Annotated in this window: 49 protein-coding genes and 1 pseudogene; 32 read left to right on the top strand and 18 right to left on the bottom strand. The window is 56.7% G+C overall.

What is annotated here, in order from left to right:
* The 4 genes and pseudogenes from QJ48_RS37485 to QJ48_RS14835 all read left to right on the top strand — a co-directional run.
* Positions 1 to 1,760, top strand: a pseudogene (locus tag QJ48_RS37485) (DEAD/DEAH box helicase); the annotation flags it as partial.
* Between the two features lie 28 nt (positions 1,761 to 1,788).
* Positions 1,789 to 2,001, top strand: coding sequence for a hypothetical protein (locus QJ48_RS14845; RefSeq protein ID WP_054974345.1), 213 nt, complete (start codon positions 1,789 to 1,791; stop codon positions 1,999 to 2,001).
* A gap of 131 nt (positions 2,002 to 2,132) precedes the next feature.
* Positions 2,133 to 3,503 carry a dicarboxylate/amino acid:cation symporter gene (locus QJ48_RS14840; protein WP_054974344.1) on the top strand — a complete coding sequence of 457 codons (1,371 nt, stop codon included), beginning with the start codon at positions 2,133 to 2,135 and terminating at the stop codon, positions 3,501 to 3,503.
* A 153-nt stretch (positions 3,504 to 3,656) separates the two neighbouring features.
* Positions 3,657 to 4,535 (top strand): DinB family protein, encoded by an 879-nt coding sequence (locus QJ48_RS14835; RefSeq protein ID WP_054974343.1) that lies wholly within the window; start codon positions 3,657 to 3,659, stop codon positions 4,533 to 4,535.
* Here the strand turns inward: QJ48_RS14835 and QJ48_RS14830 are convergent.
* The 3 genes from QJ48_RS14830 to QJ48_RS14820 form a co-directional block, all read right to left on the bottom strand.
* Entirely contained in the window at positions 4,532 to 5,329 is a 798-nt protein-coding gene (locus QJ48_RS14830) for an HAD-IIA family hydrolase (RefSeq protein ID WP_054974342.1), read from the bottom strand. The two genes, QJ48_RS14835 and QJ48_RS14830, sit on opposite strands and share 4 nt — an antisense overlap.
* A gap of 139 nt (positions 5,330 to 5,468) precedes the next feature.
* Entirely contained in the window at positions 5,469 to 7,259 is a 1,791-nt protein-coding gene (locus QJ48_RS14825; protein ID WP_054974341.1) for an ATP-binding protein, read from the bottom strand.
* On the bottom strand, positions 7,252 to 7,944 hold the full coding sequence (locus QJ48_RS14820; protein ID WP_054974340.1) for a response regulator transcription factor: 693 nt from the start codon (positions 7,942 to 7,944) through the stop codon (positions 7,252 to 7,254). The genes QJ48_RS14825 and QJ48_RS14820 overlap by 8 nt, the downstream gene beginning before the upstream one ends.
* A gap of 337 nt (positions 7,945 to 8,281) precedes the next feature.
* Here QJ48_RS14820 and QJ48_RS14815 point away from each other — a divergent pair, with 337 nt between their 5' ends.
* Positions 8,282 to 8,776 (top strand): cysteine dioxygenase family protein, encoded by a 495-nt coding sequence (locus QJ48_RS14815; RefSeq protein ID WP_054974339.1) that lies wholly within the window; start codon positions 8,282 to 8,284, stop codon positions 8,774 to 8,776.
* Positions 8,777 to 8,913: 137 nt separating this feature from the next.
* Here the strand turns inward: QJ48_RS14815 and QJ48_RS14810 are convergent, their stop codons facing one another.
* Positions 8,914 to 9,984 (bottom strand): hypothetical protein, encoded by a 1,071-nt coding sequence (locus tag QJ48_RS14810; protein WP_054974338.1) that lies wholly within the window; start codon positions 9,982 to 9,984, stop codon positions 8,914 to 8,916.
* Positions 9,985 to 10,391: 407 nt separating this feature from the next.
* On the opposite strand from QJ48_RS14810, the gene QJ48_RS14805 reads away from it, so the two are divergent.
* The 7 genes from QJ48_RS14805 to QJ48_RS14775 all read left to right on the top strand — a co-directional run bounded on the left by QJ48_RS14805 (position 10,392) and on the right by QJ48_RS14775 (position 16,091).
* Positions 10,392 to 11,378, top strand: a complete 987-nt coding sequence (locus tag QJ48_RS14805; protein ID WP_054974337.1) for an ATP-binding cassette domain-containing protein — start codon at positions 10,392 to 10,394, stop codon at positions 11,376 to 11,378.
* The gene (locus tag QJ48_RS14800) at positions 11,375 to 12,178 is read left to right on the top strand and encodes an ABC-2 family transporter protein (protein ID WP_054974336.1); all 804 of its coding nucleotides are present in this window, start codon (positions 11,375 to 11,377) and stop codon (positions 12,176 to 12,178) included. Before QJ48_RS14805 ends, QJ48_RS14800 begins: the two co-directional genes overlap by 4 nt.
* Positions 12,179 to 12,224: 46 nt before the next feature.
* Entirely contained in the window at positions 12,225 to 13,007 is a 783-nt protein-coding gene (locus QJ48_RS14795; protein ID WP_054974348.1) for an ABC transporter permease, read from the top strand.
* A gap of 94 nt (positions 13,008 to 13,101) precedes the next feature.
* Complete coding sequence (locus tag QJ48_RS14790) at positions 13,102 to 13,554, top strand: NUDIX domain-containing protein (RefSeq protein ID WP_054974347.1); 453 nt, start codon at positions 13,102 to 13,104, stop codon at positions 13,552 to 13,554.
* Between the two features lie 136 nt (positions 13,555 to 13,690).
* On the top strand, positions 13,691 to 14,548 hold the full coding sequence (locus tag QJ48_RS14785) for a VanW family protein (protein WP_054974335.1): 858 nt from the start codon (positions 13,691 to 13,693) through the stop codon (positions 14,546 to 14,548).
* Between the two features lie 179 nt (positions 14,549 to 14,727).
* The gene (locus QJ48_RS14780) at positions 14,728 to 15,186 is read left to right on the top strand and encodes a chemotaxis protein CheX (RefSeq protein WP_054974334.1); all 459 of its coding nucleotides are present in this window, start codon (positions 14,728 to 14,730) and stop codon (positions 15,184 to 15,186) included.
* 128 nt (positions 15,187 to 15,314) lie between these two features.
* Entirely contained in the window at positions 15,315 to 16,091 is a 777-nt protein-coding gene (locus QJ48_RS14775; RefSeq protein WP_054974333.1) for an SDR family oxidoreductase, read from the top strand.
* Between the two features lie 221 nt (positions 16,092 to 16,312).
* On the opposite strand, the gene QJ48_RS14770 is transcribed toward QJ48_RS14775, so the two are convergent.
* Positions 16,313 to 16,591: a DUF2573 family protein gene (locus QJ48_RS14770; RefSeq protein WP_054974332.1), complete on the bottom strand. Its 279-nt coding sequence runs from the start codon at positions 16,589 to 16,591 to the stop codon at positions 16,313 to 16,315.
* 82 nt (positions 16,592 to 16,673) lie between these two features.
* Here QJ48_RS14770 and QJ48_RS14765 point away from each other — a divergent pair, with 82 nt between their 5' ends.
* The 3 genes from QJ48_RS14765 to QJ48_RS14755 all read left to right on the top strand — a co-directional run bounded on the left by QJ48_RS14765 (position 16,674) and on the right by QJ48_RS14755 (position 19,671).
* Entirely contained in the window at positions 16,674 to 17,534 is an 861-nt protein-coding gene (locus QJ48_RS14765) for a S9 family peptidase (protein ID WP_237762919.1), read from the top strand.
* Between the two features lie 83 nt (positions 17,535 to 17,617).
* The gene (locus QJ48_RS14760) at positions 17,618 to 19,042 is read left to right on the top strand and encodes a DEAD/DEAH box helicase (protein WP_054974331.1); all 1,425 of its coding nucleotides are present in this window, start codon (positions 17,618 to 17,620) and stop codon (positions 19,040 to 19,042) included.
* Positions 19,043 to 19,128: 86 nt separating this feature from the next.
* Entirely contained in the window at positions 19,129 to 19,671 is a 543-nt protein-coding gene (locus QJ48_RS14755; RefSeq protein ID WP_054974330.1) for a hypothetical protein, read from the top strand.
* A 52-nt stretch (positions 19,672 to 19,723) separates the two neighbouring features.
* Here QJ48_RS14755 and QJ48_RS14750 read toward each other — a convergent pair whose 3' ends face one another.
* The 5 genes from QJ48_RS14750 to QJ48_RS14730 all read right to left on the bottom strand — a co-directional run bounded on the left by QJ48_RS14750 (position 19,724) and on the right by QJ48_RS14730 (position 26,455).
* Complete coding sequence (locus tag QJ48_RS14750; RefSeq protein ID WP_054974329.1) at positions 19,724 to 20,479, bottom strand: IucA/IucC family C-terminal-domain containing protein; 756 nt, start codon at positions 20,477 to 20,479, stop codon at positions 19,724 to 19,726.
* Between the two features lie 4 nt (positions 20,480 to 20,483).
* Complete coding sequence (locus QJ48_RS14745) at positions 20,484 to 22,460, bottom strand: AraC family transcriptional regulator (protein ID WP_054974328.1); 1,977 nt, start codon at positions 22,458 to 22,460, stop codon at positions 20,484 to 20,486.
* A 208-nt stretch (positions 22,461 to 22,668) separates the two neighbouring features.
* Positions 22,669 to 24,150: a DHA2 family efflux MFS transporter permease subunit gene (locus QJ48_RS14740; protein ID WP_054974327.1), complete on the bottom strand. Its 1,482-nt coding sequence runs from the start codon at positions 24,148 to 24,150 to the stop codon at positions 22,669 to 22,671.
* 57 nt (positions 24,151 to 24,207) lie between these two features.
* Positions 24,208 to 24,654 (bottom strand): MarR family winged helix-turn-helix transcriptional regulator, encoded by a 447-nt coding sequence (locus QJ48_RS14735; RefSeq protein WP_054974326.1) that lies wholly within the window; start codon positions 24,652 to 24,654, stop codon positions 24,208 to 24,210.
* 178 nt (positions 24,655 to 24,832) lie between these two features.
* Positions 24,833 to 26,455 carry an FAD-dependent oxidoreductase gene (locus QJ48_RS14730; protein ID WP_054974325.1) on the bottom strand — a complete coding sequence of 541 codons (1,623 nt, stop codon included), beginning with the start codon at positions 26,453 to 26,455 and terminating at the stop codon, positions 24,833 to 24,835.
* 334 nt (positions 26,456 to 26,789) lie between these two features.
* Here QJ48_RS14730 and QJ48_RS14720 point away from each other — a divergent pair, with 334 nt between their 5' ends.
* On the top strand, positions 26,790 to 28,028 hold the full coding sequence (locus QJ48_RS14720; RefSeq protein WP_054974323.1) for an S-layer homology domain-containing protein: 1,239 nt from the start codon (positions 26,790 to 26,792) through the stop codon (positions 28,026 to 28,028).
* A gap of 90 nt (positions 28,029 to 28,118) precedes the next feature.
* Here the strand turns inward: QJ48_RS14720 and QJ48_RS14715 are convergent, their stop codons facing one another.
* Complete coding sequence (locus QJ48_RS14715; RefSeq protein WP_054974322.1) at positions 28,119 to 28,961, bottom strand: MBL fold metallo-hydrolase; 843 nt, start codon at positions 28,959 to 28,961, stop codon at positions 28,119 to 28,121.
* A 232-nt stretch (positions 28,962 to 29,193) separates the two neighbouring features.
* Here QJ48_RS14715 and ilvA point away from each other — a divergent pair, with 232 nt between their 5' ends.
* Positions 29,194 to 30,447: a threonine ammonia-lyase IlvA gene (gene ilvA / locus QJ48_RS14710; protein WP_054974321.1), complete on the top strand. Its 1,254-nt coding sequence runs from the start codon at positions 29,194 to 29,196 to the stop codon at positions 30,445 to 30,447.
* A 61-nt stretch (positions 30,448 to 30,508) separates the two neighbouring features.
* Here the strand turns inward: ilvA and QJ48_RS14705 are convergent, their stop codons facing one another.
* The 4 genes from QJ48_RS14705 to QJ48_RS14690 all read right to left on the bottom strand — a co-directional run bounded on the left by QJ48_RS14705 (position 30,509) and on the right by QJ48_RS14690 (position 34,169).
* The gene (locus QJ48_RS14705) at positions 30,509 to 31,750 is read right to left on the bottom strand and encodes a cation:proton antiporter (RefSeq protein WP_054974320.1); all 1,242 of its coding nucleotides are present in this window, start codon (positions 31,748 to 31,750) and stop codon (positions 30,509 to 30,511) included.
* A 3-nt stretch (positions 31,751 to 31,753) separates the two neighbouring features.
* Positions 31,754 to 32,251: a cation:proton antiporter regulatory subunit gene (locus tag QJ48_RS14700; protein WP_054974319.1), complete on the bottom strand. Its 498-nt coding sequence runs from the start codon at positions 32,249 to 32,251 to the stop codon at positions 31,754 to 31,756.
* A 55-nt stretch (positions 32,252 to 32,306) separates the two neighbouring features.
* Positions 32,307 to 32,672, bottom strand: a complete 366-nt coding sequence (locus tag QJ48_RS14695; protein WP_054974318.1) for a hypothetical protein — start codon at positions 32,670 to 32,672, stop codon at positions 32,307 to 32,309.
* A gap of 189 nt (positions 32,673 to 32,861) precedes the next feature.
* Positions 32,862 to 34,169: an aminotransferase class I/II-fold pyridoxal phosphate-dependent enzyme gene (locus QJ48_RS14690; RefSeq protein ID WP_054974317.1), complete on the bottom strand. Its 1,308-nt coding sequence runs from the start codon at positions 34,167 to 34,169 to the stop codon at positions 32,862 to 32,864.
* Positions 34,170 to 34,414: 245 nt separating this feature from the next.
* On the opposite strand from QJ48_RS14690, the gene QJ48_RS14685 reads away from it, so the two are divergent.
* Complete coding sequence (locus QJ48_RS14685) at positions 34,415 to 35,191, top strand: DeoR/GlpR family DNA-binding transcription regulator (RefSeq protein ID WP_054974316.1); 777 nt, start codon at positions 34,415 to 34,417, stop codon at positions 35,189 to 35,191.
* A 324-nt stretch (positions 35,192 to 35,515) separates the two neighbouring features.
* Positions 35,516 to 36,349 (top strand): 5-dehydro-4-deoxy-D-glucuronate isomerase, encoded by an 834-nt coding sequence (gene kduI / locus QJ48_RS14680; RefSeq protein WP_193394447.1) that lies wholly within the window; start codon positions 35,516 to 35,518, stop codon positions 36,347 to 36,349.
* Positions 36,350 to 36,886: 537 nt separating this feature from the next.
* Here the strand turns inward: kduI and glsA are convergent.
* The 3 genes from glsA to QJ48_RS14665 all read right to left on the bottom strand — a co-directional run bounded on the left by glsA (position 36,887) and on the right by QJ48_RS14665 (position 39,057).
* Positions 36,887 to 37,831 carry a glutaminase A gene (gene glsA, locus QJ48_RS14675; RefSeq protein WP_054974314.1) on the bottom strand — a complete coding sequence of 315 codons (945 nt, stop codon included), beginning with the start codon at positions 37,829 to 37,831 and terminating at the stop codon, positions 36,887 to 36,889.
* A 131-nt stretch (positions 37,832 to 37,962) separates the two neighbouring features.
* Positions 37,963 to 38,583 carry a pyridoxamine 5'-phosphate oxidase family protein gene (locus QJ48_RS14670; RefSeq protein ID WP_054974313.1) on the bottom strand — a complete coding sequence of 207 codons (621 nt, stop codon included), beginning with the start codon at positions 38,581 to 38,583 and terminating at the stop codon, positions 37,963 to 37,965.
* A gap of 3 nt (positions 38,584 to 38,586) precedes the next feature.
* Positions 38,587 to 39,057, bottom strand: coding sequence for a GNAT family N-acetyltransferase (locus tag QJ48_RS14665; RefSeq protein WP_054974312.1), 471 nt, complete (start codon positions 39,055 to 39,057; stop codon positions 38,587 to 38,589).
* A gap of 477 nt (positions 39,058 to 39,534) precedes the next feature.
* Here QJ48_RS14665 and QJ48_RS14660 point away from each other — a divergent pair, with 477 nt between their 5' ends.
* From QJ48_RS14660 to QJ48_RS14605, 13 genes are all read left to right on the top strand, one after another.
* Positions 39,535 to 40,182: a hypothetical protein gene (locus QJ48_RS14660; RefSeq protein WP_054974311.1), complete on the top strand. Its 648-nt coding sequence runs from the start codon at positions 39,535 to 39,537 to the stop codon at positions 40,180 to 40,182.
* 275 nt (positions 40,183 to 40,457) lie between these two features.
* Positions 40,458 to 41,012, top strand: a complete 555-nt coding sequence (locus QJ48_RS14655) for a DUF4157 domain-containing protein (protein ID WP_054974310.1) — start codon at positions 40,458 to 40,460, stop codon at positions 41,010 to 41,012.
* Positions 41,013 to 41,017: 5 nt separating this feature from the next.
* The gene (locus QJ48_RS14650; protein ID WP_162238494.1) at positions 41,018 to 43,228 is read left to right on the top strand and encodes an ATP-binding protein; all 2,211 of its coding nucleotides are present in this window, start codon (positions 41,018 to 41,020) and stop codon (positions 43,226 to 43,228) included.
* A gap of 27 nt (positions 43,229 to 43,255) precedes the next feature.
* Positions 43,256 to 43,831 (top strand): DUF4255 domain-containing protein, encoded by a 576-nt coding sequence (locus QJ48_RS14645; RefSeq protein ID WP_054974308.1) that lies wholly within the window; start codon positions 43,256 to 43,258, stop codon positions 43,829 to 43,831.
* A complete protein-coding gene (locus QJ48_RS14640) occupies positions 43,831 to 44,634 on the top strand; it encodes a hypothetical protein (protein ID WP_054974307.1) in 804 nt (267 codons plus the stop codon). Before QJ48_RS14645 ends, QJ48_RS14640 begins: the two co-directional genes overlap by 1 nt.
* A 132-nt stretch (positions 44,635 to 44,766) precedes the next feature.
* Positions 44,767 to 46,497: a phage tail sheath family protein gene (locus QJ48_RS14635; protein ID WP_054974306.1), complete on the top strand. Its 1,731-nt coding sequence runs from the start codon at positions 44,767 to 44,769 to the stop codon at positions 46,495 to 46,497.
* Between the two features lie 34 nt (positions 46,498 to 46,531).
* On the top strand, positions 46,532 to 46,966 hold the full coding sequence (locus QJ48_RS14630; protein ID WP_010500499.1) for a phage tail protein: 435 nt from the start codon (positions 46,532 to 46,534) through the stop codon (positions 46,964 to 46,966).
* Positions 46,967 to 47,048: 82 nt separating this feature from the next.
* Positions 47,049 to 47,426 (top strand): hypothetical protein, encoded by a 378-nt coding sequence (locus QJ48_RS14625; protein WP_010500500.1) that lies wholly within the window; start codon positions 47,049 to 47,051, stop codon positions 47,424 to 47,426.
* Positions 47,423 to 47,614, top strand: a complete 192-nt coding sequence (locus QJ48_RS39370; protein WP_082420506.1) for a DUF6760 family protein — start codon at positions 47,423 to 47,425, stop codon at positions 47,612 to 47,614. Before QJ48_RS14625 ends, QJ48_RS39370 begins: the two co-directional genes overlap by 4 nt.
* A gap of 5 nt (positions 47,615 to 47,619) precedes the next feature.
* The gene (locus QJ48_RS14620) at positions 47,620 to 48,063 is read left to right on the top strand and encodes a phage tail protein (protein WP_054974305.1); all 444 of its coding nucleotides are present in this window, start codon (positions 47,620 to 47,622) and stop codon (positions 48,061 to 48,063) included.
* 36 nt (positions 48,064 to 48,099) lie between these two features.
* Positions 48,100 to 52,029: a hypothetical protein gene (locus QJ48_RS14615; protein WP_054974304.1), complete on the top strand. Its 3,930-nt coding sequence runs from the start codon at positions 48,100 to 48,102 to the stop codon at positions 52,027 to 52,029.
* Positions 52,030 to 52,073: 44 nt separating this feature from the next.
* Positions 52,074 to 52,697 carry a LysM peptidoglycan-binding domain-containing protein gene (locus QJ48_RS14610; protein WP_054974303.1) on the top strand — a complete coding sequence of 208 codons (624 nt, stop codon included), beginning with the start codon at positions 52,074 to 52,076 and terminating at the stop codon, positions 52,695 to 52,697.
* A 49-nt stretch (positions 52,698 to 52,746) separates the two neighbouring features.
* Positions 52,747 to 53,594: phage late control D family protein (locus QJ48_RS14605; protein WP_054974302.1), on the top strand; the 848-nt coding region annotated here is incomplete at its 3' end.

Genomic DNA, 53,594 nt, shown 5'->3' with positions numbered 1-53,594 from the left:
GGGGTGAGGAGGAGGAGCCGTGGCCGGCTTCCGCCCCGCTGAAGCAGCCGGAGACGCTGCTGCGCCTCCTGAAGCAGCGAGGCGACCGGACTGCCGCGGAGATGGCAAGGCTGGCCGCGGATAGCGGCGCTTACGAGGCGCAGCAGCAGGCGGAAGAGCTCGGCAAGCTGCTCCGCCGATTGGAAGAGGAAGGCAAAGTGCGGCGGATCGAAATCGGCGGAGAAGAGCGCTGGATCTGCTTCGACGAAGCGGATACGTATGCGCGGTTTCCGGACGATCCGCTGGCTGTCCGGTTTGTGCTGACCCGTTATATGGAGCACCGCGCGTCGTTTACGGCGGAAGAGCTTGCCTCCCGGTACGGCGCAGCTTTGCCGCTTGTCGACGACCTCGTAAGTCAGTGGGCCGCGGATAGGACGATCGAACCGGCCTTTGGCGGAAACGAAGTGGCCCCGCGGGCTTGGGTGAGCCGCGAAACGGCAGAGCGCCGGATCCGCAGAGCCGAACGGGCGCTGCGCGAACAGGCCGAGCCGGTCGATCCGGTCCGGTACTGCCGGTTCTTGATGGCCGCGCAGCATATCCTGCCCGGCAGCCGCCTCAGCGGGGAAGAGGGGCTCCGGGACGTGATCGGCAAGCTGCAAGGCTGGTTTTTGCCGCTGCCGGAATGGGAGGCGTCGGTGTTTCCTTTGCGCTTGACCGATTACCGCAAAGAAACGCTCGACCGGCTGTGCGCGGCGGGCGAGGTGATCTGGATCGGGCGCAAGGAAGCGGGAGAGAAGGAAGGCCGGGTCGCCTTCTTTCTGGCGGAAGCGAAGGAGCTTTACGTCCCTCTGCTCAAGCGGGGCGAGGCTTCGAAGCACGAGTCGCTGCTGGAGCTGCTCCGGCGCAAGGGCGCAAGCTTCCTGTCCGCGCTCAGCCGCGAAACCGGAAGTGTCCCGTCGGAGCTGACGGCGGATTTGATCGAGCTGGCTTGGGAGGGGCTTGTCTCCAACGACCAGTTTGCCCCGCTGCGAATGAACGGAAGCGGCAGGAAGACCGCCGGCAAAACTGCCGCCAAATTCCAATCCGGCCTTGGCCGCTGGTATGCGCTGGAGACGCTGGCGGAGGAGCAGCCGGGCGGGGGCGATTCGCTGGGCGCTTGGGTAAAGCAAGCGTTGGACGGCAGCGCGCTGCTTACGCGGGACCTCGCCGGTCCGCTGCTGCCATGGTCTTGGGACGACGTGTACGGCTCGTTAAAGCAGCTGGAGCTGTGGGGAATGCTGACCCGCGGCTTCTGGGTCCGAGATATTGCGGCGATGCAGTTTGCCACGCCGGAGACGGTAGGGCGTCTCCGGGAGGCGGTCTGGGAAGCGGGAGGCGGCGAAACGGTGCTGCTTCCGGCCGCCGATCCCGCCAATCCGTTCGGATTGACGGTGAGATGGCCTGCTGCGCCGGGCGTCTCCTTTGCCCGCAAGCCGGGCAACGATCTCGTATTCCGCGGCGGCCGCTGGGTGTTGTGGTGCGAAAATAACGGCAGGCGCATGCACACGCTGCACTCGCAAGCCGACGCGCCGGAGGAGGAATGGCTGCCGGAGGAAGAGCGGCTGCAGACGCTTCGGGCCGTGCTGCAATCGGTTTTGAAGAAGCCGGGCGTCCGCAAAGTGGTCATCGATACGTGGAACGGGGAGCCGGTGCTGGATACGCCTGCCGCCGGTACGCTGCGTCAACTCGGAGCGGAGGCCGACCGCGCTTCGCTCGTCTTGTGGCCGAGCTCGTTGCGATAAATTTTGCTTTTGGGAAAGGATGAACCGGATGAAAAGCATAGAAGAGCGGTTGAACGAATATAAAGAAAGGGCAGCCTCCGTTAGCCGGGAATCCGGCGAGGCGGCTCAAGTCCTCGCTCTGGAGCTGATCGGAGAGATCGAGAGGCTGGCGGGCGAAAACAAGCGGCTGCGCAAAGCGCTCGCACAGTCGGCGGACCGGAGGTACGAATCGACGAAATTAAGAGACGCCTTAAGAGAATAACCAGTTTGCCGCCGAATGGTCCGCGAAGGAAATAATTTAGCAATAAAATACTTATTGACAGCCGCCGAAAATGGGCATAGAATACCTAGTAAACGAGTAGGGATTAATAGGATATACTCTCAAGGAGGCGCATGATTGTGAATTCCCTATACATTGCCAGCTGGGCTGTGGCTGTCGTAGTCCTGCTGTTGTTATTTTTCGCGGCCAAGAAAAAGGTGGGTTTCGGGACGCGGGTATTAATCGCTATGGTGCTCGGCGTGGTCGTCGGGGCGGCGTTCGGTAAAGAGGCGACAGATCTCGGAACGATCGGCTCCATCTACGTCAACCTGATCAAAATGATCGTTATGCCGCTCGTCATCGCAACGATTATTTCGAGCATTACGTCCGTATCCGATCCGAATATGCTTCGGAAGATCGGAACGAAAACGATCGCGTTGTTCCTGATCACGACCGGTATTGCGGCGGCCATCGGTGTCATTGTTGCGGTGATCATCGATCCGGGCGCAGGCATTCCTTACGTCCAAGATGCCAAATTCGCCGCCAGAGAAATTCCGTCGTTCTTGAAAGTATTCATGGATCTCGTACCGGCGAACCCGGTGAACGAAATGGCTACCGGCAAGGTCGTGCCGGTGATCGTATTTGCCATGTTCGTTGCGGTCGCCATTACGATCGAAGGCAACCGCAAGCCGGAATCGGTCCGGCCGATCAAAGAAGTGATTCAATCGTTCGCCGTCGTGATGTTCCGCGTCACGAAGCTGATCATCCGCTTGACGCCTTACGGCGTGTTCGGATTGATGGCGGCGATGGCGGCGAAATACGGCCTCGCTTCGCTGCTGCCGATGGGCAAAGTGGTGATCGCCGTTTACATCGCTTGCTTGCTGCACTTCGTTCTGACTTACGGCTTCCTAGTGACGTTCGTGGCGCGGGTCAATCCGATCCGCTTCCTGAAAAAGATTTATCCCGTGCTGGCCGTCGCTTTCACGACGCGAAGCAGCTATGCGACGCTGCCGGTCAACCTGGAGGTTATCACGAAGCGGCTTAAAGTATCCGACCGGATCGCCAGCTTCGTCGCTCCACTGGGCGCAACGATCAACATGAACGGCTGCGGCGGCTTGTATCCGGCCATTGTCGCGATCTTCGTCGCCAAAGTATTCGGCATCGATTTGACGATCACCCATTACCTGCTCATCGTCGGCTCGGCGATGATCGCTTCCATCGGCGTGGCCGGGGTGCCCGGTCCGGCTTCGATCTCGACGACGGTCGTGCTGGCCAGCGTCGGTCTGCCGATCGAAGGGATGGCGATGGTGCTTGGCATCGACGCGATTCTCGATATGGCCCGGACGGCCATCAACGCATCGGGTACGACGGTCAGCTCTCTTGTAGTTGCCGTAACGGAGAAAGAATTCGACCGCGAGGCGTTCAACAACGAAGCGGACGAAGAGCTCGAAAACTACGACGTGTCTTCGCGCAAAGGCGGATCCAAAACCGTCGTCACCGGTTGACACGAACGAGAATAAAATAGTCTCTGCAAATGCCAAACACCGCTCTTTTTGCAAAGGGCGGTGTTTGTTCGTTTCCGGCCGTTCGTTGGACCGCTATGCTCTATGGTAAAATAGGGCTAACTCAGCCTCAGCTTCTTCAAAGGGGGAAGGCGAATGGAGACCAAAGCCGTTCAAGCGAAGCTGCTGCTGCGCGTGCCGGAGGTGACGGCAGCGCTGCGCTTTTACGAGCAGGCGCTCGGCTGGGAGCGCCTGGAGCCGTGCGCGGCAGCGGGCTACGCGCTGCTGCGTCTGCCGGGCGGCGACGCAGCGCTGCTCGCCGCGGAAGGCATGGCGGCGGAGGCGCTCCGCCGCCTGCAAGCTCCGGCTTGCCGGGAGCTGTCGCCCGGCGGCCGGTTCTATGTGACAGCGCCGCCCGGCGAGGCGCTGGTGCGGCTCCAGCAGCGCGCCGCGGAGGCCGGCGGGCGCTGGTTGGACGAGACGGAGCCGGGCTGCTGGCGGACCGTCACGATTACGACGCCGGAGGGTTACCGCGCGGCGTACTGGCAGGAGCTGTTTCCGAGCGACGAGGAAACGCTCGCTTTGTTCGCAGCGGGGCCTGACCGGCTGGAGGCCGCGCTGGCGGGGCTTGGCGAGGCCGGGCTCGATCTGGCCCGGGCGCCCGGCACATGGAGCATCCGGGAGCAGGTGCTCCATGTGGTGGATCTGGAGCTTGCGGCGCTGCACAAGCTCAAGTTCGCTTTGGCCGGGCCGGAGCGCGGACGCGCCTACAACGGCAACGGCTTCTCGCAGGACGCGTGGGCCGCGGGCATGCGTTACGCCTCGCGGCCGGTCCGCGCCGAGGTCGCGCTGTTTCGGCTGCTGCGCGAGCACGTGCTCGGCGTATGCGAGCATACGCCGGGAGCGCTGGCCCGCAGCGTCATTGCCTCCGGCAGGGAAGAGACGGCCGGCCGCCTGATGAAAATGATGGCCGGCCACGCGAACGTCCACATTCGCCGGATCGGCGAAATCCGGAAGCAGCACGCGGTCGATTAGCCGAGGCTTTCCGCCAGTTCCATCAGATGCGTGCAGATCCGCTCGGGAAGCACGCCCGTTCGGGCTATCTGCCCGTCCACATTGGAGGCGTCGGCCAGTCCGGTCAGCACAAGCGCCGTCCGGCAGCCTGCGTCGGCTCCGCCGCGGATATCGGTGTTCAGATTGTCCCCGACCGTCCAAATCTCCGCAGGGGCCAGTCCCAACTTGGCGACGGCATAGCGCATAATGATCGGCGAAGGCTTCCCGATGACAACGGGTGGCGTTTCGCTTGCCCGTTCGATCGAAGCCGCGATGGAGCCGGCTCCCGGCGTCAGCTCGCCGTTCCAGGGCAGCAGGTGATCGGGATTCGTCAGGATGTACGGAGCCCCGTCGCGGATATGGCGGACGGCCGCAAGCAGCTTGCCGTAATGGAACGTACGGTCGATGCCTTGGACGACCGCAGCGACCGTTCCCTCCGGCGCGTCCTCTGCGACCGGCTCGAAGCCGCCGCCCTTCAGCGCCGCCCTCAGCCCTTCCTCGCCGATACAGAGCACGCGTCCGTTCCGGGCGCCGGTTTCCTGCAGATACATCACCGCCGCTTGCGAGGAGGTGAGCACTTCCTCCGGTCTGGCTTCAATCCCGGTCTTGATGAGGTGCGCCGCCACTTGCTCCGGCGTCCGCGACGAATTGTTAGTCACATATAAGAACGGGTGTTCTTTCTCCCGCAGCCAGCGGATAAATTCCGCCGCATAAGGGATCGGGCGGTCTCCATGGTACAGCGTTCCGTCCAAATCCAGCAAAAATCCATATCTCATGATCCGTCCTCCATTCGTGCGATGCGTTCCGCACGGCCCGCATCGTTGCCGCGTTGTCCGCTCCATTATACCGCGAATGGCCTTCCGAGGCGAACGGCCGCTTGTTTTCCGCCTCGCGCAACAGCCAAAAAGCCGGCATCTAAGATGCCAGCTTCAGCTTCACGTAAAAATGGATTTCGCCGTTCTCCGACTCGGCCCAAATGCTGCCTTCGTGCGATTCGACGATGCTTCTTGCGATCGCAAGACCCAGTCCCGAGCCTCCGGTCTCGGACGTCCGGGCTTTATCGACCCGGTAAAAGCGGTCGAACAGCTGCTCCAGCTCGTCGCGGGTCAAAGCGTCCGCTTTGTTGGAGATACGGATGATCGCGTGCCCGTTCTCGCGGATCATGCCGAAGGTGATCACGCCGGGCTTAGGGCTGTACTTGATCGCGTTGCCGAGCAGGTTTTCGAACACGCGGATCATTTTGTCCACGTCGATGCGTACCAGCAGCCGCTCCTGCGGCAGGCTGCGGATCAGCGTGAGCTGCTGCTCCTCGCTGAGGGTCACGTATTCCTCCAGCAGCTGCTCCAGCACCTCGTTAATGACGACGCCCTTCTTGTGCAGCGGAACGTCATGGTTGGAGAGCTTCGTAAATTCGAACAGATCGTCGATCAGCCCTTTCAGCTTCTCCGATTTGCTGTAAGCGATACTGACATATCCGGCGGCTTGCTCGGGCGTTTCGAAGTTTTTGTCATGCAGCAGCCGCAAGTACCCCATGATCAGCGTCAGCGGCGTGCGCAAATCGTGCGAGACGTTCGTAATCAGCTCGTTCTTGAGCTGCTCGGCGCGCCGTTCCTCTTCGATTCTGCGCTGCAGATCCGTCACCATAAAGTTCATGTCCCGCGCCAGCGATCCGAGCTCGTCTTGGGAACGCTCGATGACCCGATGGTCCAGATTGCCTGTAGCGATAATCCGAAGCCCGCTTGCAAGCTCCTCGATATATCTCATTTTCCGCTGTGTTAAAAAGTAGAACAGAAAGATAAAGACCGCGAGCGAAGCCAAGATGGAAAGCGGATTCTCGCCCTTATGGTAGCTGATGTTCGGCTGAGGGATGCCGCTGACGATTAAGTATGACTTCTGATTGTTATACGTCACAGGGTAAAAACTGGAAAATTCCGCCCGCGAGTCGGATTCGAAGTTGCGCGTTTCCATGGCGTTGCGGATGACGCTGTGCACGTCGACGTACGTTTCCGGCGCATTTTCGCTGCGGAAGACGACTTTGCCTTCCAGATCCGTAATGACAATTTTGAGCTTGTTGTAGGTAACGAGTCGTTTGACCGTATTCTCAAAATTTTTGCGCTGCACGGCCTCCCCCTGCTTGCTCTCTCCTTGCCGGTTATTCGGCTGATTCGGCTGCGGCGAAACCTGCGGATTGGCTGCCGGGACTCCGGGCACGCCGCCGGGCTCTTGGCCGTTTACGCCGGGAACAGGAACGGCTGTACCGGGATTGGGCGTCGGTGTCCCTTGCGGCACGGTCGCTTGCGGTTGTCCGGATTCGCCCGGGACCGCTTCGTTCGCATCATCTTCGGGAGATTCGTCGCTTGTCCCGTTTCCGCTGTGCCTCGAAGGCGTAAGGAACCGGTCCGCGAGCGAACGGGCTTCGCGATCAATGCTTTCCATCCCTTGGCTGTAATCGATGACCGTACTCTTATTGACGGCGCCGAACAGAGCTGAGCTGATGCCGTAGAATGCCAGCGACACGCCGAAACAGAAGGCAAAGGTCAGCATCAGCTGCAGCCGGATGCTGCGCTGTACGTGGGTACGTCCCATTCTGTACAGATCTTGGAGGAACAGGATCATGCCCCTCAGAAGATTAAAGGGGAACCACGTGAACGGGAAGCGGTCAAGCATGGGCTTGCGCGGTGGTTTGATCTTCTCTTTTTTACTCAACTTTATATCCCACTCCCCAAACCGTTTTAATAAACTTCGGTTTCCGCGGATTTTCCTCGATTTTCTCGCGAATTTTCCGGATATGAACCATCACGGTATTGTCCGAATCGAAATACGCTTCCTTCCATACGGCCTCGTAAATTTTCTCGATGCTCCAAACCGTACCGCGGTGACGGGCCAGCAGCTCCAGAATGGCAAATTCGCGCGGCGTCAGCTTAATGTCCCGACCGTCCAGCTTGACCTCATGCGTCGCGGTATTGATCGTGAGCTCGTCGATCTCCAGCTCGTTTTCCTTATTCGGCCGCTGAACATTGAGCCGGGTGTAGCGCCGCAGCTGCGACTTGATCCGGGCGACCAGCTCAAGCGGATTGAACGGCTTCGTCACGTAATCGTCGGCGCCGGTGCTCAGGCCGAGAATTTTGTCCATGTCCTGGCTTTTGGCGGACAGCATGATGATCGGCATATGCTTTTGTTCGCGTATTTTCAGGCAGGCTTCGATGCCGTCCATCTTCGGCATCATGATGTCGAGCACGATCAGATCGACGTCTTCCTTTTGCAGCACGCTTAGCGCTTCGATGCCATTGCCTGCGCGCAGCAGACGGTAGCCTTCGTTTTTCAAATAAATTTCCAGCAGATCGATAATCTCTTTCTCGTCGTCGACGAGCAATATTGTAGGCTGCGCCACGGGGCCGACCTCCTTTTCATTCCAAAACATCTCGGTTGTTGCGGAGTGGGGTCGGCGTGCTTTTCGGGCGGCGCCGACGACAAAAAAAGCATATCACGCCGGGATAACCTTGACAAACGGCATGCGGGCCACTCCCCTTTCCTAAACTTGACTGTCACCTAGTATAGCCGTCAAATCTTAACGACGAACGATTTAAAACCTTAAAACATTCTTAAGGGAAAGGGAGAAACCGTCCGCTTTTTGTGAAAAGGTCACTTTTTGGTTAAAGGAGGAATATATTGGATTATAAGATGAACTTATTAAAGCGGTAAAAGAATGTTATGAACGGAGGAATTCCATGAATCGGATCGAAACCATCGAACGGATTCTGAACGCGCTGCCTTTACGCAGAACCTCGCCCAAGCAGCTTCAGGCGATCATGAGAGGCATGGACTTGTCGCTTGAAGCCTTGTCACCCTACATTGCGGAGCCTGCGGACTTGCCTTACGGAAGAACATGTCTGTACCGGACCGATGCCGCCGAAGCGGTGCTGATCCATCTGCCTCCCGGAACCGAAACGTACATTCACGATCATGGTGTATCCGTCGGCTGCTCGCGGCTGCTCGAAGGCACGCTCACGAACCGGATGTTCCGGTTGGACGGCTACGGGTATCCCTGCTTATTCGGGGAGGTCGAAATTGAGGAAGGAAGCTATTATTACGCGCCGAAAAAACAGATCCACCAGCTTCGCAATTCCGGCCCGCAGCGCGCGGTGGCCTTCCATTTGTACGCGCCCGCGCCTGCCGGGAAATCCTATTTTCTCTACGAGCAGGTGCTTGATTATGTGATCTAGCGACGCGGAAAGGCGCGGCGGAGAGCGCTCAGGCAGTCTGCTCAGGCTCGGCAAGGGCGCTTGCAGCCGGATAAAGAAGGGAGGCCGCCTCTGGCGGTGAATCACCATAGAGGTCGGCCTCGTTTTGTATAGCACAACTATTTCAGAAAAATACTTTTTATTCCGCCTTGGCTCGAAAATAAAACAATAACATCGGGTTGTCCTTCTTTGCTAAAAATATAATCATAAAATCCGATTTGTCCCGGGCCCGAAAGAAGTGTTTTATACTTGGCCTCATATCCTGTAAGATCGATGTCGAAATATTTAGTCATATAAGGATTGGCGATGGCAATCGCTTGTTCTTTTGATCCCAAATCCGGCGCAGCATTGGCAGAATCATCGTTCGAATCGAAGGTAATAATACCGTCGATTTTCCCTGTATTTGCCTCAAAGGTTATTGCACCGTTCTCGTACAAATAACTCCAGGTCTCTTTCACTTTTTCCTTAACCAAAGATCTAGTATGGGTAGCGCGAGTGATTTCAACATGATCCTTGCCTAAAATCTCCTTCAACACTCGTTCAGCCTCAGACAAATGTTTCTGTTCCGCATCGGTGACCTGATATGGCGTGGAAAAATTCGCACCGTATACTGTATGGCTGCTTGAATTAATGGCAACGACGCCGGTAGGCTCGGATTCATTAAAAGCGGTATTAAATTGAAGATAATCGTCGAAGTCATTGTACTTTTTAAAAAAATACACGGTTTTTAACTTTGTTTTGCCTTCGTTATCGAATTTTTTTAGTGTGTTCTCGGCGAGTTCAAATGCTGCCGGTCTCGCTCCGTCGGGAGCAAGCTCCATCTGAGCATGTTCGATGCTGCCGTCTTCATTAATTGTTATCGTATTGGCTCTCTGCATCATGAAAGTTTCGCTGTCGTTGGCAGTGCCCCCGGGATATTCGAATGACAGAATCCATTGATTGTCCGCCGGCCGAAAAGGATCTTGGTCGAACTTGACTTCCTTTAAACCGAAAACCGTTGTCAAAAATTGCTCCGCAGCCGCAATGTAGCTCGAATCAATCTCGCTCAACGTATGGCTGTTGCTCGCTGCCATTGCAAGTTTCGGGCTCCCTGCCTGTTCGGCAGCCATGGCCGGCAAAGCTCCGAACAGCATGCTCGCGGCGATTACAGGGATGATCAGTTTGTTGCGTTTTTTCAAGTGTTTACTCATTTGTGTATTCTCCTCTCTTTTTTCAGACTCAATCAATAGACTCGCCACGCCCAAACTGTTCCCTTTAAAGAAAATTATTTTTTGACGGGTTTCAGACCGGCAGCTTGCTGTTCCTCGGCAGCATCGTCGATCCGAAGGAGTAAAGCGGCGGCGGCTAATTTTAAAAGCTTATGCACTCAAAATGCATCTTGTCATTCCTTACATCGCATGGTAGTATATAACAATTAACGTGGAAGGGCTTCTAGGGATCCGACGGCCAAGCGGCCGGGCGAACCAAGCGGAGCCGGCGCGCCACCGATAGAGCCGCGCTACACCGTAGGGATAAAAGACCTCGTGCAAGTTCCGCCGACAAGGCGAAACGGCATGGGGTCTTTTCTGCTTTAGCAGAGGAAAGGAGAAGGAGGAACATGAACGCGATACGGGCCGAAGGGCTGACGAAACGGTTCGCCGTGAAACGGAAGGAGGAAGGCTTCAAAGCCGGGGTGCGATCGCTGCTGCGCCCGCAGTACAGCGAGAAGACGGCGGTGCAAGGGATCGATCTGACTGTCCCGCAGGGGGAGACGCTGGCGTTTCTCGGACCGAATGGCGCCGGGAAATCGACGACGATCAAGATGCTGACCGGCATTCTGCATCCGTCCGGCGGACACGCGGAGGTGCTCGGCTGCTGTCCATGGAAGGAGCGCAGCAAGCTGGCTTACCGGATCGGCTCCGTCTTCGGGCAGAAATCGCAGCTCTGGTACCACCTTCCGCCCGCCGACTCGTTCGAGCTGATGAGCCGCATATACGAATTGAAGCGCAGCGATTACCTCGTCCGGCGGGACGATCTCGTCCGCCGTTTCGAGCTGGAGCCGTATTTGCATACTCCGGTGCGGAAGCTGTCGCTGGGCGAGCGGATGCGCTGCGAGATTGCGGCGGCGATGCTGCACCGGCCGCAGATTCTGTTCCTCGACGAGCCGACGATCGGGCTGGACGTAGTGGTGAAGCAAAGCATACGCGAGCTTATCCGGTTCATGAACCGGGAGGAAGGGACGACCGTGTTCCTGACTTCCCACGACGCGGGAGATATCGAGCAGTTGTGCAGGCGGGCCGTTGTCATCAACCACGGGCAAATGATCTTCGACGATACGGTCGAGGCGATGAAGCGCGATCTGCTGACGGGCAAGACGATCCGGCTCAAGCTGCTGGAGCCGGGCCCGCCGTTCCGGCACGACGGCGTAGAAGTGCTGACGCAAACGGACCAGGAGCTGGCGCTTTCCGTCGATACGTCGGCGATCGCCGCCCAGGAAGTGCTTTCCCGCCTCGTCGCGGCGTACCGCGTGTCGGATATTACGATTGAAGATCCTCCGATGGAGAGCATCATTACGCATATTTACGAGCGGGAGGGAAGCGTATGAATCTGAGTCCGAAGCTGCTGAAATACGGCGCGATCGGGCGAATCAGCTTGCGGAATCATTTTGCTTATGTGCTCGATTTTTTAATCCGCTCGATTTTCCTGATCATCATCATGTACATCTTCATTCAATTGTGGCAGACGACGTACCGCGGGGAAGGGTCGCAACTGATCGCGGGCTACAGCTTCGAGCAGATCATTTGGTATATTTTGTTTGCCGAAGCGCTGACGATGGCGTTTCCCAGCCTGTGCACCCGCGTGGAGGAAGAAGTGAAGAGCGGCGATGTCGGCTACAAGCTGACGCGGCCGTTCAGTTATATCGGCTACCATTATATGGCTTATATAAGCGAAGTAACGGTCCGGCTGCTGGTGAACCTCGCCGTCGGCCTCGCGCTCGGCTTGGCCTTTTTCGGTCCTCCGTCGTTCGGCTGGGGCTGGCTCGGATTTTTCGCCATGAGTCTCGGCGCGATGACCGTCAACTTTATGCTCAATATGGCGCTGTCGCTGTGCGCGTTCTGGGTCGAGGAGACGCGGGGACTGGAGTTCGTGTACCATAAGCTGCTGTTTACGATCGGTGGCATGCTGATGCCGCTCGAGCTGTTTCCCGAAGCGCTGCAGCAGGTATGCCGCTGGCTGCCGTTTCAAGCCGTCCTGTATTTTCCGGCCAAAACTGCCGTCCGCTGGGAGGAAGTCCATCTTGCTCCGATGCTGGCGGTCCAGTGGGCGTGGGCGGCCGTGCTGGCGCTGGTCGTCTGGGTTATTTATCGGAAAGGCATCCGCAAGCTGAACGTCAACGGCGGCTGAGCCGCAAAGAAGGGAGGGGAACGAATTGCGCCAGAATTCGAAAATCATGCCGCTGCTGCGGTTCGTATGGACGTGCTGGAAGCTCAATTTGACCGGAGCCATGGAATTCCGGCTGAGCTTTCTGATGACGGCGGGCATGATGATGGTGAACAATGCCGTTTGGATTTTTTTCTGGGGGCTTTATTTTCGGCGGTTTCCGGTCGTAAACGGCTGGGAGCTGCAGGATGTGATGATGATGTGGGCGGTGAGCGCGGGCGGCTTCGGCCTGTCCGCCGTGCTGTTCGGCAATGCGTACCGGCTGGCCTCGCTTGTTGCGGGCGGTCAGCTTGATCTGTACCTGACGCAGCCGAAGCCGGTGCTGCTTCATATCCTCGTTAGCCGGATGTCCGTCTCTGCGATCGGGGACGTGCTGTTCGCCCTGCTGCTGTATGGGCTGTTCGGGGACCGCTCGCCGCTTGGCCTGCTCAAATTCGCGCTGGCGCTGCTCATCGCGATGCTGATTTTTTTGTTCTTCGTGGTGACGACGCAGTCGCTTGCCTTCTACATCGGGCAAGCCGAGGGCATCGGCCAGCAGTTGTTCAATGCGATTCTTACCTTTTCGACGTATCCGACGGGCATTTTCAGCGGCTGGGGCCGGCTGATTCTGTTCACGGTCATCCCCGCCGGATTCATCAGCTATTTGCCGATCGGACTGCTGCGGGAAGCGGATCTTGCGTTCACGCTGCAGGCGCTCGGCATGACGGGGCTCGTGACCGCGGCCGGTTTATGGTTCTTTCACCGCGGCTTGCGGCGGTACAGCTCCGGCAATGCGATGGGGCTTCGGATGTGAAAGCCGTCCGAAGAGGTGTATAATGGTTCTGGAACGAACGGAGAAGCTTGCTTTTAATGATGACCCTGTGATAAATGACTGCGGAGGACAGCATATGAGTAAGACCGAAAAAGAGTGGTTTCGGGTACACAGCGCCGTGTATCTGCTCCTTGTGCGGGAGAACAAGCTGCTGCTGCTTCGCCGGACCAACACCGGCTACGAGGATGGCAAGCTGAGTCTGGTGGCCGGCAAAATGGACGGGAACGAAGAAGTGAAGCGGGCGGCTGCGCGTGAAGCGTGGGAGGAAAGCGGCGTCCGGGTGGACCCGGCCGATCTGGAAGTGGCGAGCGTCATGCATCGGCTTTCGGATACGGGCGAATGGATCGATTTTTTTCTGACCGTGAAGCGATGGGAGGGGGAGCCGTACAACCGGGAACCGGACAAATGCTCTGAAATGGCATGGTATCCGCTGGACGGCCTTCCGGAAGATATGATTCCCCATGTGCGCCAGGCGGTCGAGAACGTGCTGGCGGGCGTATTTTACGACAGCTACGGCTGGCAGCCATAAAGCAGGCGGCGAAGAGACCCGTTCGGGGAGCTTGGCCGCCTTTTGTCATCTTAGACGAAAATTCGACGTATGTGTCGATTCGTCGTAGTAAGCTGATCGGGTTTTTGCTAGAATGAAGGTAGGGAGGGGAGGACGGATGTTCGGTCCATCGTCGATGCCGAAGCCCAGGCACCGCAGCCGATGGCGGACGGCGGCAGGCATTGCGTATTACCGGCTGCGCCGCCGCGTGAGCTGGATGCTCGGGAATAAACGCTTTGCGCGATTGCGCCGGGACGAGCCGCTGCGGCATGTTCATTTCACCCACCGTACGCCGCTGCTTCGACAGCTTCGGAATGTGGAAATGCAGCTTCAATACAACAAAATTATCAACTTGAGACTGGCTGCGCAGCGGATGGACGGTCTGGTCCTTCAGCCGGGCGAAACGTTCTCGTACTGGAAGACGATCGGCAAACCGACCCGCCGTCAAGGCTACGTGGATGGGATGGTGCTGCATCACGGCACGGTCCGGGCCGGGGTGGGAGGCGGTTTATGCCAGCTTTCCAATCTGATTTACTGGATGACGCTGCATACGCCGCTTAGCGTGACGGAGCGATACCGGCACGGATACGATGTGTTTCCCGATGCGGGACGAAAGCAGCCTTTCGGAACGGGGGCGACTTGCTTTTATAATTATTTGGATCTGCAGATCGAGAACCGCACGGAGATGTGCTACCAGCTCCGAATTTGGCTGACGGACACCGACTTGGTCGGAGAATGGCGGGCCGACAGTCCGGCATCGCACCGTTATGAGATTGCCGAAACGAAGCACTGGATTACCCAGGAATGGTGGGGCGGATATGTTCGCCATAACGTCATATGCCGCCATCGGTTCGATGCGGAAGGGCGCTGGCTGGACGAACAGTTCGTTGCCGAGAACCATGCCATCATGATGTATGAGCCCTGCTTGCCGGAGAAAGCCGACCCCGGCGAAATCCCCAGACGGAACGACTTGTAGCGTGTATAAAGAATCAGACCGTTTCTTTGAAAGGTGCTTCAATCCTGTGCTTTTTGTTATATTTCACACAAAACGCGACAAAAGTTCTATACTTGCACCATGAAATTAGGTATAATGAAATAACAAAAAAGTCCTATGGATCTGCGGCATATTGTCGAAAAAAGGAGACCGGTCATCTTATGAAGGCAGAGCTTATCAACCCGTTTTTGGAGTCGGCCAGAATCGTCATCGAACAAGTCGCCAATGTACGACCGACCACCGGACAGCTCGGCATCAAAGACGTGAAGTTTGCTGAAAAATACATTTGGATTCAAATCGGTATGACCGGACAAATGGAAGGGGACATCGTCTTCGGATTGCACGAGGAAGTCGCGCTCAAGGTCGTGTCCGCCATGATGGGCGGATTCTTGATCACCGAAATGAACGACATCGGCAAAAGCGCCATCTCCGAGCTCAGCAATATGATCAGCGGCAATGCGAGCACGATGCTGTTCAACCAAGGAGTCCGCGTCGATATTACGCCGCCCAAGCTGCTTCATTCCGCTCATGCGGCCGGCTTCAACGCGCAAAAGGCGCTCACGATCCCGCTGATTATGGAAGGCATCGGGGAGCTGGATATTCAAGTGCTGATCGCTTAAGGGCATGTCCAACAGTTGAAATGACAAGTCCATAACGTGTAAGCTGTAAGCGAACGCTTCTCCGGTTCCGATAACGCCGGGAGCGCTTCGCTTTTTTTGTTCGGATAGAAGACAGGGGGAACCGGAGGATGGATTTTCAGGGCAAAATCGCGGTAATCACGGGAGCGTCCAGCGGGATAGGCGCACTGATGGGGCAGATGCTGGCGCAGCGCGGAGCCGTTCCTGTGCTGATGGCGCGGTCGGAGCAAAAACTGGCGGAGGCGTCCGCGAAAATACAGGGAAAACACGGCGTCTATCCGCTCGACGTCACCTCGGCGGAGCAGGTAACGGCAACGATGGAGCGGGTGATCGCCGAATACGGCCGGATCGACATTTTGATCAACAATGCGGGTTACGGCGTGTTCGATTCGTTCGTGGCGGCGCCTTTAAGCGAATTCGAGGGCATGATGGACGTTAATTACATGGGGACGGTCCGCTGTACGAAAGCGGTGCTGCCTTCCATGCTGAAGCAGGGGAGCGGCCATATCGTCAATATCGCCTCCATGGCCGGGAAGATCGGCTCGGCCAAGTCGAGTGGCTACTCCGCCACCAAGCATGCCGTGCTCGGAATGACCAACTGTCTGCGGCAGGAGCTTGTCGGCACCGGCGTTCGTCTGACCGCCGTCAACCCCGGACCGATCGATACGCCGTTTTTTGAGCGGGCCGATCCTTCGGGCAATTACGTGAAAAACATCCAATGGTTTATGCTGAAGCCGGAGCGCGTCGCTCAGGCAGTATTGGAAGCGATCAAGCGGGGGACGCCCGAGGTGAACCTGCCGTTCATGGCGGCTGCCGGGGGGAAGCTGTATCAGTTGTTTCCGCGGCTATTCGACGGTATTGCCTATAAAATGCTTAACAAGAAATAGCTGCAAGCCGGATCGGTAAGGCTAGGGCGTGCGGTGTTTAATGGAATTATTTTGCAGATGTGATATGCGAGAAGACCGCGACACCCTCCGAGGGGCGCGGTCTTCTTTGGCTCGCGTTTGCGGACCCGGGAATGTCGATAAAAATACGAAAAGAAGACCGAGGTCGATTGCTTTTCGGTCTTCGTGCAGGGTATGGTAAAGGAAGCAGTGGGCTGCAGCGATCAGGCTTCCGGCTCGGGATTGGCTTCCGCCTGTTGATTGGCAGCCTTAAACTTCTGGTTGCGGTCGCGGACCTCTTCGAACAGCTTCCGGACATCGGCTTTGCCCTCGGGATGCTGCTGATTCCAATGGCTGGCGAGAGCCGGCATCGTTTTATGGATATGGTTGTAGATCGCCCAAACTTTAATTTTTTCCACCGTTTCGGCGGAAGCATCGCCGGTCAGCAGCTCGGCATATTTCTCGACCAGCCCTTCGAATTCGGCGGCAAAACGGGAATTCATTTGAAAATCCACCTTTCCGGTCATAATACATCTTAGTGTACCGCCGGAACGACTTTGTGTCAAAAAATGGAGTGAACCGAACATGCCTATACCTACCGATACAAACATTCCGCAAAGCGGGTTAACTGGCGGCATTCCAGCCGACGGCACGCTGGTCCAGAGGGAAAGTCTCCGCAGCCTGGCGAAGGGCATATCGCTTTACCGGCTGACATATATTAGCCAAGGACTTCAGGTGAAAGGTTATCTTGCCGTGCCTGACGCCGCCGTACCCGTTCCCGGTTTAATTTACTGCCGGGGAGGCATCCGTAAGGTCGGAATGGTGCGCAAACGGCGTATTTTTTCGATGGCGCGGCGCGGGTACGCGGTATTTGCGCCGTTCTACCGGGGCAACGAAGGCGGCGAGGGACGGGAGGACTTCGGAGGGGAAGACCGCTTTGACGTGCATCATGCCATTACCCTCATGCAATCGCTGCCGGAGGTGCAGGCCGGACCGATTCCGCTGATCGGCTTCTCGCGCGGCGCACTGATGGCGCTGCTGGCGGCCAAAGAGTGCGAAGGTGCCGGTCCGGTCGTCGTCTGGGGCGGCGTAAGCGATCTGATTGATACGTATGAGGAGCGGGTCGATTTGAGGCGGATGCTGAAGCGGGTCGTCGGCCATCCGCGCAAGCAGTCCGAATGCTACGAGCGGCGGTCTCCCGTCCGTTGGGTCGATGCGATCTGCGTGCCCGTCATGATCGTACACGGCACGGCGGATGCGCAAGTCAGCGTAGAGCAGGCGCGCAAGCTGGGTGCGGCGCTGGAGCGGGCCGGGAAGGAGTACACGATGGAGCTGTACGACGGGCTCGGGCACCGCTTTCCGAAGGAAGACGAAGAACGCGCGCTCGATGCGGTGTTCGGATGGATCGCAAGCAAACGGGAACAGGCGGAAGGACGGGAACGGTAAGCCGCCTGTCTTCCTTCCGTGTAGGGCAATCGCCCGCATATTCTGGTATACTAAGGAAACGCAAGGGAAGAAAGGATGATCGAATGAATACGGGGTTTGCAGCTTTACATATCGCTCCGCAGTATGTCAAACGGCTGCAGGAGCTCGGTATCACGGAGCCGTCGGACATACAGGCGGAAGCGATACCGATCGCGCTTGAAGGAAAGGATGTCGTTGCGCAATCGCAGACCGGTACGGGAAAAACGCTGGCCTATTCGCTGCCGCTGCTGCATAAAATAGACACGGGCGCAAGAGAGGTACAAGCTCTTGTGCTGGTGCCGACACGGGAGCTCGGCATGCAGATCGTGCAGACGCTGGAGCAGCTTGCGAAGGATAGCGATATCCGCGTGCAGCAGCTGATCGGCGGCGCCTCCATCGAGCGCCAGATCGACCGGTTGAAGCTCAAGCCGCAGATCGTGGTAGGGACGCCCGGCCGCGTGCAGGAGCTGGTCAAGCTCCGCAAATTGAAGCTGCACGGGATTCGCACGGTTGTCGTCGACGAGGTCGATCAAGTGTTCGAGCTGGGGTCCATGCAGGATGTGGAGGCGCTGTTCAAAGGCATGCTGCGCGACCGGCAGCTGCTGTTTTTTTCCGCGACGTTCCCGCCGCCGCTGCAGGACGTCATCGACCGCTGGATGCGCGATCCGGTCTACGTCCGGGTAAATCCGGCGCAGCGCACCTCGGAAACGCTAGAGCATTTGTATTTCGTATGTCAGGAACGGGACAAAATCGATACGCTGCGCCGGATTGTCCGGCTGTATAACCCGAAGGCCGCGATCGTGTTCGTCAATGAGACCGACGATATCGGGGAAGCGGTGGCGAAGCTGCAGTTCGTCGGCCTGTCGGTCGAAGGCCTGTACGGCGATTCCTTCAAGCAGGAGCGGGCCAAGGCGATGCAGGCGTTCCGGGCCGGCAAATTCCAGCTGCTGCTTGCGACCGACGTAGCGGCCAGGGGGCTTGATCTGCCGCAGGTGACGCATGTGATCAACCTCGACCCGCCGGTCGATGCGGACCATTACGTGCATCGTGTAGGCCGGACGGGGCGGATGGGCCGCAAAGGCACGGCCGTGTCGATCATTACTCCGCGGGAGCAGTTCATTATCGATAAATTTGCCAAAGCGCTCGGTATCGAGATCAAGCAGCGGACGATGTTTCATGGGAAGGTCGTCGATCCGGAGCAGGAGCGGGCTATTCGCCGGGAAGCGAAGAAGCTCGTAGAACGCCGGGTGCCGGACGAAGCGCCGTCGGGAAGGGAGAAGCCTGAAGCGCGTATTGCCCAGGCGGGAGCTTCGAAGCTTCCCCGTACGGAAGGCAAGAGCGTAAAGCCGGCACAGGCCGGCACGGGCCGTCCCTCGGCTTCGGCTGCCCCGGATAAACGCAAGGCGGACCGGGAACGGGACCGCAAAAACAAAGGAGCGCCGCGCTGGCTGAAGGAAAAGCGCGATCCGTCGGGTAAACCGAAAAAGTAACGAATGAGCCGACGATTCCGCCTGTCAAACTTCAGGACAGGATATCAGGCTCAAGTTTGGATCGGCTCCTTTAAGGGGGAAGTCAGATGAAATCGCTCTTCAAAGGAATCGTCACGATCGTCATTCTGGGCGCGCTGCTGGTCGCCGGAGCATTATGGTACGCGCAGCCGCAAGCGGAGCTGGACTTGTCGTACAACGATCTTCCGGTGCGCGAAAAGCTCGCCGCGATGGTCATCCACCGTAAGCCGGAGGCGGTGCTGACGGAGCAGGAGGTAGGCGATCTGCTGAAAAAAGCGCTTGCCCGCAGGCACGAGCTTCGTCCCGGCGTCAAGCTGACGGGAGCGAGGTTCTTTCTTGAGGGGGACCGGCTCGCGGCAGACGTGACATTGCTGCTTCAAGACCGCTGGAAGGTTGGTGCCCGGCTCAACTTCGACCTTGTCTGGAAAGCGCCGTATTTGACGGCCGTCCATACCGGCACCGTCATCCGGGACGTTAACGTACCGGGTGAATGGCTGAGTCTCCAGCCGATCCAGGTTGATCTGAACGATTATATGCCGAGGCATGTGGCGATTCGGGACGTAGCATTTGAAGGGGCCACGGTACGCGTGACCTTCGGGCTGCGCTTATGATGAAAGCAAAGGGACTTTTTCCTTCCCGATCGAAGGAAAAAGTCCCTTTCCATTATAGAGCTTTCGGGCAATTCGAACAGTAGCTGCCATCCGAGGAGCCGACCTCGTAATAGAAGCAACAAGTTGCCCGTGTTCGGGCGGACGAGCTTGTATTACCCCTACAGCTTGTCGTGCCGTAAAATCGGGCCAGCGGATTCTGCGTTTCCCCGAACAGTCTCGCCGGAGCCGCGTGAATCAAATAAGCGAAGTCCTCCCCGCTAATCTCCCCTTCACCCATCCGTTTCTCATACAACGAGTACACGCGAACGGCTGCATTTTCCCATAAAATAGGCATCGGTACGGCAGCCGCTTTCGATAAAGAACGAAAGAGGGGGGCGATATGACCGGAGAAAAGATTGCCTATCGTTTCTTCCCGCCATTCAGCCCGTCTTCCGGCGGCTGGCTCAGTAATGCGAGGTGTTGTTAAGATGATGCCCGGCAGCCAGGAGCCATGGGTATTGTCAGGCCATGGAACGGCACATCGGTCCATAGTTAAATCGAGCCCTTTATTATACATCGTCATCGCATATAAAACAGGTGCAATGGTTAAAAAAGCGTACCGTTTGGAGAAAGCCGAGGCTGTAACCATTCTGGACGGGGACAGAATCGCGCTCGTTACCGCGTCCAAATAGGCCGCACACGCCGCCTCGTCGAGCAAGTCCGTTACAGGAACGGAACGCGCCGGCTCCGGCCTGCTATCTACGGACAGATGAAACTCCTCCGCTAAATAATCGCTTTGCTCTGCGTCAAATGAGGTTAGCCGTTTCATCGACTTATTTTCCAGTCAGCAGCGCTTCGGCAATCTGATCTACAACGAGGTTCATGGCAATAGGCCCGTAATATCCGATCCACAATGTAGCATTGACCGGATACACATGATTTTGCTTGACTGCATTCAGATTTTTCCAGACCGCCGTGCTTTGTATTTGCTCCGACAGCTTTTGAAACTGATCGTCCGTTAAGTAAAAATAATGGTCCGCATTCAGCTCTGTTAAAGATTCCAAAGAAATCATCGAGCTGGTTTCTTTATCGTTGACAAGCTGCTTCGGAGGCGTCAGCCCCAAGTCTTTGTACAAAATCGCGGCCGTACGATGCGCTGTCGTATGAATCCGGATGTTGTTGTCCCTTGGCCTGATCAAGGCCACGGTCTGACCGCCCATTTTGGCCGTAAGCTCGGCTTTCAGCTTGGCGGTTTTCTCGTTATAGTCGCTTAGAACTTTCTGCGCTTCCTTCTCCTTGCCTAAGATTTTCCCGATCGTGACCAGGGAATCGCGCCAATCCTCGTTGCGGTCCATCATGACGGTAGGAGCGATTTTGGCCAGACTGTCGTACATTTTCTCCTGAAACTGGGTGCATATAATGAAATCGGGGTCCATTGCGATGACGGCCTCCAGATTCGGTTCGTCCTTCGTTCCCAATAATTTCATGTCGTCCTTCAGTTTGCCGTTCAAATATTCCGGAAACGGCGTCTTGTCAGCCGTCGTAATGACGCTTCCTGCCGGCTGCTCGTTCAGCGCGATCAACTGGTCTACGAATTGGGTATCGAGGACGGCAATTTTCTCGGGCCGGCGCTCTAGCGTCAATTCGCCTTTCATGTGCTTGATTGTTACAGAGCTATTGGGCTTGAGTGCCTGTTTCGAATCGGTTCCCGAAGCAGGCTGTGAAGCGACCTGGTTCGTCCCCCCGCTTCCCGAGCCGGCTTGGTTGGCTGGAGCAGCAGAGCAGGCCGAGAGCAGCAGCAAGCAGAGCATGAGGCCTACCGTCGGCTTCATTATTATGTTTTTGTACATGGGTGGTACTCCTCCGTCTTTGTATTGATAATGATTTTCATCGTCAATACGACTATACATTCGCAGCCTTCCAGAGCCAATGGGAAATCGCGACAGACGGGATGGATTTAAGCGACGGTGTTCCTGCGGTTGAGCCTGCTCTCTATAGAGGAGCGGAGACACACCGACGTACTTTTTAAACATACGGCTAAAATAATAGCCGTCCGAATAGCCGACGGATTCGGCAATATGCTGCAGCGGGGCGTCGGTCTGACGCAGCATTGCTTTCGCGTTTTGCATTCGGACCTGCATCAAATAATCTATCGGCCCGAGTTGAAGCCGCGCTTTGAACAGCCGCTGCAATTGCCGCACGTTGCATTGGAACAGCGATGCCAATGAATGCAGCGTTACTGGCTCGGCGTAGTGCTCGTCGATGTAGCGGATCGCTTGGGCAACCACATTCGGCTTCGTCGCCGTCCCTCCCTGCGATTGCAGCTGTTTCATCAGTTCGTATACGAATTGATAGAAAAGCGCTTTGACATGAAATTTGTCCAGTTGACCGCCTCGCTGCCATTCGCGCATCATTTGCTCTATTCGCAAAAAAAGCGGAATCGGGTACTGTGGCGCGAACCCGTATTGAAGCTGAAACGGATTGTCGTCCTTGTACAGCCGCAGCAGCTCCCGCCGGCATGGGAGAGTCATCGTGGCGCTGTAGTACACCATGTAATATTCGAACGTTTCCGTTACATGAACGATATCGAGAAACGTGCCTTTGCCGGCATGACACACGAAGCACTTGTCTGCGGCGTACTCCAACTCGTCAAGCGCCAGTTGCGCCCTGCCGCAAGCGGAATACAAAAATACGTTAGCCGGGAGCTGATAACCGTGCAAGCGATCTCCCGGCCGAATGACGGCATACCGTACGTCCAACACTTTCAAGGCCGCATGGTTCCACAATAGCATATGATCTTGAAATGCCATCCCTGCTCACCTTCTTCAATCCGTCGATCTATATATGTTTATTATATTGATAACGATTCTCAATGGCAATCAATTCGTCCCCGCATGAGTATACATGGAGCCTTTTATAAACGAAACAAACCGACGTCTGAATCGTTCAGATACCGGTCTGTTCCATGTTTCGTATTATGAAATAACCTCGTAAAAGCCCGTCCATCTTTCTGCTCGCTTACGACGTCTTTTGCGACAAGCCTGGACCCGGAGCGGCTTCCGGCTGCTTTTTGCCGCGCCGGCTTCCCAGCGTCAAGGCCATCGGCAAGCCGATCAGCACGACAACTGTAGCGACCATGTATACGTCGTTGACGCTCAACGTGAACGCCTGCTGCTGCAGCTGTTGGCCGTTCATCCCGCCGGCCTTGCCGAGCTCCATACTGTGCGCGGCAACACGGGAGGCGAGCATCGAGGTGAACAGGCCGATGGAGAACGAGCCGAACCCTTGGCGGATCCAGTTGTTCACCGAGGAGGCGTGCCCGGACAGCTCGCGCGGAATGACCTCCATGCCGGCATTGGAAGCGGGCATGGTCGAGAAGGCGATGCCGAGGTTGCGGACGGTCATCCACATAATGATATAGCCATGACTCACATCGACGCTGAGATGGGCCATGGCGAGCGTTCCGACGCCGATCAACACGATCCCGAACAGAATGAGCGGCATCGGTCCCACCCGCGAATACAGCTTGCCGGTAATCGGCATGCAGACCGCCATCGCCAGCGACGGGATGAGGAGAATCAAGCCCGTATCGAAGGCCGAGACATGCTGTATATTTTGCAGAAACACCGGCGTCAGGAACGTCCCGGAATACAAGCTGATCGTTATGATACAGCTAAGAATCAAGCTGTAGGTATACCGGGAATACGCGAATACTCTTAGATTCAACAGCGGTCCGGTTTTGCGCAGCTCGTAAAGGACGAAGGCTATCAGCGTCAACGCTCCGAAGGCCAGCAGGGATATCGTCTGCCACGACCCCCAGCCCCAGGAGTGAGCTTCGCTGAATGCGATAAGCAGCGCGGAGCTGCTGAGAATGACGGCCAGAAAGCCGAACAGGTCGAACGGCTTCGGCGTCGTCAAGCGGTAATACGGAATCAGCTTCATCGCAAGCGCGATCGCGATAATGCCGAACGGCAGGTTGATCAAGAACAGCCAGGTCCAGTCGAACGTTTGAATCAGCCAGCCGGCCAGCGACGGACCGAGTGCCGGAGCCAGCATCGCCGACAAGCTCCACATGCTGATGGCGAACGCCTGCCGTTCACGGGGAATGACCTGATAAATGATCGTCATGGTCGCAGGCATGACCATGCCGCTGAAGGCCCCTTGCAGAATGCGGAACACGATCAGCGAATGAATATTCCAGGCTACGGCGCACAGCCCCGACATGAACGTAAACCCGATCAGGGCCGCGACATACAAATATTTGGTGCTGAACCGGTCCCCCAGATAGCCGGTGATCGGCGCGATAACTCCGGTCGCGAGCATGAAGCCGGTCAGCGTCCACTGTACCGTATTTAAATCGGTATGAAAGTCTTGCATTAAGATCGGAATGGCCACATTAATGGAACTGGTTCCCAGAATCGCCAGAAACGAGCCGAAAAAAATACCGATCATGACCGGCCAAAACGGCACGGGTTTGTCGGTGCTTTCAAGCGAAGCCATGATATTCTCTCCCTTTCTCTCTGCTGTCGGGATCTCCGGTAAGCCGAAGCCCGTTCTCTAGTCTTTATCCTTAACAGTTCTATACTCGACCGCTTTGCGGAGCAGCCGCGTCAATTCGGCGGTTTCACCCGGCTCCAGCCCTTGCCAGAACCACTCGACCAATTCCGCCGCTTTCTCGTCCAACTCGCGCAAAGCGTCCAAACCTTTCGGCGTGATGGTCACCATGACGACCCGCCGGTCCGTTTCGTTATGCGCCCGTTCCGCATACCCGCCGGCCACCAGCTTATTCGCAAGGTTCGTCACGGCCGGCAGCGTGATTTGCAGCGTGTCCGCCAGCTCCGAACACCGCATCGTCCCGTTCGCCCGAAGGCTTTCCAGCAAATAGTACTGCTGAATCGGCAGTCCGTGCTTCAACCGGCCGGTCATTTCGGAGATCCATTGGCGCATCGCCAGCCGGGTCCATTTTTCAATCTCCGTGGACGCATGAAGCCCTTGCTCCCGCATGACGGCTCCCCCTTTGAGTTTTAGCTCTTAATAATTTTGTTTATGAATAATTCAAACTTTGAATTAAATCATTGTACTCCGTTTTACCCGATGTGTCAAAAGGCGGAGGCGCATTGCCGCCACACGAAAAAGCCCTCCCGCAACCGGACGCATGATCCGGCGCAGGAGGGCTTGCTTGTTATTTTTTGCGAGTTTTCACGTAAGACGCATATACGATCTCGCCGGTATCGAGCTTGGCGATTTCGTCGGCAGACCAGCCGGCGAGCTTGTTGTTGCCGGTGACGCCGGTCAGCTTGATGTTGTACTTCGAGGCCAGATATTGCTGAAGCTGCGGCATGTCGGCTTCCTTCAGCTCGCGAAGCTTCTTCTTGCCTTGAATTTGCCCCAGAATGACGCCGATCGATTCGGCCGCCAAGCTTGTATTCGGCTGAATGCGCGCGCTGCCGTAAGCGATGGCGGAGGCGCCGACGTTTTTGCCGGCCATAATGACGTTGTCGTAATTTTTGAGCAGGAAGCTGCGCAGCGGCATCCCGTATTTGTCCGGGCGGCCCATCTCGATGCCCCATTTGTTGGCGCTTGTGCCCTGCAAGTCGAGCGGGTAGCCGCCGATGCTCACGTTGTCCCAGAACATTTTCGCTCCGAGCATGTCCGAAGGCTTCAAGACGTATTCCGTCTCGTAGTGGTTGTATTCACGGATGTACAAATAATTCGGGAACCCGTTCAGCTCCGCTTTCTCCCAGCCGGGCAGGCTTTTGCGGAAATGGTTCAGGATCAGAGGAATTTCCTTCTTCCCGAGCTCCATCGCCTCGGCTACCGATTTATCGTCCGACGGATCGACCGTATAGATCAGGAAGGCGTTGATGATCACTTCGCCGTCCCGCTGGCTCACCGCATTCAGCCCGCGCAGAAACACGCGGTCGTTCGTCGGCTTGTACTTGCTCGTCATGCCCGCGAGGCTGATGGCGAAGCTGTTGTCCACCGAGCCCCAGCCGAATTTGGCGCTGCGCTCTTCCTTCGGCATATTGTTAAAGCTCTGCTGGAATTTTGCCCAATCGACGTTTTTGAACTTCATCATCATGCCGGAGCTCATGTACTCGATGTTATTTTGCCCGTAGAACTTCTCCAGGCCCGGCATCCGGGTCGCCTGAAGCTTGCTGACCATCGCGGCGTAATCGGTGTTTTCCACCCAATAGGAGGCGGCGATCCGTTTCTTCTGGCCGTCCTTGGTCGTGTAGACGATACCGTGTAATGCCTGCCCGCCGAATTGGCCGGGATTTTGCTCGATGCTCTCGATCTTGATCCCTTGCTCGACGGGAATGTCCTTTTTCAGCTTGTCAAAATATTGCTCGAATTCCTTCAGCTTGCGGATTTTGCCGTTGCGGAAGCCGTCGAACAGCTCCTTGGCCCGGCCTTGGACAAGCAGCCGGTGCTGATCGTCGCGGGTTTCGTCCAGGAACAGCATCTCTCCCTGCAGCACTTGGCCGCCGAACGCATTGCGCGGGTCCAATATTTTGACCTTCAATCCTTCGTCCGTCGCGGCGCGGGCCAGATAGAGCCCTTCCAGCTCGCTACCGATCACGACGATATCCGTCTGCTCCGTCGGGATGTCGGGTAGTTTGTTGTCCGTTTTGGAGGCGGTTGTGCTCTTGCCGCCGTTCGAATCGTCTTTCCCTGCGGTTGCCGTTGAGTTCGGAGACGGCTTGTCCGGTGCGCTCCGCTGTAGGAACGTATAGACCCCAGCCAGGGCGACCAAGGCCACCAGGGCCAGAACAACCGTCAGCTTTTTGCCGCTAAGTTTCATCTCTCTCTCCTTATCTTTCGTTTATGATAGATGCCGGGACAGGGTCCGAAAAGGACAATCCCGAGGTATGCAGATAAGTTTAACATTTTTGGCAGACGATCTAAAGAGACCCCCCTAAACATTTTGGGGAGGGCGAACGGTGTAAGTGATCAAGGAACTCTTCGCGAAGGTTCTGAAACATCTTCTTTTCATACTCATATCATATATCGCAGCTGCTCGCGAAATCGACGGGCGACGGACTCCTCCGCTATTCGAGGCGACAGGCCTTGTGCTGTCCGTGTGTTCGTCAGGAGCCGGCCTGCGGTTCAACCTACTCGGCAAAGGAGAATGAATGATGAGCAAAGCGTTCAAGAAGACAGTAATTTCCGGATTGACCCTGGCGATGGTGCTGGGCGGATCGACCGCGGCTTTCGCCGACGGCAAAGGCAAAGGTCATGACAAGGACAAAGACCGCGACCGGGATAACCGCGACAAGATTGAGAAAAAAGTGGACTTTGACAAAGATGTTAATATCAATATTAAGCTGACGTTTGACGATCTGAAGGGCAAGGACGTGGAATGGGCGCAGCGTTACATCGCTTCTCTCGCTTCCAAGCGCGTCTTCGAAGGCTACGAGGACGGCACGTTCCAGCCGCGCAAAACAATCTCCCGCATCGAGGCGATCACCGCTGCGGTCCGCTTGATGGGGCTGCGCGATCAAGCCGAATCGGCCGATGCGAAAGCGGCTAACCTGAACTTCAAGGATGCGGACAAATTAAAGCAAAAATATCCGTGGGCGACCGGCTACGTTTCCGTCGCACTGCAAAACGACTTGTTCACTGAGACGGACGACATGATCCAGCCGGAAAAAGAAGCGGACCGCCTGTGGGCGACAACGCTGCTGGTCAAAGCGATGAAGCTGCAGAACGAAGCCAAAGCGAAAATGAACGCCAAGCTTCCGTTCCGCGATGCCGACAAAATTTCCGCCGGCTCCGTAGGCTACGTGGCCGTGGCGATCGAGAAAAACTTGATCGACGGGTACGAGGATAACACGTTCCGTCCGAACAAACCGGTTACCCGCGCCGAGCTTGCCGCGCTGCTGGATCGTACGGGCAGCCAACTGCCGGACCGCGCATCGGTGAAAGGCACGGTGAACGGAACGCTGAACAACAACCTGCTGCCGGTTAAATTGCAAAACAACGAGGTGCTGAACGTCGAGCTGGATTCGAACGTATTCGTATTCCGCAGCGGCTCCCGCGTAGCTCCCGGCGACCTGCGTACGGGCGATCAGGTGCTGATCCGCACGTACGGCGGCAAAGCGATCTACGTCGAAGTGTTGAACACGACGAACGATCCGCAGCAGCAAACCGACTTCACGGTAACGGGAACGCTGAACAGCTACACGCTGAACTCCAAAGGCGGACTCGCCACCGTTTCGATTAACCAAAACGTGAACGGCGGCGGCGTGCAAACGGCGGTCTACTCGATCGCTTCCGAGGTTTACATTTCCGGCGACGTCAGCCAGCTGACCGCAGGACGCACCTTGGAGCTGAGAGGCAAAAACCAACTTGTACACACCATCATCATTCGATAAATGAGAGAGAACGATTAAAAAAGGTTAGAGTTGCAACGGGAAACGGACCTTCCGGCAGCCATGTTAAATGTCTGCCGGAAGGTCCGTTTTTTACACATAGATCTGAGATCCAGTTCGAATATACTCGATTTTAGAACCCAAAATATGCTTTAATTTTTTGTAAGCTTTTACCCCAGTGCAATGTCCTGTATATACTTTTTGGATATTCTCGTCGATGATCATTTGGGCAAGGACCTGAATCTCTTCCTGGGAAGCGCTGAATGATTTTAGCATCGGTATCGTCATGAGATGAAAGCCGCCTATCACCGCTTTAATAGTTAGGCTGGGGAAAATAGTTCTGGCGGCTCGTATCATATTGGGGGTGCCTTTATGAGAACATCCCGTAAATACGCAGATTCCGTCCTGCTCCTTGATAACCATCATGAGCTCATGCTCAAACTTATCTTGAACCCGCTTGTTCCCTTCTTTGGCAAATAAATATTTATTTCCCCTAGGGGTCAAATCCTGCTCCTCGATGTCTGTAATGATATAAATGTCATTCATGATTTCGGTAAAACGATCAATATAATGAATTCGATTGGAATACTCCTCGAATACTTTTTTATCGATGCCGATGTTTTTGCTAAAACCCAGGATATGAAAATAATAATCTCCCGAAGCTTTCCGCTTCATGTAGACTTTGGCTTTGCTGTTTACCTTAAAGAACGGCAGAAGACCTCCGCCATGATCATGATGGCCGTGAGAAAGCACGACGGCATCCACATGCTCTAGACGAATTCCCAGTTTCTGTGCATTTGTAATAAAGCTGCCGGTTTTTCCGGTATCAAAAAGGATACGCTTGTTATCTTGTTCTATGTACAGAGATAAGCCGGATTCATTGATTAAATCTTGTGATTCATTCTTCAAATTTTCGATTAGCGCAGTTATTTTCATAAATTTCTCCATGATTATGGTATTGTTTCAGAAATGGCGTCGAGCTCATGCCCTGATACCGTCATCGTACCCGACCATACAGCGCTTTGCAACATCGGCGGCGGGTTATCCTGGCAATTGGGCATAGGGGATGGACAGATGCGCCGAACGGTGTATAATTAGGAGAAATTGCGAGCAAGCCCGTACTGCCGGGCGCGAGACTTACGTACACCGGGTTGGAGGAAAAGCAATTATGACCGCACAGCATATCAAACTAGAGGATATTCTCGTCGCCAGCCATCTGCTGAAGGACGTCGTATATCAGACCCCCTTGCAAAAAAATTTCATTTTATCTGAAAAATACGGCTGCAACGTGTTTTTGAAGCGGGAGGACTTGCAGGTGGTCCGCTCGTTCAAAATTCGCGGCGCCTACAATATGATCCGCAGCCTGCCGGAAGACAAGCTGTGCAAAGGCGTCGTCTGCGCCAGCGCCGGCAACCATGCCCAAGGCGTGGCTTATTCCTGCAAAGCGCTGCAAATTCCGGGCAAAATCTTCATGCCGACGACAACGCCGCGGCAAAAAATATCGCAGGTCAAGCTGTTCGGCGGCCCGTTCGTCGACGTCGTGCTGAGCGGGGACACCTTCGACGATTCGCTGCGGGAAGCGCTGGATTACGGGGAACGCGAAGGGTTGTCGTTCGTTCACCCGTTCGATCATCCGAAGGTCATTGCCGGGCAGGGCACCGTCGGCCTGGAGCTGATGAACGACATGCAGGGGCCGGTCGACTACGTATTCGCCGGGATCGGCGGCGGCGGACTCATTGCCGGCATGAGCACGTATATTAAGGGCGTCAGCCCGTCCACCCGGGTCGTCGGCGTGGAGACGACCGGAGCCCCCTCGATGCGGCAATCGGTCGATTCGGGCGAGATCGTCACGCTCGGCGAGATCGATAAATTCGTCGACGGCACGGCGGTCAAGCGGGTCGGCGAGCTGACGTACGACATCTGCCGCGAGTTCCTCGACGACATCATTGTCGTGCCGGAAGGCAAAGTGTGCACGACGATTCTCGAGCTGTACAACGAGAACGCCATCGTGGCGGAGCCGGCGGGAGCGCTGTCGGTGTCGGCGTTGGAGTTTTACCGCGAGGAGATCGCCGGCAAAAATGTCGTGTGCGTCATCAGCGGCGGCAACAACGACATCGACCGGATGCAGGAAATCAAGGAGCGGTCCCTCATCTACGAGGGCCTGAAGCATTACTTCATCGTCAATTTTCCGCAGCGCGCGGGGGCTTTGCGGGAGTTTCTCGAATACGTGCTCGGACCGACCGACGACATTACGCGGTTCGAATATACGAAGAAAACAAGCAAAGAAAACGGTCCTGCGCTTGTCGGCATCGAGCTCAAGCACAAGGACGATTACGGTCCGCTGATCGAACGGATGGAGCAGCGCGGGCTGCGGTTCAGCGAGATTAACAAGGACCCGAATTTGTTTAATCTGTTGATCTAAGCCAACATAAACAAGCCTGACGAGAAGGGAGCGACCCCTTACGTCAGGCTTGTTTGCGTTGTCAGGCCGGATGGTTTTCCTGCGCCTTGGAGCGGTCCGGCGGCGCAACTGCCGCCCTGTCGAACTTAAACCAACGATTCAGCATGCCGTACACGAACTTCGATTCCTTCGTCAGCAGCGGTCCGAGAATCGCCAAAATCAACACGTACAGCGCGGCGAACGGCTGCAGGACGGTCAGCAGTCCGCCGGCTTTGCCGAGATTGGCCATAATGATGGAGAACTCGCCCCGGGAGACGATCGTCAGCCCGATGTTGGACGAGGCTTTCGGGGATAACCCGGCGCTCCGCCCGGCCAGCATCCCTGCCACGTAATTGCCGATGAGGGTCAGCAGCACCGCTCCCAAGGAGAGCCAGACGGCGCCGCCCAGCGTGAGCGGATCGATGGTCAGCCCGAAGCTGAAGAAGAACAACGCCCCGAAGAAATCCCGGAACGGAAGAATCAGCTTCTCGATCCGGTGTCTGTGCTCGGTCTCGGCCAGTACGAGTCCGACGAGCAGCGCCCCGATCGCTTCCGCGACATGAATCGTTTCGGAGAAGCCCGCAACGACCGTCAAAAATCCGAAGACGAACAGCAGAAACACTTCGTTGGACCGGATATTCAGGAAGCGGTTCAGCCAAGGCACCGCTTTGCGCCCGACGATCAGGAAGGCGAGCATGAAGCCGAGCGAGAGCAGCGCGGACAGGATAATGCCCCCTACCGAGGTGGCTCCGCTTAACAGCAGTCCGGACAGAATGGAGATATAGACGGCTAGAAACACGTCTTCGAACATGATGATGCCCAGAATCATTTCCGTCTCGGCATTGGCTGTCCGTTTCAGATCGACGAGCACTTTGGCGACGATCGCGCTGGAGGAAATCGTCGTAATGCCGGCAATGACCAGCGTCTCGTTCAGCGGGAATCCGGAGAGCCAGCCGAACAGCAGCCCGAGCGTGAAATTGATCGCGATATAGATCGTGCCCCCGACCGCGATGGAGCGCCCGGACTTGATCAGCCGGCCGACCGAAAATTCCAGTCCGAGATAAAAGAGCAGGAACAGCACCCCGAGGCGGCCCATAAATTCGATCAGCGGAGCGCTGTCGATGAAGCGGAAATCGAATGCCCCGAACTTCGGCGCATGGGGGCCGACCGCCATCCCGATCAAAATGTAAAACGGAACGACGGAAAATCGCAGCTTCGTAGAAAGCCAGCCCGCAACGGCAATGAGACAAATCGCCAGCCCGATCTCTAGAACGATGTGCTCCATAGGCTACAGGCTCCCTTGCTGAAGGAGCTCCTTCAGCGCCTTCAATTGCTTGCGTTCTCCCGCGACGACGAGCGTCGATTCCGCGTGAAGCCGGTACTCCGGGCCCGGATTAATGCAGTGCGTATGATTTTTCTCGGCAACGGCGATAATCGTCGCTCCCGTTTGCTTGCGGACGTTTAGCCCGCCGATCGTCTGCCCGACGCTGCCTGCGCCGGCCTCGATCTTAAACCATTCCACGACCAAAGCGTCCAGCGCCACTTCCATCGTTTCGAGCGATTTGGGCCGATAGCTCATCCCGCCGATAATACCGGCCATCATTCTTGCCTCGTCGTCGTCCAGCGTTACGGTGGAGACGGTCTCATCCGGATCGTCCGGATCAAAATGATACAGCTCTCTTCTTCCGTCGTCGTGGACGACCACGACCAGTTTATCGCCTCCGCGTGCGTGCAGTTGAAATTTTCGTCCGATTCCCGGAAGATCGGACTCTCGGATGTCTGTCATGGAATCTCCTCCCAAGTTTTGAATTGCGGGTCCGGCTGCCGGAGCCCGTAAACGATCAAACTTGGGGAGCGAGGTACGTAATCACCGTAAATTTTAAGGGCATCAGGAGCTGTTGCTTGAGCAGGAGGAAGATGGAACGGTCTGAGCGCCGCTCCAAGATGAAGGCAGGTATGGGAAATCGGATCGCTTCCGAAAGGAGATACGGCATGCCTGACGCAGGCGTGTGCATGTCGTTGTCCGTCTGTTGACGGGAAGCGGTGGAGACAGCGTGGGAGGCGCCCGATTGGCCCATCGTCATCGAGCGCGTGAGCGGCGGATTTTCCGCTTCAGCAATCGGGATGAACCAGGAGAACGTGAGGAACAGACCGGTAAGCAGCACGAAAAGGACATGAAGAGGGTGCTTATGTTGGCGTGCTGTCATCCACATTCCTCCTTTCGGAAAAAATCTCACTTAACCGAGGTGTTAACGTAGATTTATTGTAGCATTCATTTTCGGTCGATTGCAAATGCAAAAAAAACCGGAGGCTCTTGCGAACCCCGGCTTTTACGGATTTCGTTTCCGCTAAACCGCGGTCGCTCATCCGTGAATAGACTTCGATAGAAGTTTTTCTTATTTCGCGGCGACATTCTGGAGATCCAGAACGCCCTGGTAGATCGTTTCGAACAGCTCGTCGATATTCGCTTCCTCGATGCAGGAGAAGGCGACGCGGAGATCGGTTTCGCCGAGGGCGATCGTCCCGATGCCATACTTATCGAGCAGGTGCAGGCGCAGCGTTTCGGCGTCGACCGTCTTCAGCTTCAGGCACATGAAGTAGCCGGAGTTGAACGGGTAGTAGTCCCATACCTGATCGAATTTACCGGTATCGAGCAGTGCTTTGACACGGTTGGCGCGGCCTTTCATAATGTCGAACTTCTCCTGCTTCTGGGCTTTGAAGTCCGGCGATTGCAGCGCATGCAGCACGAACGTCTGGGACGGATGCGGGCCGCTGGAAATCGTTCCGCGGATAATGCCCATCGTTTTTTGCTCCAAAGCCGCCAGCGTCGCATCGCTTTGTCCGACGTACGTAATGAAGCCGACGCGGAAGCCCCACACGTATTCTTCCTTCGTCGCGCCGTCAATCTTGACCGACAGCACGCGCGGATGAAGTCCCGCCAATTGTCCGGCAAGCGACTCGTGCAGCGAATCTTCGAAGAACAGGCCGAAGTAAGCGTCGTCCGTGACGGCCACGACGTTGATGCCGGCTTCCGCCGCTTCCTTGATCGCGGCTACGATGGCGCGTCCTTCTTCCGGACCCGGCGTGTAGCCGGTCGGGTTGTTCGGGAAGTTCAGCACGACGATGGCTTTGCCTTTGTTCTTCTGCGCAAGCAGGGCGTCGCGAAGCGCTGCGGCGTTGAACTGACGGTCTTCCGTGTAGAGCGGGTAGTATACGAGCTCGGCGCCGCGGCGAATGCCGAAGGTCAGCTCGTAGTTTTCCCAGTTTTTATCCGGAATGAGGACAGCGTCTCCCGGACCTGCGAACAAATCGGCCACGATGCTCAGTCCGTGGGTCAGCGCGTTCGTCGCGATCGGATTGCCGAGGTTTTTGCCGTGAAGGGACGGATTTTCCTCGATCATCTTGCTGCGCCATGCGGCGCGCAGCTCCGGCTTGCCCGCCGGCGGGGCATATTCGTAAATGTCCTTCGGATTGTATGCGGACAGTGTGTCTTGGATGACTTTGAGATGCATCGGCTGACCGTTCTCCAGCGCCGTGCCGATGGTGGCGTTGAACTTCTTGGCCTTCGCCTTTGCTTCAGCGGATTGGCTCAGGATGCCTACTTTCGGAAAATAAATCTGTTTGCCGAGCTCGGACAGCATGTCGTAGACGTGCGGGCTTTCCTTTTGAATGGTCTCATTTAAACTTTGGGCAAGAGGGTTCATGACGCTCCATCCTTCCATGTTTCTTCATTGCTTACATTAGACCATATTATAACACTTTTCATATGGCAGCGTCACGGAGTTTCGGATTTTGCGGCAGAGCCCTTTCGTATGGGGCCGGAGCGTGCGGCGGGCGTATTTGCCGGGGGCTCTTGGTTTTCCCGGAGGAGCTGTGTTACCATAGGGGCAGCAAAAATATGGGTAGCGGATTGGCGTGAAGGAAGCAGTCCGCAAAGCGGGGGGCAACGATGTCAGCCATCATACGATACGAGAAAATAATGGAGCTGCTCATGGCGCACCGCGAGGTGTCCGTCGCCGATTTGGCGGACAAGCTCGGGGTGACGGGAAAGACGATCCGGCAGGATCTCGAGAAGCTGGAAAGCAAAGGACTGCTGCACCGTACGCACGGCGGCGCCGTGCTGGCCAATGAAGGCTATTCCGGCTTGTTGGCCGGGCTCGCGCCGAATCCGAAGCATCCGGACGAGAAGCGGGAGGCGGCGGAGTGGGCGCTGCGGTTCGTCGAGCCGAACGACATTATCGCGCTCGACAGCGGCAGCACGACGCTGGAGATGGCCAAGCTGCTCGACAATGCGCCGCTGACGGTCATCACGAACGATCTGTATATCATCAGCGAGCTGATCAAGAAGGACCGCGTAAGGCTGGTCGTCCCCGGCGGCTTCCGCAGCCGGAATATGCTGGTCAGCGAAGAAGCCGCGGAATTTCTCGGCAGGCTGAATGTCCAGAAGGCGTTCCTGTCCACGACCGGGATTCATCCGGAGTACGGGTTTACGATCTTCACCCATTCCCACGTCGGGCAAAAACGGGCGATGATCGATTCCGCGAAGCAGGTGTTTTGCGTGGCGGACCACAGCAAGTTCGACAAGTGCGCCCTGATCACGTTCGCGAAGCTGTCCGAAATCGGCGTGATCGTAACCGATCCGTATTTGCCGGAGGAGACGGCGCGCAGCTACGAAGCGGCAGGTACGCGAATCGAGCGGAACCGGCGGAGCCGGGCCGGAAGGTAGCGTTGGAGCGGCATGCACTCAGATGCGGCTTGACCATCCGCCGTGCCGCAGCGAGCGCCGAATGGGGACGCTTGCGATCCGGTAGCCCGCGCATCCGCCCGGCAAATGCCGCTGAAGTGGGCTTGTACGCGTGCGGCCGTTTGAGTGAAAAGCCTAGATGAAGAGGGCGGAGGCGGCGAAAGATCATGCTCGTTACTCGCGTCTGCGGTTTCGTATGTACTTGTTGGTTCATTTTGGTTCAAAAATATTTCATTTGAACTTAAATGAACGTATGGTTTATAATAGCAGTGACCATGCAAATACGGGAGGAATTATACGATGTCTATGGAAATTCGTTACGCGACCAACCCGACGGAAACGAAAACGTACGATACGGAACGTTTGCGCCAAGAATATTTGATCGAAGGCTTGTTTGTGCCGGGCAAGCTGAATCTGGTGTACAGCCACGTGGACCGCTTTATTACGGGCGGCGCCGTACCGACGACGGAGGCGATCCTGCTTGAAGCGGATAAGCACGACATGGGGGCGGACTATTTCCTAGAGCGCCGCGAAATCGGGATCATTAACGTAGGCGCCCAAGGCGTCGTCACGGTCGACGGCACCGATTACGTGCTGGAGAACAAAGACGGCCTGTACGTCGGCCTCGGCAACAAGCAAGTCGTGTTCAAGAGCGCGGATGCCGCGAATCCGGCGCGCTTCTACCTGAGCTCGACTCCGGCGCATAAAAATTACCCGACGCAAAAAGTTGCGATCAGCGAGGCGGAGCCGCAGCATCTCGGTTCGATCACCAACTCCAACGAGCGCACGATCTATAAATACATTCACTTGAACGGCATCCAAAGCTGCCAGCTCGTGATGGGCATGACGCTGCTGAAGCCGGGCAACATGTGGAACACGATGCCTTGCCATACGCATAACCGCCGCTCGGAAGTGTATTTCTACTTCGATATGCCGGAAGACGGCGTCGTCTTCCATCTGATGGGCGAGCCGACGGAAACCCGTCACGTGGTTGTCCGCAACGAGCAGGCGATCATCAGCCCAAGCTGGTCGATCCACAGCGGCGTAGGCACGAGCAATTATACGTTCATCTGGGCGATGGCCGGAGAGAACCAGGAGTTCTCCGACATGGACGCGGTCGCCATGAAAGATTTGAAGTAAGGCACCGGGAAGTGAAAAGCACAGTTTCTTTGAAGCGCGAACCTTACGGGTACGGCTCAAGAGGCTGTGCTTTTTCGTTTTGCCCAGTGATGTTTTCGGCTGTTTTTTGGAAAATGCGAGGGGAAAGAACGGTGATTGGATAATGCGGTCGGCGATTTTGAGTAGAGTGCTCGTGAACCTGAAGTAAAATAGCGGAACTGCGATGCATTTAATTTGGTCGGGGATGCTGTTTTGTTGGAAATAGAGCACGGGAAAGGCGTTATGTGGGCTTTTTTCGGTACGGGGACCGCAATTCGACACGAATAAAACACTAGGGGGTGTGCTAAGCGATTCGAATCTAGTTTCATAGGAGTGATAGCTCATTGAAGTTTCTTTATTTTGGCAGCCGGCGCAGGCCGGAAGAGGCGCGCCCTGCGTAGCATCCGGGGCTGCCTATGCTCGAGGCTTTAAGCGGGCAGCACCATGCTCCCCGCTCAAGCTTGAGCGCGCTGCGGCGCCGGTTCACCGTCGCCAGCGCCTTCCGGCGATCCGCTCCAGCTAAAACATGCTCCAGTCGAACGCTTCCGACATCGTCTGCAGCAGGTGGACGCCGGCGATGCTGTTGCCCTTATCGTTCAGCGCCGGACCGACGACACCGATGCCGTACCGTCCCGGCACGAGAGCGAGAATGCCGCCGGCGACGCCGCTTTTGGCCGGAAGCCCGACGCGGATGGCGAACTCGCCGGAGGCGTTGTACATGCCGCAGCTGACCATGAACGTTTTGGCGATTTGCACATAGCGCCGCGGCACCAGTTCCCGTCCCGTCAAGGGATCGGTTCCGTTCATCGCCAGAACGAGCGCCATGCGCGCCACATGGCGGCAGGTCGCTTCCACGGAGCAGTGCTTGAAATAAACGTCCAGCACCGGCTCCACTTCTTCGTCCAGCACTTTGTTGTCTTTAAGGAAATAGGCAAGGGACCGGTTCCGGTGCGCGGTAGCGGCTTCGGAACGGTACACCGCTTCGTTGAAGGTCAGCGTCGGGTCGCCCGCGAGCTCGCGGAAGAAGGAGAGGATGCGCTCCGTCTTTTCCGCGGGGGTAGCGCCCCGGATCAATGACGAGACGGCGATGGCTCCCGCGTTGATCAGCGGGTTGAACGGGATGCCGGGCTCGACCAGCTCCAGCTTCAGCATGGAGTTGAAGTCGTCGCCGGTCGGCTCCATGCCGACCTTGCGGAAAACGCCTTCTTCGCCTTGATCCATCAAGGCGAGCAGCAGCGTGAACACTTTAGAGATGCTTTGCAGGGTGAAGGACAAGCGGCTGTCGCCTGCCGTTACTTCGCGTCCTGCGGCGTCGAGCAGCGCGATTCCCAAGGCGTCGCCCGGAGCGTGCGCCAATTCGGGGATGTAGGAGGCGGGCTGGCCGTGCCGGGATTCCTTGCGGCTCGTTTCGAGCCAGGCCGGAAGCTGCTCGGCCAGCCGGTTCAGTTCGGTTTCGGATGTCATCGTTTGCGGGAGCCTCCTTGGGGTCCATAAGTGCGATTTACCTTTAGCATACCGCTTTTGCGCCGCGATGAAAAGACGGGTATTTTCAGGTAATCGCCAGGTACCGGATGGCTCCGCAAGCTTCCCGAATTTTACTTTTCTTGGTGGTGCGGACAGTATGCTTTCATAAGCGCGATCGTTTCCGCATCGAGCTCGCCGCCGCGCTGTTCCAGTCCGTCCATGACCTGACTCAACTTGCGTTCTTTCAGATTTTGGCCGAACTTGTATTTGCCCGTGATTCGTTCCACGCGAATGCGCACCACGGACGTTCCCCGAAGCTGCGGCACATAGGCGGGATCGGCGGGATCGATCGGGTCGTAGCCGCCCTCCGGCTGCAGCTTGCGCATGAACGCGCCCAGCGCCTCCGCCTTTTGCTGCAGATCGTCGACCGGCTCGCCGTAGCCTTTGATGACGACGGATTTGAAATAGGCCGTAGCCGGGCAAGCCAGCTTCGGATCAAGGACATAAGACGGCACGATGGCGTATTCCTTCGCGACGGAGAAGGTGACTTGCGGCCGTGCCTTCAAATTGGCCATTTTTTGACCGATTTTACTGCCGTGAAAATAGAGCGCCCCTTCGTGAAAGACGAAGTTCACCGGCGTCAGCTCCGGCCATCCGTCTTCGCCCGTCGTGCCGAGCACGCCAAAGCTCACTTCCTGCAAAAAGCTCTCCGTTTCCTGCGAATCCATCATTTCGAATTCTTTTCTTCTCATCGTTCAGTCCTCCAGTCTCAAATAATAGTGCAGGAACGCGTCGTCCCGCACATAGCCCATCGCTGCGTACAGACGCTGTGCCGTAACGTTGTCGACGGCCGTGGACAGCTGCAAGCCTTTGGCCCGGGTAGCGCGGGCGTGGGCCTCGGCGGCTTTCATCAGCGCCCGGGCGACGCCCTGCTTGCGGGCGTCCGGGTGGACGAACAAGTCGTTCAGCGTCCAGATGCGCATCATTGCAATGGAGGAAAGCGTCGGGTACAGCTGGGTAAAGCCAAGCGGCCGGCCCGGATCCTCCGTATAGGCGAAAAAGATGACGGACTGCTGCCGCTCCAGATTGTCGCGCAGAAAGCGCTCGGCCCTTTCCACGTCGGAGGGCTGCCTGTAAAACTGGCGGTAAGCGTCAAACAGCGGCGCCAGCGCCTCAATATCGCCGTGTTCGGCTTGACGAACGGTCAAGGAATGCGAAGGGATCATCGTATCTTGCTCTCCTTCCGGATAGTTGCCGCCGCAGGTGCAGGCGGTTTCTAAATATTCGACATCGTACCTCGATTACTGACAATGGAAAAGAGCCAATTATGTGCTTTTTTATTAGACCATTTCAATCGATCTCCAATCGTTAAACCTTTCTTCTGCTGCCACATTTTGTGTTATTATGAATTTAAGAGAAACAATGGCACATGAGCCCATGAAATGCACGGAAAGCGAAGCGCACATGCCGGAGATGGAGGAAAAGATGCCATGCCATTTCATTCGGGAAGGACAAGAAGCCGGGGCGCTGCAGTCAAGGGAAAAACTCCGCGTGCGGTGCACGGCGCTCCTTCGTGGAAGCAGGACCGGGCCCGGTACTTGACTTTCGAGTACATTCAGAGGCTTCAGCAAAATGCGGGAAATCGGGCGGTGCAGCGTTGGTTAGGACGGTCATCCGTTCAGAACTTTCTACGGAGGTCTGTAATGGCCGCGAGGGACCGGGTCAGTGATTTGCAGCGGTATAAAGCGGACACAGAGCCTGAAATGGCCTATCTTCTCAGGCAAACTGCCGAGCTCCACAGAACCTTCGCCAAGTTCGTTGCTCGGATGGACGCGCTTTTCGGCAAGCCCGACGCTCTAAATGATACGGAGCTGAAGCGGAGAGAGGCGGATGCGGACTTCCAGGCCGGGCAAATTTTACAGCAGGTCGCCGGTGTTGAAGCCCGTTGCGAACAAGTGAGCAAAGCCATCGGGGCCTTGTGGCGGAAGCATGCCGTCAGCCGTTTTGCCGTTCCGATGGCGACGCCGCTGCCTGGTTTTCAAGAAACGGGGATTGCCGGAGGGCACCAGGAGGAGGACTTGAAGCATTTTTTAACACGCCATCCCGAGTACCACGTGGTAGAGATTCGTAAAAAAACCGTGCAGGGAACGACGCTGCGGCTTTATAAGCAGTATATGTGGAAGAAGGACGGCCGTCCGCCGGCGCCGGCCAATATATCCGAACGGCCTGCGGCCCATAATTCGACGCCGGACGGATGGGTAGCAGCGGAGGTTCGTCTAAGTACGGCGGGAAATCTCGCCCGTTGGCTGGATCGCGGAAAGGATGCGGCGAACGAATGGGACGCTTTTTAATCGGGGCGCTCCCGGCCATCCCGCGGGCGGAAATAATGTTCGACAAATTCAGGGAAAATCTTGCTTCGCTGAGATGAATTTCTTCAAAATATACCGAAAGATATATTGCTTAAAGATCGCCTACTGTGTAAAAATCAAGTTAAGTTAGTAAAAAAAGGTGTGGTCCTTTGATGATTCGAGACGCTTCCCTCGACAAGAGGCTTCTTTCAGCTCCTCCCCTTGCTTCAAGATCCGAAAATCCTCCTTTGCGTACCGGGAATCCGGTGGCTTTCAAAATGAAGGATATGCAGCGGACCTCGGGCAATCGCGCGGTCCAGCGAATGATGTCCGGCGGCACGGCCCAGCGGACGGTAATGGAGGAGGACGAGCTGCAGATGAAGTCTGCGGCACCTGCCCAACGGATGGCCATGGAGGAAGACGAACTCCAGATGAAATCTGCAGCGCCGCCCGTTCAGAGAAAAGGCGAAGGGATGCCGGAGCCTGTCCGGGCGAAGATGGAGCAGGCATTCGGAACGGACTTTTCCGACGTAAGGGTGCATACGGGGAATCAGGCGGAACAGGTCGGAGCGCTCGCTTATGCCCAGGGCGATGACATTCATTTTGCGCCCGGCCAATACAATCCCGAAACGTCCAAGGGACAGGAGCTGCTTGGTCACGAGCTTGCGCACGTCGTTCAGCAAAAGCAAGGACGGGTGAAGCCGACGACGGAAGTCAACGGCGTGGCAGTGAATGCCGATCCTTCGCTGGAGCGGGAAGCCGATCAATGGGGGATCAAAGCGGCGCAAACGAAACTCGATTCGGCTCGTTATCGGGCCGGCTTTGGAGACTGATGGTCGTGTCCGCTAAAAAGAACAAGGATACGCCGGGATACGCAACGGCTTGGGAGCATTACGAGCGGGAATGGGCGAGGCTCGATTTGCGGCTGGCGATCCTGATGAAGCTGATGGAGGGGCCCGACACGTCCGCCGATCCCTCGCTCCTGCCGTTCAAAGGACTCGTGCTGACGGAAGAAGAAATGCACAGGCTGCTCTATGACGGGGACGACAGGGACGAGGATGCCGAGCTTGCGGATCTGCGCCGGCAGTTGGCCGCGATGGACCGGGAGCTGGCCCGGAAGCGGCAGGTCTCCCTGGAGCAAGGGAGCTTCCTACCGGTCCCCTATGTGTCGCAGATGTTCGGATTGAATGAATTTGAAGAGCAGACGCTGCTGATGGCGCTAGCCCTGGAGACGGACCGCAAGTACGAAAAGCTGTATGCCTACGTTCAGGACGACGCCACCAGCAAGTATTTGACGCCTGAGCTTGCGTTGCGGCTGTACGGCCTGTCCGGAATGGACGGGAGCGGGCTGCTTAAGGCTTTTATGAACGGAAGCCGGCTGCAGGAATGGTTTTTCCGCGGCGAAGCCCGGACGGCCGATCCGACAAACGGCTCGCTGCTTACGCGTCCCTTGCGGCTGGATGAGCGGATGACCGCTTTCCTGCTGGGGATCGGATATACGGATGTGTCCCTGCGCCAGTGCACCAAGCTGTACGAGGCGGACCGGGAGCTGCCGGATTTGGAAACGGGGCACGAGCTTCAAGGACGGCTGCGCGCATTTATCGAACGGCGGGCAGAGTCCGACCCGCTCCCGGTATTTTGTTTATGGGGGCAGCCCGGCTCCGGAAAGAAGCTGCAGACGCGGCACGCGGCGGCTCATTGGGACAAGCCGCTGCTGGTGGCGAACGTCGAAAACCTGCTTCGGGACGAACGTCCGTTTTCCGAGCTTATGGTAAAGGTGCTGCGCGAAGGGATGCTCTATGGAGCGGTCGTTGCGTTTGAGCGTTTTCACCTGCTCTTGGGAGAGGACGAAAGCATCGGGAAAAAACGGATGGAGCTGTTGAACCGGCTCCAGTCGGTGCAGGAGCCGCTTTTTCTCTTGTCGGAGCAAGCATGGAATCCCCGTCCGCTGCAAGGGAGGAAACTGTTTCTGGAGGTGGAGGTTCCCGTACCCGAAGCGGCAGAGCGCCGGAAGCTCTGGGAAAGCTGGAGTGCGGAACGGCGTCTGGAGGATGCCGCGGATTGGGAAGCGCTTGCCGGGAAGTTCCGCTTCTCGCCGGGGCAGATCGCAGCCTCTCTCGATTATGCGGTTCAACTGCTGCGCTGGGACGCCCCCGAAACGAATCGGGCTGGCGGATCCGATGCGATTTACCGGGCCTGCTATGCCCAGGTACAGCATAACCTGAAGAAAAAGGCTGTGCGAATCGAGCCGAAATACGATTGGGACCGGGTCATCCTGCCATCCGAGCAAAAAGAACAGTTGAAGCATGCTTGCGCCAGGCTGCAATACCGCGGTACGGTGCTCGGCGACTGGGGATTCGACCGTGCGCTAGCCTACGGCAAAGGCGTCAGCCTGTTATTCGCGGGTCCCCCTGGCACGGGCAAAACGATGTCCGCGCAGGTGCTGGCCAAAGAGGTGCAGCTCGAAATTTACAAAATCGATCTGTCGCAGGTGATCAGCAAATACATCGGCGAAACGGAGAAAAACCTGCACGAGGTGTTCAGCGAAGCGCAGCTCAGCAATGCCATCCTGTTTTTCGACGAAGCGGATGCGTTGTTCGGCAAGCGGTCTGAGGTCAAGGATTCGCATGACAAGTATTCCAATGTGGAAACCGCGTACTTGCTGCAAAAAATGGAGGAATACGACGGCATTACCATTTTGGCTACCAACCTTCAGCAAAATTTGGACGAGGCGTTCATGAGGCGTTTCGGCTTCATCGTAAAATTTCCGTTTCCGGATGCCGAGCATCGCGAGCAAATATGGCGCGGACTGATTCCGTCCGAAGCTCCGGTCGAGGACGATATCGATTTTCGCTTTTTGGCGTCCAAGTTCGAGCTGGCCGGGGGATATATCAAAAATATCGTGCTGTCCGCGGCCTTTATGGCGGCCGAGCAGCGATGCGCTATCGGCATGAAGCAGCTCATGCTTGCGGCGCGCAACGAGCTGCGCAAAAACGGCAAGATCTGGATCCGCGAGGAAATGGGAGAATACGCCGACTTGTTCGATTGAGACGAGAAGCGGAAAGGGGGGAAGCGCATGGCCGATTACACGGTGATCGCAGACGTGGGAAATACGCTGGTCAAGCTGTTAAGAGAGCATTTGACCCCTAAGCTTCTGTCTCAGCCGGAATCAATCGGACTGGCCTCGCCTACGGATAAGGGAGATTTTCAGCTCACGCTGTTTTTGTACAGCATTCAGGAAAATACCGAGAACCGGAGGACGTCGATGATCGGAAGGGGGACGGACACGCTGCAGTATCCGCCGATGGCGTTGAATTTGGTTTATCTCGTTACCTGCCATTCGGCTTCGGAGATCGCGACCCGTTCCTTCGACGAGCACCGAATTATGGGGAAAGTGATGCAGGTGTTTCACGACCATGCCGTCCTGCGGGGTTCCGGTCTCCAAGGGGCGCTGGCCGACAGCAATGAAGCGATCCGGATTGCGCCGCAGCCGATTACGCTGGAAAACGCGGTCAGCCTTTTCTCCAACACGCCTTACAAATTATCGCTCAGCTACATGGTCGGGCCCGTTTATCTGGACTCTACCCGCACGAAGCAAACTACACGGGTTGCGGAAGCGCAGTTCAAGCTGGAAGAGCGGGAAGGAAATTAATGATGGAGCGCTTGCGCAGCGAGGTGAAAGTCAAGCTGGCTCTGGTCGTCAAGCCGGTAGATATCGTAACCGGTTTTGCGCCGGCCGCCGTACCCCGGTTGGTTGTGGAGGGCGTGCCATGCAGACCGGTTCGCAAGCCGGACGGAACGTTCCTGCTGCTCGGCTTGCCCCCGGGAATGTACAGTATTACCCTCGGCGCGCCGCCGCATTATGCGGACAGCAGGACCGTTGTCAATACGGCCGCTTTGTCCCCGCTGGAGCCTGTGGAGCTGATGCCGATGCTGCCGACGTCCTCCTATCCTTTTGCGCCGGGAACGACGTTGATTCGCGTCAGAGCGAAAGGTGCGCCCGGGGTGTCTGCCATCCTGCGGGCGGCTGTGACGGACGGGAATCTGGCCTGCGCGAAGCTGCCCCAAGATGCGGACCAAGGCGAAGCGGAGCTTGCGTTCGGCGCTGTGCACCGGCTGGTTAGCGGCCGATGCTACTATGTGCTGGATCCTGATCCGGCGAAAAGGGAGTTTATCCGCATTGCCGCTCTTCATGAAGCGAACCGCAGAGCGAAGCTGCAGACGCCGTTCCGGTTTGCTCATCGCAAAGGAACCGTAGTGACGGACGTGGCGGAAGGCGCTGCCGACGGACGGGGGGAATGGGCGGCCGCTTTTCCGCCGCAGGGCGTGAAACGTTTTGTTTGCGCGGTTCATTTGTTCTTGTCCGACGACGAATCGCTTATTCTGGATCAGGAGGTGCAAGTGGAAGAGGGACAACCGGTACAGCTCGGGCTGCTCCCATCTACCGACGAATAAGGAAGCGGAGGGAAGTAAGGTATCGATACATAAGCCAGCATACATCCGGGAAATCGATAGCATGAGGAATAGCGATGACGATTGGGAGGGAGGAACTGATTCGGAATATGACGATATCCGGATCAGGAACAAATGGCTGAATATTTATCGCCGGGAGTATACGTGGAAGAGTTCGACAGCGGCGGTGTGCCGCTGGGCGGGGTCAGCACCAGCACGGCGGGCTTTATCGGTCTCGCTGCCAGAGGGCCGGTGGAAGGGCTGCCGCAATTCATTACCAGCATGAATGATTTTACACGGCAATTCGGAGGATATCTCGCTGAGAACGTTTTTGGCTCTTACCGGTATTTGGCCTATGCGGTCGAGCACTTCTTCGTGAACGGCGGCTCGCGCTGCTACGTGATGAGGGTGGCTCCGTCCGATGCGAAGTCCGCGTCGAACGACGGAAGCTCCGCGCTCCGGCTCTTCGCCAAAAATCCGGGCGAATGGGGAAACCGGGTCCGGGTCGTACTGGAGCCGGCAAGCAAAGCGAAGACGCAAATTTATGAAATTTTGGGCGACGCCGCCATATCCAAGAAGTACCGCGTGAAAAGCAACGCCGGTTTTAGAGCGGGAGACATCGTTGCCTTCGATAACGGCGAGAGCAAGCAGTACAACCGCGTCGTTTCGTCGCAGGACAACATCATCGAGCTGGAAAGCCCCTTGGAAGGCGGCGAAGAGATCGTCGACGCCAACCTGCTTCCGGCGAAGGTGCTCACGACGTGCGAGTTTACGCTGCATGCGTTCTACGGGGACGAAGCGGAAACGTACGAGCGTGTTTCCCTTAACGTCACGGCCCCGAATCATGTGGAGAAAGCGATCGGCAAGTCCAATATTATCGGTGTCTCCTGCGACGGAGCGGACCATGGCGCGGTTCATCCGTTCGAGGTCATCTCCGGGCAGCCGGAAGAGGCCGGCAAGTTCGTGATCGAGCTGTCGGGAGGCAGCGACGGTTCCGCGGACGCCTTGTCGGCGGGAGATTTTATGGGTCAGGACCTCGGTCCCGGCAAGAGAACTGGCATCCAGGCTTTTATCGACAACGACGAAGTCAGTCTGATGGCCGTGCCCGGCGTAACCGACCCGAACGTGCAGCTCGCGCTCGTCGCGCACTGCGAAAATTTGGGCAGCCGCTTCGCGATCCTGGACATTCCGCGGGATAAAACGAAAATTGCCGACGTGATGACGCACCGCGATATATTCGATACGCAGTATGCCGCCATGTACCATCCTTGGCTGCAGGTGTTCGATCCGTTGGACAAGCGTAATATTTACATACCGCCATCGGGCTCCGTAGCCGGCATTTATGCCCGCAGCGACAATACGCGGGGGGTTCATAAAGCGCCTGCAAACGAAGTCGTGCGCGGCTGTGTCGGGCTCGACTGCCAGTACAACAAAGGCGAGCAAGATATTTTGAACCCGCGCGGCGTCAACCTGATCCGTTCCTTTACAGGCCAAGGGATTCGCGTATGGGGCGCGAGAACGCTTTCCTCGAACGGGCTGTGGAAATATGTGAACGTCCGCCGTTTGTTCATTTTCGTGGAAGGCTCGATCAAGAACGGGACGAACTGGGTCGTCTTCGAACCGAACGACGAGAAGCTGTGGGCCCGCGTTCAGCGTACGATCGACGCGTTCCTGACCCGTGTCTGGAAAGACGGGGCCCTCGCGGGGACAAGCCCGGGCGAAGCGTTCTATATTCAAATCGGCCGCAACACGATGACGCAGGACGACATCGATAACGGCCGCCTGATTTGCGTGATCGGCATCGCTCCGGTCAAACCGGCGGAATTCGTCATTTTCCGGATTACGCAAAAAACCGGTTCGGAATAATGGATGGCTACAGTAGAAAGGGGTATAGCTCAGCATGGCAGTGGAACGCACCGATCCGTATCGCAAGTTTCGATACAGAGTAGAGGTTGAAGGGATTCAACAAGCGGGCTTCAGCGAGGTTTCCGGCTTCGACGCTTCGCTCGATGTGGTGGAATACCGCAATGGAAATGAAGTTATTACGCCCCGCAAGCTCCCGGGATTGGCCAAATACGGCAATATTACGCTGAAGTGGGGAGTTACCGACTCCTTGGATTTGTACGAATGGATTTCCAGTTGCGTACAGGGCAAGGTGACCCGCAAAACCGTAACCATCATCGCGCTCGATGAAGAGGGGCAGGACGTGGCGACCTGGCAGATCATCGAAGCATGGCCTTGCAAATACACGGCGCCGGATTTCAACGCCACGGCTTCCGACGTCGCCATTGAAAATTTGGAGCTGGCGCATGAAGGCATGACGCGGACGAAGTAACGACCGGAAGCGCCGGAAGGAACAAGGGCAGCAGGACTAGCTTTTGTTTTCTTCCGGCAGGCTTCTGACAAAGGAGGACATCATGGAGTTTAGAACAGAATATGAATTCGAGCTTCCGCGTGGTTATGTGGACGAGAACGGCAGCTTGCACAAACGGGGCGTGATGCGTCTGGCTACCGCAGCCGATGAAATATTGCCGATGCGGGATCAGCGCGTGCAGCAAAACCCGAGTTATTTGAGCATCATTTTGCTGGCCAGAGTCATTACCAAGCTGGGCGATTTAAGGGCGATCGATACGAAGGTGATCGAAAGGTTGTTTACATCGGATCTTGCTTTTCTGCAAAACTTTTACCGGCAAATCAACGAAGTGGAGAAGCTCAGCGTGCGCACCGTTTGTCCGAAATGCGACCACGAATTTGAGGTGGACATCTCTTTTTTAGCCGAGACGGAGGGGAACTGACGGTTTATCCGGCAGATAAGATTTATGAGGAAGCCGCGTTCCTGGCTTATTATTTTCATTGGCCTCATGAAGATATCATGAACATGGAGCATCGCGAACGGCGGCGGTGGTGCTCGGAAATTTCGCGCATCAACCGCAGCCTGAACGATGAGCCGGACAACCCCTTCGACGTCTTTAAAAAGAGGTGACGCCCATGAGCGCAGCCGATTCGGAACTATTCGGACAAGCGTTTCGTTTTATGGTGGAGCTTGACGGCATGCTGGTCGCCGGCTTCTCCGAGGTTAGCGGACTGCAGTCGGAGCTGGAGTACGAGGAGGTCGCCGAGGGCGGGGTGAACGGGTATACGCACCGCCTGCCGAAAGGGACGAAATCGCCTCCGATCGTATTGAAACGGGGAATCACGAAGTCGAGCGATCTGTGGGACTGGTATTTCAGCGCCGCAGGAGGCAAGGTGAAGCGCAAAAGCGGCTCGATTATTATGTACGACGCCTCGTGGCAGGAAATGATCCGCTGGAATTTCTTCGGCTGTTATCCGGTCAAATGGTCCGGACCCGAATTGAGCGCTTCGAGCAGCGAGGTCGCGGTCGAGACGATCGAGCTGGTGCACAACGGATTAAAGGCCATTTACGCCCGTTAGCGGAAGGAATGCGGATGAAAGGCGGGGGCACGGACGATGAGAACGACGAAGCGCATCCAAGCGGGGCCGGCGCCCAGCATGCCGGGACATCTCCGGTTCGCCGAACAAATCACGCGCAAATACGGCTTTGCCTCCAGGAATTACCTGGGACCGCAAGCGCTAACCCTGCTGGAGCCCGGAGAAGGGGATTCCCCCGTTCAACATGTCTCCTTGGTTCAATTGACACTTCACTTGAAATTTCAAATGCAATCGCTCAAGCAAGAAGAGCGGGACATGCTTCGAACGTACCGGAGAACGCTTCATTTGCTGGAAAAGCTGGCTTTGCGGTATGACGCTTCGGAACGCAAGGCAAGCTCTTTGTCGCCGGCAGGCGGGGGAACGGCATCGCGGATTGCTGCGGCGAATTCGGCAACCGGCACGACGCGGGCGGATCGGCAGGAAAGCAAGGCGTTACGTTCAGATGTCGGGGAAACGAAACGAGCGTTTGCTCCTACGCCCACGACTTTGGGGGCGCACCGACACGCTCCGACGAACCGAGAATCGGCAGGTTCGCGAAATTCCGCGGATGCAGGAACCGTGCAGTCGGTCTCGGCGGGGCAGATGGTTCACCCGATCAGGCATATACGCGATCGTGGGACGAGAGAGCCTTTGGCGCTGCGCAGGGATTATCGCTTTGCCGAGCGTTCAGGCAGCAGGCATAATGAACGGGCGCGGCGTGTGCGTGCTGAACAAGTGCGACAGGCCAGACGGAAGCAAGAGTCCAAGGCGATGGCGGTACTGAGAACACGCGATGCGGCAGCGGAAGTAAGGGAGCATCGCGACGAACGGAAACGGGGCTTGCTGCTGGGACCTTCTCCGGGAGAAGGCAGACGGAGTCCACTGTTTGAGCGTGAGTGGCGCAAACCGGAGCAAGAGCAGGGACAAGCCTTCGGGCGGGTCTTGGAATGGAAGCGGGTTTCCTTGCGGCAGCAGGCTTTCAATCCTATACATATACATCGGACAACACAGCTTTATTCGGTCAAGGCCGATGATGTCCTAATTCAAAATAGAAGCGAGAGCCATGGTCCCCGTTCACGTGGACGTTTGGAAAAAGCGTCAAGTCGGGTTGATTCGGACGATAAGAGGCATCGGACGCTAGAGAGAAATCGTGGGCGAAGCACGGGTTGGGAAAACCGCGGAACGGCACCCGTTGCCGGACGGTCGTGGCTTAGGCCGAAGGGAACATCCTCCCTCGGCATGGGAATTTTGCTGCAGCATGGTATTGGTTTGTTCGAAGCGGGTTCTTTGAGCGGTCATCGGCCGCCGGATGCCCGGCTTGAAAAGAGGCGCATGACGGGAAGCCGCCAAACGGATGCTGCTGCGGCAGCTTCGGAAGGCCGCCTGTTTGAACTTGGGCCGCTACGTATTGCCGGTCCGGTCAAGCTTTCGGCTACTTCTTCGGTGCGAGACAACATATCGGGGCTTTATGAGACGGTTATTTTTTCTACCGCCTTAATACGCAGTGTTCCTCATAGCATGCTGATGAACCGTTATTGGCCAAGCGACTTGTCAACCACAACCGTCTTCGAACGAGCGCATCGGCAAATGGCGAAGGCCGGCCTTATCTACGGTCGGGCACCTTCGCTCGCGCAGCGGAAAGCAGGGGACGAAGCATCGGTTTCGCTTCGGTTTCGTTATCCGATGAGCGTGTCCTTACGCCATGATGGTGCTTTTATCAGCCGCAGTCCGGGGCGAAGCCGTGAGAGTTTGGGCGGTAACGGTGTCACTCTGATGCTTGCCGGTACCGTACCGTCCACTGGCACTTCTGCGGTTGAATACGATAGTTCGGCGCGTTCGGACGGGTCTATTCTCCTTCGCAGCCGAATGCTCATGTCAAGCGAACGGTTATATGTCGGCCGCATTGCCAAGGCAGAGAACGGAGAAAGGATGGCTAGTGGGCGTGTTACCGCTCAGCCTAAGCGCGCAGGTGCAAAAACCGGCATGCCGGTAACTAGCCTATCCGGGGTGAACATCGTTTCGCCGATCGTCTTGGGCATACGATCATCCGCCGTCGAAGGGCTGCAATTCCGCCACCATCCTCTGATGTCTGAAGGAAGGGCAGCGTCTATTGGACCGCAGATTTATGCAGCCGACTCCATAGGGGCGTTAAAGCAGCACTATGCTCGTCGGCATCAAGCGTCCCGATCCGCTTCAGCGACGACAAGGAAAAATGCTAGGCATGATGCGGCGCAAGGTTTTGCGGGCGAAACGGTTGGAAGCTTTACAGGCGGGGCGGCTTTGGGCTCTACGAATCAAGTAATCCGTAGCTTTACAGATGGAGCGGGTTCAGGTCTTGCGAATATTGTGCTTCGAAGCATGCCAGACGAGATACGCGAATCGGAAGGATGGGGTTGGGATTCGACAGATGTACGGAGACATCCGGTTGTTCCGGCGCAGTACAAACAATCCCGGTTTTTATCCGTACATTCCTTTATGCTTCATAAACCGGTTAACTTAAGCTCGGGGGGGAGGTTAAGTGCCCTTTTCCCGAAATTAACGGATTTTGCGGGTAAAATCGCGGGAAGCCGTATTGCTTTGAAGGACGGTGCTGCGGAAGAACGGGTAATGCGTAGACATCCGGCAGGTTCGGATGCGACGCTGCATAAACGGAACAGCGCCGTATATCCTTCGGCTTCAGAAGGAAGCATGGCTCCATCGGCACATGCTCAATTCAGGGCCGTCTCCTCGCAGTGTGCCAGGACAGGTCAAGCGATTGTGTTCGGACCGCCATTTGTACAAGAATTGCCGGGCACTTCGACTCGTATGGCAGCGATTATAGCAAACAAGCTCCCGCAGGTTCGCGCAGACTGGTCGTCTGCTGCAACTGCGAGCGCCTTGGGCGTATTGCCGCCGCGCGCTCCGCAACGTCCGTTGGAGCTGTATCCGTTGCGGGCTGACACGCAGCGTCCGTCAATGGTGTATATGAACGCTTCGGGCGTCTTGTCGCCCAGATCGTCGCACCGTCCGTTGCAGATGCATCCGTCGCAGGCTAACGCGCAGCGTTCGCCCGCGATGGCTGCGAGCGTGTTGGCTGTGTTGCCGCCCCGCGCTCCGCACCGTCCGTTGGAGCTGTATCCGTCGCAGGCTAACGCGCAGCGTTCGCCCGCGATGGCTGCGAGCGTGTTGGGTGTGTTGCCACCCCGCGCTCCGCACCGTCCGTTGGAGCTGTATCCGTCGCAGGCTAACGCGCAGCGTTCGCGCGCGATGGCTGCGAGCGTGTTGGGTGTGTTGCCGCCGCGCGCTCCGCAACGTCCGTTGGAGCTGTATCCGTCGCAGGCTGACACGTATCGTCCGTCAGCGATACCCTCCAGCGCCCCGAGCGCATTGCTGCCTCGTGCGCCGCACCATCCGATGCCGTTGCATCTGTCGCGGGCTGACGCGCAACGTTCGTCCGCGATGCCCGCAAACGCCTCGGGCGTCTTGTCGCCCGGATCGCCGCAACGCACATTGCAACTGCATCGGCCGCAGACTGACGAGCAGCGCCAACACGCAATGCCCGCGAGCGTCTCAGGCACCCAACCGTCCCAAGCCGCGACATTGCCTTTGCAATTGCATCGGTCGCAAGCTGTCGCGTCTCGCCCGCCCGCAACGCCCGCCAGTGCCGCAGGCGCTTTAACGCCTCGCGTCGCGCTACAGGCGCACATGGCTCGGCAGCCCGCCAAGGCCGCCGCCACGTCGAGTCCGTCCTACCGGGCTGCGCGCTCCGAAATCGAATACCATAAAAAGCAGAAGCCGGATACCCGGACCTTGGCGCAGCAAGCGGCGGCACAGGCCGTCAGCCAGGTTTCCGCCCAGCTTGAAGCGATGAAAGTCGAGCTTTCGAACGCATCTCAGACGGCATTACCGGACTTGGACCGTTTTGTCGAACAAGTGTATAGAGAACTGGAAAACAAAATCAAATTCGAGCGGCAGCGCAGCGGACTTTGAGCCTCTGCGGCCGCGATTCCCGGACTTGCAAAGGATGAGACGGCATGGCTTTAACAAAAGCGAAAATTATTGTAGAAGGCGGCATCCCGCAGGTGATCGAGGTGCTGTTTAACCCGAAGGAATACCAGTTGGAGTCATCCAATAAATTTGCCTGGCAAACGATTCCCGGCTTGAACGCGCCAATCGCTCAGTTCGTGAGCGGGGAAGCGACCACGCTATCAATGGACCTGTTCTTCGACAGCTACGAGAAGGGCTTGGATGTCCGCCTCTATACCTCGAGGGTCGTCAAACTGCTCGATGTGGATAAAGATTTGCACGCGCCGCCGCCATGCCGTTTTGTATGGGGCTCCTTGAATTTTAAAGGCATTGTTGAAAAGGTTTCGCAAAAATTTACGATGTTTCTCGATTCCGGGATACCGGTGCGAGCTACGCTTCATGTGACCTTTAAGGCCGTCATGAGCATGAAAGAGCAGTTCCAGCATATTCCCCGTCAGTCTGCCGACCGCACGAAGCAAACGCTGTTCAACCAAGGCGACCAGCTGTGGATGATTGCTGCCCAAGAATACGAAAATCCCGGACTATGGCGCGAAATTGCCAGAGCGAATAAGATCGACAACCCCAGGCACATCGAAGCCGGGCGCAGACTGATCGTTCCGAGGCTGGAATAGCCGCTTCCATCGTCCTGCCAATACATAACGAAAGAAAGGGGGATGGCCCATGACGCTGGACACCAAGACGTATACGTTTGACGAACTGGAAAGCAAATACCGGAATTTCTACGCGCCCGCCTACGAGATTTATATCGACGGCTCCAATATTGTCACCGAAAGCATGGCCATTCCCTCCATCACCGTCACGACAAGCGTCGAACCTAAAGCAAATTACGTCGATTTTTCCGTGAAAAACGCCTACGATATCGTCAAACGGGATTTCAAATGGCTGGCCCAATACTTTGCTCTGGGTAAAACGCTGGAAGTGAAGATGGGCTATACGGACAAGCTGAAAACGGTATTTTACGGGATCATCACTTCCGTTACCGCCGATTATCCGGCACAGGGCCATCCCACCCTCCGGGTCAAGGGTATGGACAAGTCGACGCTGATGATGAAAGGCTCGAAGGCCGGCTATTGGATTGATAAAAAGTACAGCGACGTAGCCAAGGAGATCGGTCAAAAATATGTGCCTAAAGTGATCGTCGACGATACGCAAACCGTGATCGGCACGATCGACCAAAAAGGAATGAGCGACTATAAATTTCTCAGGTACATGGCGCTGATGTGCAATTACGACTTTTTTCTCGTAGGTAAAACGATGTATTTCCGCAAGCCGCTTACGGGGACTTCCAGCGTGCTCACCTTGAGCTACGGCCAAAATTTGCGCAGCTTCTCCACCGATATGAACCTCGCCGACCAGATTACCAAAGTGACGGTGCGCGGTTGGGATGACAAGCAGCAGAAGCCGATCGTCGCTTCGGCTACGGAGATCACCAAGCTTGGCTCCGGCTCCAAGTCGGGCAAAGACTTGTTAAAAATGCATTGTGAGTTCGCGGCAAATATCGATGCGAA

Origin of the sequence: Paenibacillus sp. A3 (genome assembly GCF_001399685.1) — a bacterium.
In the GTDB taxonomy this organism is placed as follows: Bacteria; Bacillota; Bacilli; order Paenibacillales; family NBRC-103111; genus Paenibacillus_G.
This window is presented reverse-complemented; position numbering and strand designations above follow the sequence as displayed.

Bases quoted from the DNA above. Each gene is read 5' to 3' on its own strand.
- QJ48_RS14845 (WP_054974345.1), top strand. From the start codon at position 1,789: ATGAAAAGCATAGAAGAGCGGTTGAACGAATATAAAGAAAGGGCAGCC.
- QJ48_RS14840 (WP_054974344.1), top strand. From the start codon at position 2,133: ATGATTGTGAATTCCCTATACATTGCCAGCTGGGCTGTGGCTGTCGTA.
- QJ48_RS14835 (WP_054974343.1), top strand. From the start codon at position 3,657: ATGGAGACCAAAGCCGTTCAAGCGAAGCTGCTGCTGCGCGTGCCGGAG.
- QJ48_RS14830 (WP_054974342.1), bottom strand. From the start codon at position 5,329: ATGAGATATGGATTTTTGCTGGATTTGGACGGAACGCTGTACCATGGA.
- QJ48_RS14815 (WP_054974339.1), top strand. From the start codon at position 8,282: ATGAATCGGATCGAAACCATCGAACGGATTCTGAACGCGCTGCCTTTA.
- QJ48_RS14810 (WP_054974338.1), bottom strand. From the start codon at position 9,984: ATGAGTAAACACTTGAAAAAACGCAACAAACTGATCATCCCTGTAATC.
- QJ48_RS14805 (WP_054974337.1), top strand. From the start codon at position 10,392: ATGAACGCGATACGGGCCGAAGGGCTGACGAAACGGTTCGCCGTGAAA.
- QJ48_RS14800 (WP_054974336.1), top strand. From the start codon at position 11,375: ATGAATCTGAGTCCGAAGCTGCTGAAATACGGCGCGATCGGGCGAATC.
- QJ48_RS14795 (WP_054974348.1), top strand. From the start codon at position 12,225: ATGCCGCTGCTGCGGTTCGTATGGACGTGCTGGAAGCTCAATTTGACC.
- QJ48_RS14790 (WP_054974347.1), top strand. From the start codon at position 13,102: ATGAGTAAGACCGAAAAAGAGTGGTTTCGGGTACACAGCGCCGTGTAT.
- QJ48_RS14785 (WP_054974335.1), top strand. From the start codon at position 13,691: ATGTTCGGTCCATCGTCGATGCCGAAGCCCAGGCACCGCAGCCGATGG.
- QJ48_RS14780 (WP_054974334.1), top strand. From the start codon at position 14,728: ATGAAGGCAGAGCTTATCAACCCGTTTTTGGAGTCGGCCAGAATCGTC.
- QJ48_RS14775 (WP_054974333.1), top strand. From the start codon at position 15,315: ATGGATTTTCAGGGCAAAATCGCGGTAATCACGGGAGCGTCCAGCGGG.
- QJ48_RS14770 (WP_054974332.1), bottom strand. From the start codon at position 16,591: ATGAATTCCCGTTTTGCCGCCGAATTCGAAGGGCTGGTCGAGAAATAT.
- QJ48_RS14765 (WP_237762919.1), top strand. From the start codon at position 16,674: ATGCCTATACCTACCGATACAAACATTCCGCAAAGCGGGTTAACTGGC.
- QJ48_RS14760 (WP_054974331.1), top strand. From the start codon at position 17,618: ATGAATACGGGGTTTGCAGCTTTACATATCGCTCCGCAGTATGTCAAA.
- QJ48_RS14755 (WP_054974330.1), top strand. From the start codon at position 19,129: ATGAAATCGCTCTTCAAAGGAATCGTCACGATCGTCATTCTGGGCGCG.
- QJ48_RS14750 (WP_054974329.1), bottom strand. From the start codon at position 20,479: ATGAAACGGCTAACCTCATTTGACGCAGAGCAAAGCGATTATTTAGCG.
- QJ48_RS14745 (WP_054974328.1), bottom strand. From the start codon at position 22,460: ATGGCATTTCAAGATCATATGCTATTGTGGAACCATGCGGCCTTGAAA.
- QJ48_RS14740 (WP_054974327.1), bottom strand. From the start codon at position 24,150: ATGGCTTCGCTTGAAAGCACCGACAAACCCGTGCCGTTTTGGCCGGTC.
- QJ48_RS14735 (WP_054974326.1), bottom strand. From the start codon at position 24,654: ATGCGGGAGCAAGGGCTTCATGCGTCCACGGAGATTGAAAAATGGACC.
- QJ48_RS14730 (WP_054974325.1), bottom strand. From the start codon at position 26,455: ATGAAACTTAGCGGCAAAAAGCTGACGGTTGTTCTGGCCCTGGTGGCC.
- QJ48_RS14720 (WP_054974323.1), top strand. From the start codon at position 26,790: ATGAGCAAAGCGTTCAAGAAGACAGTAATTTCCGGATTGACCCTGGCG.
- QJ48_RS14715 (WP_054974322.1), bottom strand. From the start codon at position 28,961: ATGAAAATAACTGCGCTAATCGAAAATTTGAAGAATGAATCACAAGAT.
- ilvA (WP_054974321.1), top strand. From the start codon at position 29,194: ATGACCGCACAGCATATCAAACTAGAGGATATTCTCGTCGCCAGCCAT.
- QJ48_RS14705 (WP_054974320.1), bottom strand. From the start codon at position 31,750: ATGGAGCACATCGTTCTAGAGATCGGGCTGGCGATTTGTCTCATTGCC.
- QJ48_RS14700 (WP_054974319.1), bottom strand. From the start codon at position 32,251: ATGACAGACATCCGAGAGTCCGATCTTCCGGGAATCGGACGAAAATTT.
- QJ48_RS14695 (WP_054974318.1), bottom strand. From the start codon at position 32,672: ATGACAGCACGCCAACATAAGCACCCTCTTCATGTCCTTTTCGTGCTG.
- QJ48_RS14690 (WP_054974317.1), bottom strand. From the start codon at position 34,169: ATGAACCCTCTTGCCCAAAGTTTAAATGAGACCATTCAAAAGGAAAGC.
- QJ48_RS14685 (WP_054974316.1), top strand. From the start codon at position 34,415: ATGTCAGCCATCATACGATACGAGAAAATAATGGAGCTGCTCATGGCG.
- kduI (WP_193394447.1), top strand. From the start codon at position 35,516: ATGGAAATTCGTTACGCGACCAACCCGACGGAAACGAAAACGTACGAT.
- glsA (WP_054974314.1), bottom strand. From the start codon at position 37,831: ATGACATCCGAAACCGAACTGAACCGGCTGGCCGAGCAGCTTCCGGCC.
- QJ48_RS14670 (WP_054974313.1), bottom strand. From the start codon at position 38,583: ATGAGAAGAAAAGAATTCGAAATGATGGATTCGCAGGAAACGGAGAGC.
- QJ48_RS14665 (WP_054974312.1), bottom strand. From the start codon at position 39,057: ATGATCCCTTCGCATTCCTTGACCGTTCGTCAAGCCGAACACGGCGAT.
- QJ48_RS14660 (WP_054974311.1), top strand. From the start codon at position 39,535: ATGGCCGCGAGGGACCGGGTCAGTGATTTGCAGCGGTATAAAGCGGAC.
- QJ48_RS14655 (WP_054974310.1), top strand. From the start codon at position 40,458: ATGAAGGATATGCAGCGGACCTCGGGCAATCGCGCGGTCCAGCGAATG.
- QJ48_RS14645 (WP_054974308.1), top strand. From the start codon at position 43,256: ATGGCCGATTACACGGTGATCGCAGACGTGGGAAATACGCTGGTCAAG.
- QJ48_RS14640 (WP_054974307.1), top strand. From the start codon at position 43,831: ATGATGGAGCGCTTGCGCAGCGAGGTGAAAGTCAAGCTGGCTCTGGTC.
- QJ48_RS14635 (WP_054974306.1), top strand. From the start codon at position 44,767: ATGGCTGAATATTTATCGCCGGGAGTATACGTGGAAGAGTTCGACAGC.
- QJ48_RS14630 (WP_010500499.1), top strand. From the start codon at position 46,532: ATGGCAGTGGAACGCACCGATCCGTATCGCAAGTTTCGATACAGAGTA.
- QJ48_RS14625 (WP_010500500.1), top strand. From the start codon at position 47,049: ATGGAGTTTAGAACAGAATATGAATTCGAGCTTCCGCGTGGTTATGTG.
- QJ48_RS14620 (WP_054974305.1), top strand. From the start codon at position 47,620: ATGAGCGCAGCCGATTCGGAACTATTCGGACAAGCGTTTCGTTTTATG.
- QJ48_RS14615 (WP_054974304.1), top strand. From the start codon at position 48,100: ATGAGAACGACGAAGCGCATCCAAGCGGGGCCGGCGCCCAGCATGCCG.
- QJ48_RS14610 (WP_054974303.1), top strand. From the start codon at position 52,074: ATGGCTTTAACAAAAGCGAAAATTATTGTAGAAGGCGGCATCCCGCAG.